Below are 53,848 nucleotides of genomic sequence, written 5' to 3'. Positions count from 1 at the left end.
ACCGCGACTGCTGGTGGTGTTCTGCCTGCTGCTGGCCGCCCGCGCCACGATCGACCTGATCGCGAGTCGAACAGCGATGCCTGCCCCTGCCCCCGAGGACCTGAACGGTTGCCCGGTGGAGACGGAAGCGACCACCGCCTACTGGCGTGGTCAGCTGCGCTACAGCCAGTTCGGCGAGGTTCTGCGCGCGGGCGCCCTGGCCTGTGCCATCCCGATCGTGCGGATGCGGCCCGGTGGTCGCCGCCGGTATGCGGTCACGGCGCTCCTGCTCGTCCTGCCGATCCTGTACGCCCTCTTTCCGTTCTTCTCGGCGTCCGACGCCGCGGGTCTGCTGGCGGTGGCCGTGCCGGGACTCGTCAGCGTCGCGCTGGCGGCGGCCCTCGTCGTCGTGACCGCGCCCCGTACAGCCGGCGGCGCGGGGCTGATCGTGGGCGTTGCTTTGCTCGCGCTGCCCGCGGTCTTCGCGGTGGAGAACCTGGCCGGGATCTACTGGCAGCTGCCGGACCCGGTCGATACGGCCGGCGTGTTGTGCTTCTCGGCCGTGGCAACCCCTGGAGCACCGCCGGTGCAGTGGTCCGCCGCGGTGACCGTCGTATACCTGCTTCTGTTATCCGCGCCCGCCGTGCTCGCCTGGTCGGCGACGCGTCCGGACGACGCTGCCCGCTCGCCTGCCGGGCCGGACAAGAATGCTCTCTGAAAGACGTCTTGCCGCGGGCTGCCTGATGGTGCAGGGCTACCCTGCTGGACCTTGGACGGGTGGCTCGCAAGCCAGGTGGTCGCACTCCGAAACTCGCCCGGAGCAGGTTTGCCTCCGGCAGGGGATGGTCGCGGCATTCGCGCGTAGGTTGTGGGACCAGTATTCCGACGGCACTTCGTGATCTTGGCGCGTCGAGTCAGAGGCTGGCCAGTTCCTCCAGGAGTTCCGGGCTGGGGATGAGCGGGGCGAGGAGGTCTTGGACGTACTGTCGGCGGTCGTCGGCCGGCATGGTGGACCAGATCGTCGACTGTTCGATGTGACGGCGGACGTAGTCGACTCGGTGAGGATGCTGGTCCGCCTGTCGCCACTGCTCCCACCGTTTGTCCGGCTCGGCGTCGGTGAGCATGTCGATGAGTCGGTGCTGCACGGCGGCGATGTGAGAACTGCCCAGGAATGCATCGGCGGGCGTCTCGTCGAACGTGGTTTCGAACAGCATCCGGTGCAGGGAGCGGGCCTGGTCGATGCTGTCGAGGGGCAGCTGCCATGGGGTCACGGCGATCATTATCGGTTCCCGCCTGCCGTCACGGTCGCAACGCGTGGCGGGTACGTCCCGGCGCCGGTAGTGCGATCGTCTGGCCTGGCCTGCACGGAGCGCCGCCACAGCCACCAGCCAGGAGCGAATTCGATGTCGCGGGGCGCGGCGAGGAAGACGTTGAGCAGGCGTCCGATCTCGGCGATGGTCAGCACGATGGGGGTGTCAGTGGCTGGCAAGAGTCTTCACAGATCGAAGACTGGCTATGTACGGTCGGGGGATGCGTAGACGTCTCGCAGTGCTTCTGGCTTGTGCTCTGCCGCTGACCGCGGCCGCCCCGGTCTCGGCCGCCGCGGCGGTGCCGGTGGTGGCTCTGGGCAGTGTCATTCCGGCGCCGGTCGAGGTGCGGCCGGGTGGAGCCGGGTTCACCGTGACGTCCAGGACCGTGATCGAGGCGCGGGGCGGGGCGCGTGGGGTGGCCGAGCGGCTGGGGGAGGCGTTGCGCCTGCGGGTCGTCGGGCAGGCCCCGGGCCGTACTCCGAAGATCGCTTTGGAGCTGGGGCGCGTGAACGGGAAGCCGGAGAGCTATCGGCTTACCGTCGGCAAGCGCGGCGTCACGCTGCGGGCGGCCACACCGGCGGGGCTGTTCAACGGCGTGCAGACGTTGCAGCAGCTGGTGCCGGCGAGCGGGGCGGGGACGATCGCCGGTGGGGAGATCGTCGACTACCCGCGGTTCGGTTATCGGGGGACGATGCTGGACATCGCCCGGCATTTCCATACGCCGGACGAGATCAAGCGGCACATCGACGAGATCAGCAAGTTCAAGGTCAATTACCTGCATCTGCACCTGTCGGACGATCAGGGCTGGCGCATCCAGATCGACTCGTGGCCGCGGCTCACGACCGTCGGCGGGGCGGCCGGCACCGGGGTCGACGGGGTGGGCGGCGGCTTCCTGACCAAGGCCGGCTACCGCGACCTGGTGCGGTACGCGGCGAGCCGGTACGTGACGATCGTGCCCGAGATCGACATGCCGGGGCACGTGAACGCGGCGCAGGTGGCCTACCCCGAGCTGACCTGCGACGGGGTGGCGCCGCCGCCGCGTACGGACACCGCGGTCGGCTACAGCTCGCTGTGCATCGGCAGCGAGACGACGTACCGCTTCGTCGAGGACGTGATCCGCGAGCTGGCGGCGATGACACCCGGGCCTTACCTGCACATCGGCGGGGACGAGGCGCACGCGACCACCGAGGCCGACTACCTGACGTTCCAGAAGCGGGTGCTGCCGCTGGTCACGAAATACGGCAAGACCGCGTACGGGTGGAACGAGATCGCGGCGGCGCCGGAGGCCGGCGTCGCGGTGGCGCAGTACTGGAGCTCGGCCACGCAGAACGCGACAGTGGCGGCGGCGGTGGCCAACGGCACCAAGGTGATCATGTCGCCGGCCAACCTGGCGTACATCGATCAGAAGTACGACCCGTCGACGCGGCTCGGGCTGAGCTGGGCGGGGTACATCGAGGTGCGCAAGGCGTACGACTGGGACCCGGGCACGCACGTGACGGGTGTGCCGGAAAGCGCCGTGCTCGGCGTGGAGGCGCCGCTCTGGTCGGAGACGCTGCGCAGCCTGGACGACATCGAATACATGGCGTGGCCGCGGCTGGCCGGGCTGGCCGAGCTGGGGTGGTCGCCGGCGCGGGACTGGGAGTCGTTCCGGGCGCGGCTGGGGGCGTACGGACCCCGCTGGACCGCCCGCGGCGTCGACTTCTACCGCTCGCCGCAGATCGACTGGGCCGGCTGACGGAACCCGGGCGGTGACGGCGGTGTCTGCCTGACATGAGGACACTTGCCGTCGTCGCTGCAGTGTTGTTGCTGGGCGGCTGCACCTCCGCGACGGAGGCGCAGCCGCGGGCCGGAGAACAATGCGGCGAGACCATCCGCACCGATGCCCTGCCCGAGTGGGCCCGCGCCGGCTTCAGCTGGGACGGCAGCGGCACCAAGCACGTCTACAGCGCTGAAGGCGACATCCTGGCCATCCTGTTCGGCCACCCGTTGAGCAGCCCGTCCGCCCCCGACCGCAGCAACAAGATCCTCTGGGTCGCACGTGATCAGTACGAGCACGGTGATCTGCGAATCGACGCGGAGCTGGCCGGCACCACCACCCGCGCCGAGGCGAAGGTGGCCGGCGGGCCCGGGCCGTCGATCATCGATCTGCCCCGGCCCGGCTGCTGGCACGTCACGCTGACCTGGCCCGGCCACACCGACTCGATGGACCTGACCTACGGCGCGCCCTCACCGTGACTCAGGCGCAGCAGCAGTTCGCGTGTGCGCTGCCTCTTCGCGGGGTTGGGCTCGCCCTCGTAGATCGCCGCCAGCGAGGCCCCGTCGGCGGCCTGGGTGATCAGCAGGACCCGGTCGGGGTGCAGCCCGTCGGCCTCGAACTGCTCGGTCCAGTGCCGGGTGTCGGCCCGCATCACCTCGTCGACCCCGGGCACGGTGGACAGGGCCGCGACGAGCCGGATGTGCTCGGGCGCCACTGAGCCGTCCTTGAGCTCGTCGAACACCGCGTTCACGTACCCCCGGACGAGCCGCCCGGCCGCGTGGTCACGCGGGTCGACGGCCGCGTCGACAGCCGTACGGAACTGCTGCATCTGATCCTCGGCGAGCTCCCGCAGCAGCTGGTCGCGGCTGCGGAAGTGGTGCAGCAGGCCGCTCTTGGACACCCCGGCGTCGCGGGCGATCACGTCGAGGCTGACCCCGGCGCCCTGGGCGGCGACCGTGCGGGCCGCCGCGTCCAGCACCAGCCGTCGCGTCCGTGCCGTGTCGCGCATGGTCCCCCCGGAATCTGAGTCGGCCACGTCACCATAGTAGCCGACCATTTGGTCTGTACTGCCGACCGGATGGTCGGCTAACGTCGACGGCATGACGGTGGGAACAGATGAGCGCGCCGGGGTGCGCCGGTGGGCCGCCCTGGCCGCGCTCACGCTGGCGGTGACGTTGCTGGCGGTCGACGGGACGGTGCTGGCGCTGGCGGTGCCCGCGTTGATGGCGGATCTGGAGCCGACCGGTACGCAGTTGTTGTGGATCGGTGATGTCTACTCGTTCGCGCTGGCCGGTCTGCTGATCAGTATGGGCACGCTGGCTGATCGGATCGGCCGACGCAGGTTGCTGTTGTTCGGGGTGGCCGGGTTCGGGGCGGCGTCGTTGCTGGCGGCGTTCGCGCCGGGTGCGGGGTGGCTGATCGCGGCGCGGGTGCTGCTGGGGGTGGCCGGGGCCACGTTGATGCCGTCGACTCTTTCCCTGGTACGCAATCTGTTCCCCGAGCCTGGTCTGCGCACGCGGGCCATCGCTGTCTGGGCGGCCGGGGCGTCCGGTGGCGCCGCGCTCGGCCCGCTGGTGGGCGGGGTGCTGCTGGAGCACTTCTGGTGGGGTTCGGTCTTCGTGATCAACCTGCCGATCATGCTGCTCGTCCTGCTCGGGGTGGCGTTGCTGGTGCCCGAGTCGCGCAACCCCGCGCCCGGCCCGTTCGACCCGTTGAGCGCGCTGCTCTCAGTGACCGCCGTCGTCCCGATCGTGTGGGCCGTCAAGCACGTCGCCCACGAGGGTGCCGACCTGCCCGCCCTGATCGCTGCGCTGGCCGGCCTGGCCTGCGCGATCTGGTTCGTGCGGCGGCAGCGGGCGTTGCCGTCCCCGCTGGTCGACGTCACGCTGTTCACCCGCCCCGCGTTCAGCGGGACGATCCTGGCCAGCATGATCGCGATCTTCGCGTTCAGTGGGTTGTTGTTCTTCTTCTCGCAGTACTTGCAGCTGGTCCGGGGATATTCGCCGCTGCAGGCGGGGTTGCGGGAGCTGCCGTTGACGCTGGCCTCGATTGCCGTGGTGGCGGTGGCGGTGCGGGTGATGGCCCGGCTGGGAGTGGGGCGGGCCCTGGGAGCGTCGCTGCTGGCGGCCGCGGCGGGGCTGGCTGTGCTGGCGGTGGGGGAGGGGCTGAGCGGTTTCGCGGTGATGGCGGTGGGGCTGGTGGTGGTCGGTCTGGGTGTGGGGCTGGCGTTCACGGCGGCGACTGATGCTGTGCTGGCTGCGGTGCCGGCGGAGCGTGCGGGTGCGGCGTCGGCGATTTCGGAGATGGCGTACGAGCTGGGGGTGGCTTTGGGGATTGCGTTGCTGGGCACGGTGCAGGCGGTGCTTTATCGTGACGCGTTGCCTGATCTGTCGGGGTGGCCGGTGGGGTCGCGGGCGGCGGTGGACGAGTCGTTGGCTACGGCTGTGCAGTCGGGTCCGGCGGTGCTGGTGCCGGCGGCGCAGGAGGCGTTCTCGTCGGCCATGCAGACCACCTCGTACGTGGCGGCGGTCCTGCTGCTGGTGGCCGGTCTGCTCGCGTGGCGCCTCGTCCCGTCGGAGCGGGTCGCGTCCTAAAGGTCGCCGAACTGCCGGGCCAGCAACCGCCCCCGCGCCCGGATGCGCTCGTTGCCCTCGGCCGTGTTGTAACCCGCGTACAGCGGCCACTGAAATATCAGTATCGCGAGTTCTTCGGCCAGCGTCGCGCGCCTCAGTTCCGGGCGGCCCGGATAGTTCTCGAGCGGCACCCGCACGCCGGCCGGAGTGGCCCGCACGCTCAGCAGGGCCAGATCCGACGACGGCCGCCCGGAACCGGTCGACTGCCAGTCGCAGAAGACCAGGCAGCCGTCGTCCACGGTGATGTTCTCGGTGTGGCAATCGCCGTGGACGAACGCCGTTCCCGCGCCTGCCATGGCGGCTCGCAGAGGTCCCGCGTCCGGCTCCGCTCCCCAGAACTCGTGAACAAGGGCAAGGTCCGGTCGCGCCATCGCCTCGGTCAGCGGGTCCGGGGCGGCCCACGGCGGCGGCGGTGCCGCGTGCAGGGCGGCCAGATCGGCGAACAGGGCGGCCCACATCGCGTCCGTCCACTGTGTGACGTCGACCGTCGCGCCGGCCGCCCCGAGCAGCAGCGCGTCGTCCCGGTGACCCAACAGCTCCGGCACGCGCACCGGGACATCCGCCGACCGGTAGAAGTCGAGCTCGCGCCGGTTGGTGCCGACCTTGAGGAACGCGGGCCGCCCGCCGGCGGTGGTGACCGGATGGACCCCGGCGCCCGACCGCGACTCCAGCTGTCCCGGGCCCGTGCGCGGCGTGACCCGCAGGGCCGCCATGGCCGCGCCGGTGTTCACGGCTTCGAGATGTACGTGACCAGCAACGTCACGGCCGACGCCACGATCAGCGCGTTGAACAGGAAGGCCGTCACCCCGTGGACCAGCACCTGGCGGCGGATCCGGGTCTGGGTGACCTGCACGTCGGTGGTGCCGAAGGAGGTGCCGATCGCGACCGAGAAATACGCGAAGTCGACCACGCCGGGTTCCTCGTCCCCGGGGAACGTCAGCCCGCCGCCGGTGGCGTACAAACCCAGGTAGGCCATGGCGAACCCGGTCTGCAGCACCAGCCAGCAGGAGACGACCGCGATGACACAGACCGTGACGACGACCGGCGGTGGCCCGCCCAGCGTGCGGGCCTGCGGCAGGGCGATGACCGTGGCGACGAGCGCAACCGACGCGGCCGCCTGCGCGAACTGTTCCGGCGCGGACGCCAGCAGCCGGTCGGTCACGGTGCGCCGCCGGGAGGCCAGCGCGACGGCCCGCGCGGCCGGAGGATCCCGCCGGCGGAAGACCAGCCAGGTCAGCAGCAGGTAGACGACGGCGTAGCAGTCCCAGCCGGCGAGCCACTGCACGACCGGGTCGGCGGGCACCAGGAAGCCGAGGAGCACCACCGGCAGGGCCAGGATCTGCCGCGACGACTCACGCGTCCACCAGCGCAAGGGTTGACCAGCCATGCCGCCCAATATGCCGTACGCGCAAGATCGACGCAGCCCCAAGATCAGCGGTCAGCCCGGCAGGAACACGGCCCGCAGGCAGCCGTCCTCTTTCTCCTTGAAAATGCGGTAACCCTCGGGCGCCTCGGTCAGCGGCATCACGTGGGTGGCCAGATACTCGGTGACCAGTTCGTCCTTGGCCATCCGCTCGAGCAGCATCGGGATGTAGCGCTGCCCGTGCATCTGCGCCCCCCGTACGGTCAGGCCCTTGTTCATCATCGCGCCCAGCGGGAACTTGTCGACGAACCCGGCGAAGACGCCCAGCACGAAGACCGATCCGCCCTTGCGGCAAGCGTGAATCGCCTCGCGCACCGCCGAGGGCCGGTCCGTCTCCAGTCGCAGCTGCTGCTTGACCTGGTCGTAGACGTTCTGCGGGCCGGCCGTGTGAGCCTCCATGCCGACCGCCTCGATGCACACGTCGGGGCCCCGGCCGCCACTGCGTTCACGCAGCTCCAACGCGACGTTCGTGCGCTCGTAGTTGAGCGTCTCGACGCCGAACTGCTTCTCGGCAGGCTGCAGCCGATAGTCGTAACGGTCGATCAGGATCACCCGGTCCGCGCCGAGCAACTGGGCCGCGCGCGCCGCCATCTGCCCGACCGCACCCGCGCCCCACACCGCGACCACGTCGCCCGGCTTCACACCACCCAGGTCGGCGCCCATCCAGCCGGTGGCGGCGGAGTCCGAGGCGAACAGTGCCCGCTCGTCGCTGACGTGGTCGGGCACGGTGAACGCGCCGACGTCGGCGAACGGCACCCGCACGTATTCGGCGTGGCTGCCCGGGTTGCCGCCCATCGCGTGGGAGTAGCCGAAGCAACCGCCGGGAGCCTGCCCCCACAGCGTCTCGGTGATCGCCGGATTGGTGTTGCCGTTGTCGCACAGCGAGAACAGCTGCTGCGAGCAGAAGTAGCACTTGCCGCAGGCGATGAACGACGACACCACCACGCGATCGCCGCGCCGGTGCCGGCCCACCTCGGAACCGACCTCGACCACCTCACCCACGAACTCGTGCCCGAGCACGTCGCCCTTCTCCATGAACGGGATGTAGCCACCGATCAGGTGCAGGTCGGAACCGCAGGTCACCGTGCGGTTCACCTTGACGATGACGTCACCCGGATTGACGATCCCGGGGTCCGGCACCTCGCCGACGGCCAGCTTGTTCACGCCGTTCCACTGCAGAGCCTTCACAACAATCCCCCCGTACGGGTCCGGCTCGTCACCGAGCGCAACGGCAGGTTGAACAGCGTCGGGGTCGTGGTGGGGCCGCCCGGCCGCAGCACGTCGCCCACCTCCAGCAGCGAGCGGCTCTCGCGCAGGATCCGCTGCACCTCACCGTCGGACGGTCCGCCGTCGAAGGCCCGGGCGTGCACCTCGGTGCCCCGGTCGCCGGGCGCGGCGACCAGCCGGACCTCCAGCGTGCGCAGCTCCTCGGGCAGGTTCGCGTCCACCTCGGTCAGCGGGCGGTACACGGTCAGGGTGTGCCAGCGCGGCTCCCCGGTGGACGTGCGGGCGCGGCGGGCCAGCGTGACAGCGGCGGCACCACCGGCGACGGCGGCCACGGCCAGCGCCGTACGGGTAACGGGTCTCATGAAGGGCGAATACCGGCGGGGCGGGTTCCCAAACGCGCGGATCGGACCGGACGGCGGTCGCGCAGCAGGGCGACCGTCCACAGCGCGGCCAGGACCAGGGCCAGCAGCAGGGTGCGCGGCTCCCGCTCGGCCAGGAAGAGCAGGGCGACGAGCCAGGAGGCGAGGACGAGCGTACGGAAGACCATGCCGGTGTCATGCCCACCGCTGACGGTCCGCGGGGGCCAGCCGTGGCACCCGCGGGTCAGCCGCGGAACCGGCGCAGCTATGTGCCGGCCGCGGCGCCGGGCCGTTTCGAGTGCCGGCCGCGGTGCCGGGCCGTTTCGAGTGCCGGGCCGGTTCGTGGGTCAGCCGTGGTGCCGGGGCAGGGAGACCTCGACGCATTTGCCCGAGGACGACGCCCGCGCCCGGATCGAGCCGCCCGCGGCCGCCACCAGGCCGCGCACCACCCACAACCCGAGGCCGCGGTCGGTCGGCGGCGGTGTGCGGCGGCGCAGCGCGGCGGTGAGCCCGGGCGACGGGACCCCGGTGTCGAACACGCTGAGGCGCAGCCGCGAGCCCCACCGGCGCGCGACGAGCCGCACCGGCCCGGGGGAGTGGCACATCGCGTTGCCGACCAGGTTGAGCAGGATCTGGCGGGTGTGCTGGGGTTGAACCGGCCAGGCGGCGGCGCGGCGGGTCATGGTCACGGTCAGCCGATCGGGCCCGCTCGCCGCGGCGGCACCGGACCAAGACGTCGCGGTGGCGTCGGGCGAAGTCGTCGCGGTGGCACCGGACCAAGTCGTCGCGGTGGCGTCGGGCGAAGTCGTCGCGGTGGCGCCGGGCGAGAACGCCGTGGTGGCGCCGGTCAGAGTCGTCGCGGCGATGCCGGGCAGAACCGCCGACAGCGGGACGGCCGCTGCGCGCGCCGGGGCCAGGCCGTTCGCCGCGGCCGCGGCCTGCCCGAGCACGGCTTGCGCGTGGACGGCGTGTTCGGCGGCCAGCCGGGCCAGTTCGCCGCGGCGCTCCTCCGGCTGGTCGCGCTCCAGGGCCTGCACCAGCGCGGTCAACGTGGCCATGGGTGGACGGAGCTCGTGGCAGACGCTGCGCAGCAACACGACGCCGGGGTCGGGCGCACGCCGCGGCCGGATCAGGCGCATGACCGGGCGTGGCAGGGGCATGCCGCCGCCATGCAGAAAACGGTTCGGGTGGCGATCGTCGATGACCATGACTTGTTCCTCCGGGGTCTGGAGCTGCTGCTTCCCGAGGCGACCGGGGGCCGGGTGACCGTGGTCGCGTCCACCGGGGACGCGGCGTACGCGGCCAGCGTGGTCCGCCACGCGGTGCCCGATCTGGTGCTGGTGGACCTGCACATGCCGTACGCGGGGAAGGGGTCGGCCGCCCCGGGCGGGATCAGGGCGATCACGGCGATCCGCGCGGCCTCCCCGCGGGCCCGGGTGCTGGCGATGTCCGGCGACGACGACCCGGCGCTGGCCGTGGCCGCGCTGCACGCCGGCGCGGTCGGCTTCCTGCCCAAGAGCAGCGAACCGGCCTCCCTGCTGCCGCCGCTGCTGGCCGCGCTGGAGGGCTGGGCCGTGCTGCCCGCCGCCCTGCTGCCCGTGCTGGCCGGGCCGCCCGTGACCAGCCCGGCCGCCGAGTCGCTGAGCGACGACGATCGGGCCCTGCTGCGGCTGATCGCCAACGGCGCGTCGACCGTGCAGATCGCGGCCGAGCTGCACGTCTCCGAACGTACGGTGAAGCGTCTGACCGCCGGTCTGCTGCGCCGCCTGCGGGTCTCCAGCCGCACCGAGGCGGCCGCGCTGGCCGGGAGCGCCGGTCTGGTGTAGCGGGACATGCGGGCCTGGATCCCCCGATCGGCGACGCTCAATCAGATCAAAATCTGGGTCAGCAGGAAGGCGTTCAACGCGATCACGAGCACCGCCACCGCCGCCCCGACCGCGGTGGTGAGCGGGTGGTTGACGTGGTCGCCGAGCACGTCGCGGCGCCGGGTCAGCCAGATCAGCGGGATCAGCGCGAACGGCACCCCGAACGACAGCAGCACCTGCGACCAGACCAGCGCCACGGTGGGGTCGACCCCCAGCACCAGGATGATCATCGCGGGGGCCATCGTGAGCAGCCGGCGCAGGGTCAGCGGGATGCTGCGCCCGATGAAGCCCTGCATGACGACCTGACCGGCGTACGTGCCGACGCTGGACGAGGCGAACCCGGAGGCCAGCAGGGCCACCGCGAACGCGATGGCCGCGCCCTGGTCGAGTGTCACCCCGAGGCCGTGGTGGATGCCTTCGATCGTGTCGGTGCCCGGCAGGCCGGAGCCGTGGAACAGTTGCGCCGCGATCACCAGCATGGCCAGGTTGACCAGGCCCGCCGCACCCAGCGCGAGCAGCGTGTCGGCCCGCTGCCAGCGCAGCGCGGTGGCCAGGCGCACCGGGTCGGCGGTCGTCCGCGAGGTGGTCAGCGCGGAGTGCAGATAGATGACGTGCGGCATGACGGTGGCGCCGAGGATGCCGGCCGCCAGGATCATGCTGTCCACGCCCGAGAATGACGGCACCATGCCACTGGCCAGCGCGCCGGCGTTGGTTCCGGAGCGGATTCCGGTGTACACGAAGCCGATCATGATGACGGCGAGCAGCCCGGTGATCGCGGTCTCGAACCGGCGGGCGCCCCGGCTGTGCAGGGCGAGCAGCGCGACCGCGACCGCGCAGGTGATCAGGCCGCCGATCGGCAGCGGGATGCCGAACAGCAGGTACAGCGCGAGCGCGCCGCCGATGATCTCGGCCAGGTCGGTGGCCATGGCGACCAGTTCGGCCTGCACCCACAGCCCGGCCGTGACCCGGCGGGGCAGCCGGTCGCGGCACAGCTCGGGCAGGTTGCGCCCGGTGACCAGGCCCAGCTTGGCGGAGAGCGACTGGATCAGCATCGCCATCAGGTTCGCGGCCACCAGCACCCAGACGAGCTGGTAGCCGAAGGTCGCGCCGCCGGTGAAGTTGGTTGCGAAGTTGCCGGGGTCCGCATAGGCGATCGCCGCCACGAAGGCCGGCCCGAACCACGGCGCCACCCGGGCCACCCGCTTGCGCAGCGGCGCCGTCACATCGAGAACCACCATGCCGCCTGGCTTGCCCGCCCTCGCGGGACCGCCGGGGCCACGGGCGGCCCCGGCGGGCCGTGGGCCCGGGCATTCACCACGGCGTACGGATTCGACAACCGGAGAGGTAGTACGCCATGTTCAAGCACGTTGATTACCTGCAGTACCAGGCCAAGCCCGAGAAGCCCGACGCGTTCTTCGCGGCCAAGCTCCAGGAGCTGGTCGGCGGCCAGTTCGGCGAGATGACCGTGATGATGCAGTACCTGTGGCAGGGCTGGTCGTGCCGGGTGCCCGGCAAGTACAAAGACATGATCATGGACATCGCGACCGAGGAGATCGGCCACGTCGAGATGCTCACGACGATGCTGGCCCGGCTGCTCGAGGGGGGCCCGGCCGAGGCCACCGAGAAGGCCGCCGCGGCCAACCCGGTGCTGGCCGCGGTGCTGGGCGGGCAGAACCCGCAGCACTCGATCGTCACCGGCGGCAGCGCGATGCCGACCAACAGCCAGGGTGTGCCGTGGAACGCCGGTTACATCGTGGCCAGTGGCAACCTGCTCGCCGACTTCCGTTCCAACGTCTCGGCCGAGGCGCAGAGCCGGTTGCAGACCAGCCGCATCTACAACATGACCGACGACCGCGGGGTCAAGGACATGCTGCAGTTCAACCTGGCCCGCGACACCTATCACCAGCAGCAGTGGCTGCTCGGCATCGAGCAGCTGATCGAGGACGGTTACACCGAGAACGGGATCGAGGACTCCAACGGCGAGTTCGAGAAGCAGGACCAGAACCACACGTTCTACAGCTTCGACCCGGAGAGCACGGCCGGTGAGGGCCGGTGGGCGCGAGGTCCCGCGCTCAACGGCAAGGACGAGATCATCTACGTGCCGGATGCGCAGCCGCTGACCGACGACAAGCCGCTGGGGCCCGCGCCGGACCCGAAGCTGTTCGTCACGTACGACGGGTCGATGGGCAAGGGCAAGCCGGGCACCGGCGCCGGTGCGCACGCCCAGGGTGTGGCCAACGTCGTCAACAAGATCAAGGGCGCGCTGGACTGACCCGGATGGCCCGGGTTGCTCGGGTTCGTTCTGACCTGAGTAACCCGGGCCGGGCGGGGAATGCCGCGCCCCATGACGACGACCGACACCGTTCCCGCGTCCACCGGCGAGGACAGCAAGGCCGCCGATGAGGCGCTGTTGCAGCTGGGCCGGGAGCTGAAGAATTCCGGCTACCGATTCACCACCGTCACCCCGGCCACCCACGCCCTGATCAACCGGCGCCCCGGGAACGCCGCCGCGGCCGGCGTGCGCGATGTGTTCGGCTGGAGCCGGCCGTTCGCGCCGGAGGTACTGCCCGCCCCGATCTTCGATCTGCTGCGGGCCGCGGACGCTCTGGAGCGCAGCGGCGACCTGTGGCGCAGCCGGGTGCGGTTCTCCTCGTACGACGACGAGCTGTTCGTCCACTCGGCGTTCCCGACCGACGCGCCCGACTCGGTGTTCTTCGGCCCCGACACGTACCGGATGGCCGACTGCGCCGCGGCCCACGTGACCGCCCGGGAACGCCCGCCGGCCCGAGTGGCCGACATCGGCACCGGCACCGGTGCGGGCGCGATCACCGTGGCCAAGCGGGCGCCCGGGGCGGAAGTGTTCGCCGTCGACATCAACGACACCGCGCTGCGCTACGCCCGGATCAACGCCGCGCTGGCCGGCACGAGCGGGGTGCGGCCCTGCCACAGCAACTTGCTGGACGCGGTGGACGGCCAGTTCGACCTGATCGTCTCCAACCCGCCGTTCATGATCGACCCGGCCGGGCGCACCTACCGCGACGGCGGCGGCGAGCACGGCAACGAGCTGTCGCTCACGATCATCGACGTGGCCGCGGAACGTCTGGCCCCGGGCGGCTCGCTCGTGCTGTTCAGCGGGTGCGGCATCATCGACGGCCATGACCCGCTGCGGGCGGCGGCGGCCGGCCGGCTCGAGGGCACCGGCTTGACCTGGACGTACCGCGAGGTCGACCCGGACGTCTACGACGAGGAGCTGGCCGGGCCCGCGTACTCCCGGGCCGAGCGGATCGCCGTGGTCCTGCTGACCGCGACCCGGCCCCGATGACGCTCACCCTCGGCGTCGAGGAGGAGTTCCTGCTGCTCGACCCGCACACCGGCGAGAACGCGCCGCTGGCCGAGAAGGTGGCCGCCGAGCTGCCCGCCGACCTGCGCCGGCGCTACCGCCGCGAGTTCCGCCCCAGCATGGTCGAGCTGGTCACCGACGTGTGCACCGGCCTCGGCGAGCTGCGCGAGCAACTGCTGACCGCACGGCGCACGACCGCCGGGCTGGCCACCGCGGCCGGGGCGAGCCTGGCCGCGGTGGGGGCCACCCCGGTGGCCGAGTCACAACGTGAGCCGGCCGACGACACCCGGTTCCGCAAGATCGTCGACCACTACGGGCCGATCGCGCGCGACCCTGCCGTCTGCGGCTGTCACGTGCATGTCGGCATCCCCACCGTCGAGCTCGCGGTCGAGGTCTGCACCCGGTTGCGCGGGTCGCTGCCGATGCTGCAGGCGCTGGCGGCCAACTCCCCGCGATGCGAGGGTGCCGACACCGGGTACGCCAGCTGGCGCTCGATTCAGCTCGAGCGGTGGCCCAGCATGGGGCCGTGGCCGCACGTGCGCTCGGTCGCGGACTACGACCGCATCATCCGCACCCTGATCGCGTCGGGCGAGATGATGGACGAGAGCATGATTTTCTACTACTCCCGGCCGTCGGCGAACTTCCCCACCGTGGAGATCAGGGTGGCCGACGTCTGCCTCACCGCCGACGACACCGTGCTGGTCGCCGCGCTGGCCCGCGGCCTGATCGGCGCCGCGATCGCCGACGCCGAGGCCGGCCGCCCGGCCCCCGAGATCCCCGACGTGGTGCTGCACGGCGCCCACTGGAACGCGGCCCGCGACGGCCTCGGCGGCACCCTGCTGGACCCGGTCGCGGGGCAGGCCCGGCCGGCCTGGGACATGATCGGCGACCTGCTCGACCGGGTCGCTCCGGTGCTGCGCGAACACGGCGACCTGACTTTCGTCGAGGCCGGGCTGGACCGGGTGCGCCGCGAGGGCACCGGCGCCGACCGGCAGCGGCGGTGGCCGGCGACCGAACTGACCGACCAGTTGGCCCGGGCCACCGTCTCCGGCCAGGACAGGCCCTAAGCGACGTATTTGTCCAGGCCGGAGACGGTCAGGACCTGGCGCACGACGGTATGCGGCCGGGCGATCGCGAAGGTGCGCCCGGCCAGCCCGGCCGCCCGGGCCAGGTCGGCCAGCATCGCCACGCCGACCGCGTCGAGGAACGGCACCCCGTCCAGGTCGATGGTGACCGTGGAGCACTTCGCGTCCCACACGGCCCGGTGCAACGCGACCAGGGTGCGGTGGGCCTCGTCGCGGTCGAGCTCGCCGGTCAGGGCGACGGTCAGGGCCGGGCCCCGCACGGAGACGGTCATGGTCACCCCGTAGGCGTGCCGGTCGGCCCCGCGCCAGGGCGGCACCCGGTCGCTCAGCATCGCCTCGCGCAGCCAGGCCAGCGCCGCCGCCAGCAGCCGGGACACGTGCATCTGGGAGACGCCCAGCTCGGCTCCGATCTCGGCCTGGCTCTTGTTGCCGTAGAAGCGCATCGCCAGGATCCGCTGCTCGCGCTCCGGCAGGCGCAGCAGCAGCCGGGTCACCGAGAGCCGGTCGTCGACGTGGGCCAGATCGGGGTCGAGCGAACCGAGCAAGTCGCCCAGCTCGGCGGCGTTCTCGTCGCCGACCGGCGAGTTGAGCGAGGCGGGGGAGTAGCCGGCCGCGGCCGCCATCGCCGCCCGCACGTCGGTGTCCTCCATGCCCAAGTGCTCGGCGATCTCAGCCGTGCCGGGCTCGCGGGACAGCCGCCCGGCCAGCTCGGCCCGGGCCTGCCTGACCTCCAGCACCGTGTCGCGCAGCTGCCGCGTCACGTGCACGCCCCAGGTCTTGTCGCGGAAATGCTTCTTGAGCTCGCCCTGGATCGTCGTGACGGCGTAGGCAGTGAACGAGCCGCGCTCGGGGTCGAACCGGTCGACCGCCTTGACCAGGGCGAACCGGGCCACCTGCACGAGGTCGTCGACGGGTTCGCCGCGACCCCGGTAGCGGCGGGCCAGCCGTCCGGCCATCGGCAGGCAGCAGTCGACGAACTCGTCGCGGGCCGCACCGGCGTCACCGTCGCCGTCGATGAGCCGGGCGTGATAGGCCGCCGCGGCCGCATCGAGATCCTCACGAATGGTCCCGGCCGGTTCGTGCTGGTTCTCGAGAAGCATGTGCCGCCGCGTGCCCTACGAATCGGCCGGGAAACATTTGACTGATGACAATCGTCTGAGAATTGCCTGAGATTGATGTATTCCGATGGTTTGTCGACCTGGTGGCGCGGGGTTGCTAGCGTTGCCGCTGTGACGTGGCTGGGGGCGATCTGGTGGTTGGTCAGCGTGCTGACCGACGCCGGGCCGTCCGCCCTGGCCGGCGTCCTCGTGGTGGCGGCCCTGGCCGCGATTGTCCTGCTCGTGGTGCGGCAGGGTCAAGGCGGCGACCACACGGCCGGCACGAGGCTGGGGCTGCGGGCCCGGGCCGACAAGGCCGGGGTTCCGCGTTATCGGGATCCCGATGCTCCGGGGCGCACCCGCCCGAGAGGACCCACTGCGCGGCCCCTGGCGGCCGCTTGATCTGACGCGGCCGCTGGTGACCTCTGTCCGCCAGCCTCCTGAGGAGATTTGCCGTGTCCATCATCTATACCTTCATTTCCGAGCTCATCCAGATTTGGCACGTTGTGTGGGGTTTTCTGGGCCCCGACTGGTCGTGGGTCGCCGCAATCGTCTTCGTCGTGCTGACCGTTCGTGTGGCGTTGCTGCCGTTGTTCGTGCGGCAGATGCGGTCGCAGCGGGCGATGCAGCGGCTCCAGCCCGAGCTGCGCGAACTGCAGACCAGGCACAAGGGCGACCCGATGGCGCTCGGGGCCGCGATGACCGAGCTCTACCGGCGTGAGGGCGTGAGCCCGTACGCGAGCTTTGTGCCTTTGCTCGTGCAGGCGCCGATCCTGTTCGGTCTGTTCCACGTTCTGCGCCACCTGCGGCCCACGATCACCGACCCGGCTTCGCAGACCCTGTACGGCTGGACGGCCGCCCAGTTCCACGAGGCGTCGCACGCCACCCTGCTCGGCGCCCCGCTCGCCGGCACGTTCACCAGCGGCGGCGCTTCGGTGGCGGCGGTGCTGATCGCGGCCATGGTCACGACGACGTTCCTCACCATGCGGTTGTCGGCGGTCCGCAACACGCCCGTCGAGGATCCGATGCAACGCACGATCCAGCGCGTCATGACGTACGGGATCCCGCTCTCCCTGCTGGTCAGCGGCGTGATCTTCCCGGTCGGTGTGCTGCTCTACTGGACGACGCAGAACCTGTTCGCCCTCGGTCAGCAGGCCTGGCTGCTGCGCCGCTACCCGGTGGAGATTCCGGCCGGCCGGTAGTGAGGTCGAGTGCTCGCCGGGACGATTTGTTCGCTACTGTCCACGCCGTGAGCGAGGCCACCCCGGTCTCCTTCCGGCTCGCCGGCCCACTCCGTCCGGTCGTGGAAGGCCTGCTCAGGGCCGATCCTGCCGACCGTTGGGGCATCACCCGGACGCGCGCGGCCCTGCAGGAGCAGTCGTTGTACGGATGGCAGAGCCGCCGTGCCCGGGCATGATCTCTACGTGACAGACGAGCGTTGGACCGCGAGCGCGGCGGTTCCGCCCCCAGCCGCCCCGGGCACAGGCAGGCGGCGATGGATTCTGGGGGTCGGCGTCGGTGTGCTGGTGCTGCTCGTCGGCATCGGGGTGCTTCTCGTACGCCCCTCGACCGTGGTCCCGGCCAAGACCTACATCGCGGGCGTGGCCGTGGGCGGGCTCAACGAGCAGCAGCTGCGGGAAGCGCTGGACGGGCCGGTCCGGGCCAAGGTCGAGCAGCCGGTCGAGGTCGAGGCGGGCGCGCAGCGGTTCACGGCCCGCCCCGGCGAGCTGGGCGTGCGGCTCGACGTCGAAGCGACCCGGCGCGCGGTGGGCGCGACCCGGCTGCGGCTGCCCGGCGGTGGCCGTCACGACATCACACCCGAGCTGAGCGTGGACGAGGCCGCCGTGCGCAAGGGGCTCGGCACGCTGCTCGCGCCGGTGGGCAAACCCGCCCGCAACGCGTCGGTCGAGCTGGCGAAGCCGGGCACGGTGCTCGACGGCAAAGGTGACCTCGCGTACGAGGCCTCCGACCGGGGGGTGACGGTGCGGGCCGGTGAGCCCGGCCGCGGCGTGGACACCGCCGACGCCGTACGGCTGCTGACCGCCGCGGTCCGGGACGGCGCCACCGCGATGAGTGTGGCCGTGCGCACGCTCCCGCCCGGCGCCGCCGACCCCGAGCTGGCCGGGGTGGACCAGCTGATCGGCACGTTCACCACCTACCACCCGTGCTGCGCGCCACGGGTCCGCAACATCCACCGCATCGCGGAGCTGGTCGACGGCACCGTCGTCCCGGCCGGAGCGACGTTCTCGCTCAACGACAAGGCGGGCGAGCGCACCCGGGCCAACGGTTTCGTGCCCGCCCCGGCGATCGTCGACGGCGAACTCGAGGACCAGCTGGGCGGGGGCGTCTCCCAGTTCTCGACGACGCTGTTCAACGCGGCCTGGTTCGCCGGGCTGGACATCGTCAAGCACCAGCCGCACTCGCTCTACATCAGCCGTTACCCGCCCGGCCGCGAGGCGACCCTGGACTGGCGCTCGATCGACAACGTCATCCGCAACGACACGGACGCGCCCTTCGTCATCCGCGTGCGCACCACCGGCACGTCGGTGACGGTCGGCCTGTACGGGCACACCGGTGACCGCGAGGTGCGTTCGGTGACCGGCCCGCGCCGCCCCCGCGACAACGGCGGCTTCCGCATCACCGTCACCCGGACCGTGCTGCAGGACGGCCGGGAGACGGGCACCAAGTCGTTCAGCTGGACGTACCGGGGTCTGGACTGAGGCCCAGCACGGGCCGGCACGCGGCGACACCGCTCAGCTCGATGTCGTCGCGCCGGGTCCGCTCCCACGCCTCGCGGGTGAGCCGCCACTGCTGAATACGGGCCGGCTCGCCGCGGCGGGTGTCCCAGTCGATGCCGTTCGGTTCGTAGCCCAAGCCGCGCGAGATGGCGTTGGAGGCCGCGTTGTCGGCGAAGGCGTCGCTGCCGGCCTCGCGGGCGCCCAGCCCGGCGAAGGCCAGATGCAGGATCGCCGCCCGCATCTGTTTGCCCAGCCCCCGCCCGCGGTGGCCCGGGGCCAGCCAGGAGAAGCTGGTGACCGTGCCGAACTGGGCGAACTTGCGGCCGACCAGATCCTGCATGCCGACCGCCTCCCCGTCGACGAGCACGACGAAGTAGAGCCGCCACAGCTCCGGGGTCACCCGCCCCCGGCCCCGCCAGATGCCTTGCAGCCAGCGCCATTCGCGTTCCGGGTTGTCGGCGTAGAAGGCGATCGGGTCGTCGAACGGCCACGGCTCGACGTCGGCGATGCCGGCCCGCACGATCGGCACGAGCCGCTCCAGCAGCTCGTCGGACGCGCCGGCCAGCGTGAGCCGGGGCGTGCGGACCTCGACGTTGAGCGGGGGATAGGTGTGGGCCACGCCGCGGACGTTAATCAGCCCGCCCGCCCCGCGCATCCGGTTTCCGGAACAACCGGCCGAGCTGGTCCTCGAGGATCAGCCGGGCCGCGGCGCCGTCCCGCTGGCCGCCCAGCACGCTCGACCCCAGCCCGTTGGTCAGCGCCAGCAGGGCCGCCGCGGTCAGGGCCGGGTCCACATCGGCGGCCACCGCGCCCTCCTCCTGAGCCATGGCGATCTGGCGGGCCAGCAACGACTCCAGCTTGTCGGGATAGGTGGCGCCGTGCCGCTCGCCCAGTTCCGGCTCGCTGAATACCAGGGTGTAGAAGCCGGTGTAGGCCCGTGTCAGCCGCACGCTCTCCTCGTCGGTCGGCAGCACGGCGGTGAGCGTGCCGTAGACCACGGTGCGCGGCGTGACCGGGCCGAGCGCCCGGATGCCGGCCGACACCCGTTCGGTGAGCTGCTCGCCCAGATAGGCCAGGGCGGCCACCAGGAGTTGCTCCTTGGTGTGGAAGTAATACTGCACGAGCCGCAACGAGACCCCAGCCTCGGCCGCCACCTCGCGCATGGTGGCCGATTGCAGCCCGCGTGTGCTGGCGATCCGCAGCAGGGCCAGGCCGATCTGCCGCCGTCGCTGTTCATGGTCCACCCGTTTCGGCACTCTTTCATGATACCGTCGTATCAAATAAACGGGGGTAGGAGGCCGCGATGCCCGTCGGCGAGTTCCGCAACAACCGAGCCCGCGAACGTTTTCTCACCGCCTATCGGGAGGCCGCCGACCGGCTCTGGCCCTCCACGTCAGTCGACTCCGATGTGGAGACCAGCTTCGGCACGACCCGCGTGCACCGGCTCGGCTCCGGTCACAACGAGCCGTTCGTGCTGCTGCCGGGCTCAGGCGGGCCGGCGCTGGGGTGGCACGCCTACGTCGGCCGGCTCGCCGCGTCGCGGCCCGTGATCGCGATCGACCCCGTCGGCGAGCCCGGCCCGTCCGTGCAGACCCGCGCGATCGGCAGCGGCGACGAGTGGTCCCAGTGGCTCGGCGAGACCCTGGCCGCGGCGGGCGTCGATCGGGCCCACCTGATCGGTACCTCGTACGGGGGTTGGATCGCCCTGCGTCACGCCCTGCGCGCACCGCACGCCGTGGCCGGGCTCGCGCTGCTCGACCCCGGTGGCTTCGGCCAGGTCAGCCCGCGGTTCATCGCCTGGGTGATCGCGTGCGGGCTGGCCGGGTTCGCGCCCCGGCCGGTGCGGCACGCGCTGGCCCGGCCCCTGCGCAACGTGACGCTGCGCGACGACGACGCCATGCGGCTGGTCAAGGCGTCCTTCGGTTTCCGGCGCCGGCACGTCGTGCCCGCCCCGCTCACCGACGAGGAGCTGCAACGCGTCACGGCGCCGGCGTTGGTGCTGCTCGGCGAGCACAGCCAGCTCTACGACGCCCGCGAGGTCGCGGCCCGGGTCACCGCCCACATGCCGCACGCCGTCGCCGAGATCGTTCCCGAGGCCGGTCACGACCTGATGCTGTGGCATCCCGAAGAGTTCGCCGACCGGATCGTGGCGGCCGCTCTCAAGCTTGGAGCTGGGTGAGCAGTGCGCGATTGTCGGAGCGGACCCACTCCTCGGCGATGCGGCCCTGCCCGTCCATCCGGAAGATGTTGCTGAGGTCCCAGACGACGCGTTTGCCGTTGGGCGGCAGCGGGCCGACGGGCGACTGGGTGAACTCGCGGGTGAACGTGCCCTCGATGAAGGTCTGGCAGGCGATGTAGTCGCCCTCGACGACGATGATGCCGCGGCGGATCGACCGGTCGTCGAAGGCAGCGCGGATCGACGTGAAGTAGCCGGCCAGCCCGGCGTAGTCGGTCTCGAAGCCGTCCGGGCCGTGGAAGCGGAACTTCTCGGTGTCGAAGTACGACGGGGTCTCGGGGTGGTCGCCCGACACCTCCAGCTCACCGGCCCGCACGAGGCGCGCGACCAGTTCGTCCCTGGTGAAAGTCATGCCCCCGACGCTAGGCCGGGCCCGGGTGCGGCGGCGCGGACGAAAGTGCGGGATGGGAGCACAATAGTGCGGTGTTGAGCACGGCCCTGCATGCCGGGCAGCCCTATGCGACCAGCACCTTCGACACCTGGGAACGGGGCTGGCGGTCGCTGCTGCTGCGCCGGTGGACCCACGCCGCCGAGGCCGACGACGTCACCGTGCCCGCGATCGAGGAACAGATGGTCGCGGTGATGGTGTCGGGCCGCCGCCACGTCCGGGTCGGCGCGCGGTCGGCTGTGCTGGGTGCGGGCGACGTCAGCATGACCCCACCCGGCCAGGCGTCCCGGCTGAGCTGGCGCACCGAAGGCTCCGAACCGTCGGCCATGCTGCAGCTGCACCTGCCGGCCGGCACCACCGAGCGGCTGGCCGGCGAACTGGGCGCGGTGCGCCGGCCCGACGCGTTGCGGGTGGCCGACCCCCTGGTGGCCGAGACCATCCGTACGCTGGAACGCGCGGCCCGCGCCGGCGCGCCCGACCTCTACGCGGCGTCGGCGGCCGAGTTCCTCGCCGTGCACCTGCTCACCCGAACCCTGCCGTCGCCACCGCGCCACGAGGACGCCCGCGTCCGGCTGCTCAAGGACTACCTGCACGCGGCGCTGGACCGCGACGTCTCGCTGGCCGACATGGCCCGCGCGGCCCGGATGAGCCGCTACCACCTGATCCGGGTCTTCACCGCAGCCGAGGGCATCACCCCCTACCGCTATCTGATGCGCCTGCGCGTCGACCAGGGACGCCGGCTGCTGACGTCGACCACCCTGCCCGTCGGCGTCATCGCCCGCCGCTGCGGCTTCGCCGACCAGGCGCACTTCGCCCGAGTCTTCCGCCGCGCGACCGGTGCCGCCCCCACCGAGTACCGCCTCGAACTCCGTGATCCGAAGTGATCGGGCTTACCGGCCCACGCGCTCGGACTCCTTCAACCTGACCGGTTCACGTCTGGGCCTCTCGGGGGTGAGCATGCCGGGTTCGGACCTGTCCGGCACGGACCTTTCGGCCGCTGACCTGTCCGGGGCCGGCTTGACTCGGACCGACCTGTCCCGGGCGACCATGACTCAGGCCGACTTGTCCGGTGCTGATCTCAGCGATGCCGAGCTACGAGATGCGCGGCTCGCCGGTGCGGAACTGACGGGGGCCGACCTGACCGGCGCCGATCTGTCAGGTGCCGATCTCACCGGCGCGCGCGTGGACTCCGAGCAGCTCAAGGGGACGAGGACCGACTCGCGAACGAGGTTGCCCGCGGGCGTGGCCGCGCCTGTCTCGACGCCGTGAGGCGGAGGTCGGCCGACCGGACCTTCAGCCGGACGCGGATCGTCCGGAATGGGGGTTAGCGTGCGCGGCATGGACATGTTGACTGGTGAGCAGATCGCGGCGGAAGGTCTCAAGGACTGGCGCAAGCTGGGCCAGGGTCTTCACGCCCGCTTCGCGACGAAGGACTTCCCGGCCACCGTACGGTTTCTGGCCGCCATCGCCGACGTCGGGGAGCCCGCCCGGGTGACGACCGGTGGCGGGTTCGTCGACCTCAAGCTGATCAGCGACGACGCCGTCTATCGGGACGACGAGGGCCGGGAGCACCGGGTCGAGTGGGTGACCCGGCGCGATGCCGACCTGGCGCAGAAGATCAGCGCGGTGGCGGCCGAGCAGGGACTCACGGCCGACCCGGCGTCGATCACGACCATCGAGCTGGCCCTCGACACGGCGCACGCGAAAGCGATCGCGCCGATGTGGGCGGCCCTGCTGACCGGCGGCACCGAGGCCCACGGCCGCGGCACCATCGGCGACGACGTGCGCGACGCGCTGGGCCGGGTGCCGATCCTGTGGTTCCAGGACACCGACGAGCACGAGACCCCGCGGCAGCGTTTCCACCTCGACGTGTGGGTGGCGCCCGAGGTGGCCGGGCAGCGCATCGCGGCGGCCGTGGCGGCGGGCGGCACCGTCGTCGACGACAGCCACGCGCCGTCCTTCACGGTGATCGCCGATCGGGACGGCAACCGGGCCTGCGTCTGCACGGCCTAGCTGTGCTGTCCAGGGAGGTTGGTCGAGGTTGTGCGACGACACGATCTGACGATCAAGGTCTGATGTCGTGAACGAGTGAAGGCCTCCAGCTGTGGAGTGGAGCTGTCTAGGAACCACTTCCGCAGGCAGGAGGCCTTCATGTCCCACGCTAACGCCGCGTTGACCCCGCGCGCCCGATTGCGGCTGGCGCGTCTGGTCGTGGATCAGGGCTGGTCACCCGCACGAGCAGCCGAACGATACGACGTGTCCTGGCGGACCGCGAAACGCTGGGCCGACCGCTACCGCGAACAGGGCGCCGGCGGTATGCAGGACCGCTCGTCACGGCCGCACCACAGCCCGGCTCGCACCCCACGCCCCACGGTGCGCAAGATCGTGCATCTGCGCTGGAAACAACGGCTCGGCCCGGTTCAGATCGGCGGCCGTCTGGGCCTACCGGCATCCACGGTGCACGCAGTGCTGACCCGGTGCCGGCTCAACCGGCTTTCCCACATCGACCGCGTCACCGGCGAACCAATCCGACGCTACGAACACGACCGGCCCGGCGCCATGCTGCACGTGGACGTCACCAAATACGGCAACATTCCCGACGGCGGCGGCTGGCGCTACCTCGGTCCCTTCCAAGGGCGCCGCAACCGGGAAGCGACCGCACGGCGCACCGGAGCCCGCAGCAAGATCTACACACCGCAAGTGGGCACCGCATTCGTGCATACCGTCATCGACGACCACTCCCGCGTCGCTTACGCCGAAATCCACACCGATGAGAAAGCCGCCACCGCGATCGGCGTACTCCGCAACGCCGTCGCCTGGTTCGCTCAACGCGGCGTGACCGTCGAACGGGTGCTGTCGGACAACGGATCGGCCTACAAGTCCTACGCCTGGCGCGACGCCTGCACCGAACTCGGTATCCGGCCGAAGAAAACCCGGCCCTACCGCCCGCAAACCAACGGCAAAGTCGAACGCTTCCACCGCACCCTCAACGACGGCTGGGCCTACGCCCGCTTCTACAACAGCGAACAAGCCCGCAGGAAGGCACTACCGGCCTTCCTGCATCATTACAACTATCACCGGCCCCACACCGCCACCAACGGCCTACCACCGTTCACCCGGTTGACCAACGTCCCTGGACAGCACACCTAGCGGGCCGGGCCTCAGCTGCGCGGCGGCTCGATCATGTCCTCGTCGGGCAGGTCGGCCGCCGGCCACAGGCTCTTCGCCGCGTTCGCGGAGACACCACCCCAGCGCAGCAGGGTGGCCGTGGCCTCGGCGGCCTCGTCCGGGGCGAGCCGGGCGATGTTGGCGCCGTGGTTGGCGCCCGGCGCCACGTACAGGGCCGAGTCGCGGCGGCTCGGGCTGAAGCGCTCGGCTCCCCACGGGTCGTTCTGGCCGTAGATGAACAGCATGCGCTGCGAGAGCGTGCGCACCCAGAGGTCGACGTCGATCATCGGGAACGGGTTGTGCCGGGAGCGCAGCTCGGCCGGCAGCGACGAGTTGGCCGTGTAGAGCCCCGGATAGCGCAGCAGGCCGCGCAGGTGCGGGAACTTCAGCGAGGGCCAGCCCAGCTGGTTGGCGGCCTGGTAGTAGTACGGCCAGTACGGTTCGAGGCCCTGGTCGGTGTAGAACGACCACCCGGCCACGTCGTCGATCCAGTCGAACAGCTCGTCGTCGCTGGCGGTCGCCGCGGGCACGGTCGCGCAGTCGGCCGCGAGCCGGTACTGCCAGAACGCCCACACGGTGTCGAGCACGGTCATCTCGTACGCCCGGTCGGCGGTCCCGAGCGTACGGGAGTAGGTGTAACCGGCGGCTTCGAGCCGCGGCACCAGCCGATCGCGTCTTTTCAGAGCTTCCTTCTGCACGCCGTCGAGCGCGCTGCGGCAGGCCGCGTCACCCACCGTGGTGAAGAACCGGTCGTACGCGCCGTCGAGGTCGTTGAGCGCGTCGTTGGGCGCCACGTAGGCCACCACGCCGTTGACGTCGTTGGGATAGAACCGCCGGTGGTAGACCGAGGTCATGCCGCCCTTGCTGCCACCGGTCTGGATCCAGTGGCCCGAGTAGACCGTCTTGAGCGCCGTGACGATCCGGTGCTCGTCGGTGGCCTCCTGCCAGATGGTCAGGTCGTCCCAGTCGGCCGGCGCGGGCCGCGACGGCGTGAAGAACCGGTGCTCGACCGAGACCTGGTTGCCGTCGAGCAGGCGGGTCGGCTCGGTGCGGCCCGGCTGCGGGTTCGCGGCCAGCCCGTAGCCGCTGGTGGCCAGCACGACCGGGGCCGTGAGCGAGCGGTGCAGCAGGGTCAGGCGCTGCTCGTACGTGCCCCGGCCGGGATGCTTGTGGTCGATCGGCTGGCGGTAGGTCAGCACGAAGAACCGGTAGCCGGTGGGCTGGGTCTCCGAGACGACGCTCAGCCCCGGGATGGCCCGGAGCCGGTCGAGCAGGTCGTCGGCCGCGGTGGCCGGCACCGCGGGCAGGAGCAGAGCCAGAACGGAGCCGAGAACCACCAGCAGTCGACGCATTCACGTAGATTAATCGATGATCATGACCGGCGGGGAGTCGCATTTTCCGCGGTGAGCATCCAGGCCTGCTTCTCCAGATCGTGCACGATGCCGTGCAGGATGTCGGCGGTGGTCGGGTCCTCGGCGTCGACCGCGTCGTGCACCTCGCGGATCGTGGCCACGGCCTGGCCGATCAGCCCGGCCACCCGGGTGGCGGCGTCACCGGTGGCCAGTTCGCCGGGACCGAGGTCGCCCAGGGCGGTGTGCGCGGCCACGACGGCGGGCCGCCCGTCGGGCACGGCGCCCAGGGCCCGCATCCGCTCGGCGATCGTGTCGCCGGCCTCGCGGGCGATGTCGACCAGCTCGTCGAGCTGCAGGTGCAGGTCCCGGAAGTTGGGCCCGACGATGTTCCAGTGGGCCTGCTTGCCGTGCAGGTGCAGGGCGACGAGGTCGACCAGGACCCGCTGCAGCCGGTCGGTCTGGGCGGGCGTGGCGCGGAAGAGGTACGGGGTCGGGACGTCCTGAGTGATGGTCATCTTCGGTCCTCCCTTGAGTGGATCTCGCCCTGAACACTAGCCCTAAACTTGAATCATTCAAGAAAAGGACCGGGTAACGGCGGCCACAGTCAGAGCCAAGGGTCGTACCACTCCCAGAGCACACCGATCACCCGCAGCAGCACGGCCGCGCCCAGAGCGACGTAGACCCAGAACCGCAGCGTGTCGTGACTGTCGGTGAGGCCGGCCGGCATGGGGCCCAACTGCCCTTCGGGGTCGTAGTCGATGTCGGCCGAGCCGCCGACCTCGGCCACGTGTCCGCCCGAGGTGATCGAGGTGACCTGCGGAGCGGCGCAGTCGAGCGCGTGCACGTAGTACGTCTCCGTGGTGGTGGACGGCGCCTGATTCTGCGAGCCGTACGTGGTGACGGTCCGCGTCTGCTTGTCGATGCCGGTCACGACGCAAGTAGTACGCACACCCCGCTCGGACATCACCCCGGTGGCCGACACGATGATCGTGCCGACGAACACGAACAGGAGCAGAAGACAGGACAACCCGAGCGGGCCGATCCGGGCGTAGAGGCAGATCGAGCCGACCCACAGCAGACCGGCCACGACGAAACCCGCCCCCACCGGCCATTGCGGCTCGAACCCGGCGGCGGCACCGGCCGTGCTCGCCGTCAGCACACCCGCCAGCAGCAGCGGCTGCAGCACCGCCACCACAAGATTTCCGCCGGTCCCCCAGTCCTCAAGCACGCCGGCGCTTCCGAGCCGAACCGTCCATCCTGGAATCGTGGCACAGCGGTTCCACCCCGCAACGAGCCTTGCCGCCGCGGCTCGAGCGGGGCGTCGCCGGGCCGAGCCAGTCTCCGGTTGATCCGCCACCGGAGGATCGCCTGCGGCCACCAGAAGCACGGCGGGCACGACACCCGCGCGACGGCGGCCCGCCTCGAGCGAGCCGGCCGTACGGGGTCAAGCGCGCCCGGCGGTCAGGTCCAGGGCGATGTCGACGATCAGGTCCTCCTGGCCGCCGACCAGGCCGCGCCGGCCCACCTCGACCAGGATCGTGCGGACGTCGACGCCGTACCGCGCGGCGGCCACCTCGGCGTGGCGCAGGAACGAGCTGTAGACGCCGGCGTAGCCGAGGGTCAGCGTCTCGCGGTCGACCCGCACCGGCCGGTCCTGCAACGGGCGTACGAGGTCCTCGGCCGCGTCCTGCAGGGCGAACAGGTCGCACCGGTGTTCCCAGCCGTTAAGGTTGGCCACGGCCACGAACGGCTCGATCGGGCAGTTGCCGGCGCCGGCGCCCTGGCCCGCGAGGGAGGCGTCGACGCGGTAGACACCCTCCTCGACGGCGATCATCGAGTTGGCCACGGACAGCGACAGGTTCTCGTGGGCGTGGATGCCGATCTCGGTGGCCGGGTCGAGCACCTCGCGGTAGGCGCGGATGCGGTCGCGGACCCCGTCCATCATGAGGCGGCCGCCCGAGTCGGTGACGTAGACGCAGTGGGCCCCGTACGACTCCATCAGCTTGGCCTGCTTAGCCAGCACGTCGGGCGGGGCCATGTGGCTCATCATCAGGAAGCCGGAGACGTCCATGCCCAGCTCGCGGGCCGTGGCGATGTGCTGCGCGGAGACGTCGGCCTCGGTGCAGTGGGTGGCGATGCGCACCGAGCGCACCCCGAGGGCGTACGCCTGCTTGAGTTCGGCGATGGTGCCGATGCCGGGCAGCAGCAGCGTGGTCAGCCGGGCGTTGTTGATGTTGGCCGCGGCCACCTCGAGCCACTGCCAGTCGGTGTGCGAGCCGGGGCCGTAGTTGAGGCTGCCGCCCGCGAGCCCGTCGCCGTGCGAGACCTCGATGCCGTCGACACCCGCCGCGTCCAGCGCTCCGACGATCTTCGCCACGGAGTCGAGTTCCATCCGGTGCCGTACGGCATGCATGCCGTCCCGCAAGGTCACATCCTGGATGAACAAGCTAGTCGTCATGATGCGATCCTCTCCGCCGCGGCGATGGCGGCCGAGGTCATGATGTCGAGATTCCCCGCGTACGCGGGCAGGTAGTGCGCGGCCCCTTCGACCTCGAGGAACACCGACACCTGGTGGGTCACCGGCGCGTCACCGGCCAGCGTGTGCACCGGCTGGTCCCCGGGCACAGGCGTGATCTGGACCTGCTGCTTGAGCCGGTAACCCGGGACGTACCCGGAAACGGTCTTGACCATGGCCTCGACCGACGCTGTGATCTCCTCGCGCTCGACCGCGGAGGGCGCGTCGACCAGGCACAGCACCGTGTCCCGCATGATCAGCGGCGGGTCGGCCGGGTTGAGCACGATGATCGCCTTGCCGCGGGTGGCCCCGCCGACTTTCTCGATCGCGTGCGCGGTCGTCTCGGTGAACTCGTCGATGTTGGCCCGCGTCCCCGGTCCGGCCGACTTCGACGCGATCGAGGCGACGATTTCCGCGTACGGCACCGGCGCGACCCGCGACACGGCGGCCACGATCGGAATCGTCGCCTGACCCCCGCAGGTCACCATGTTGATGTTGCGCGCGCCCTCGTGGATGTCGAGGTTGACCGCGGGCACCACGAACGGGCCGATCGCGGCGGGCGTCAGGTCGATCAAGATCTTCCCGTACGGCTCCAGCTTCTTCGCGTTGGCCAGATGCGCCCCGGCCGAGGTCGCATCGAAGATGATCTCGATGTCGTCGAAGCCGTCCATCGCGATCAGGCCGTCGACGCCCTCGGCGGTCGTGGCCACCCCGAGCCGGCCGGCGCGGGCGAGCCCGTCGGAGGCGGGGTCGATCCCGACCATGGCCGCGATCTCCAGCTTCTCCGACAGCCGCAGAATCTTGATCATCAGGTCGGTGCCGATGTTGCCCGAGCCGATGACGGCAACTTTCGTACCCATCAGGCCTCCCCGAAGTTTGCGGAAACCGGCCCGAGGCCGGTGAGGGTGGCGTGCACGCGCATGCCCGGCGTGACCGGGACCATCGGCCCGAGCGCGCCCGAGAGTACGACCTGCCCGGCCCGCAGCGGGTCGCCGTAGTCGCGGGCGGCGGTGGCCAGCCAGGCCAGGGCGGTCAGCGGGTCACCCAGGCAGGCCGCGCCGGAGCCCTTGGAGACGACCTCGCCGTCGACGGTCATCTCCATCTGCACGTCGACCGGGCTGACCTCATCCAGCGTCCTGCGGGCCGGGCCCAGCACGAACAGCCCGCTGGAGGCGTTGTCGGCGACGGTGTCGGCGATGCTGATGTCCCAGCCCGCGACCCGGCTGTCCACGATCTCGAGGGCCGGGGCGACCAGATCGACCGCGGCCCGTACGTCGTCCGCCGTGAAGTCACCGGTGAGGTCGGCCTTGAGCAGGAACGCGACCTCGGCCTCGATGCGCGGCTGCAGCAGCCCGGCCACCGGCACCACGTCGAGCGCGCTGACGTCCATGTCGGCGAACAGGACCCCGAAGTCGGGCTGGTCGACGCCGAGTTGCTGCTGCACGGCCGGGTTGGTCAGCCCGATCTTGTGCCCGACGATCGGCGCGCTCCTCTCGCGCAGCAGCGTCTGTTCGCGCTGCACGGCGTAGGCGGCCGCGATGTCGTCGGCCCCGATCAGGTCACGGACCGGCGCACACGGGGTTCCCGTGCGGGCCGCGTCGAGCAGGCGCTGGGCCGCTGGCGATGTCATGGGGTTGACGATGCCTGCCCGGGGCCGGTTTGTCCTAGCGAAAAGTTCCGTTATGCGGAACGACGAGCCAGCGTTATGGCGATCTCGGCCGCTGCCGCCTTCACCGCGGCCCCGTGTTTCTGCGGCTGGAAGCGGGTCGACGGCCCGGCCACGCTGATCGCCGCCACGGCCACGTCGTCCGCGTCGAGCACCGGCGCGCCGACGCAGACGATGCCGACCGCCGACTCCTCCGCCTCGTACGTCAGGCCCGTCTCGGCCGCCTCGTCGAGCTGGCGCCGCAGCAGCGCGGCCGACGTCACCGTCCGCGGGGCCAGCCGCTCCAGCGGCCGGGCGAGCACCTCAGCCCGTACGGGATCGGGGGCGAACGCCAGGAGGGCCTTGCCGATGGCCGTGGCGTGCAGCGGAAGCCGCCCACCCAGCCGCGACGGCGCCCGGGCCTGCCGGTGCCCGCCGATCTTGGCCACGTACACGACTTCGGTGCCCTCACGCCGGCCCAGGTGCACGGTCTCGTGCGTACGCTCGTAAAGGTCCTCCAGGAACGGCGTGGCCACCTCGATCAGGCTGCGCTCGACGGAGGCCCGCATGCCCAGCGCGAACAGGTGCCCGCTGAGGTGATATTTGCCGTCGACCCGGTCGAGCAGCCGCGCGTCGACCATCTCGCCGCTCAGCCGGTGCAGAGTCGCCTTCGCGAGACCGGTCCGCCGCTGCAACTCGGCGAATCCGATCCCGCGGTCCTCGGCGGTGAAGGCGTCCAGGATCAGCGACACCTTCCCCACGACCGACATGGGGTCAGCCTATGTCCGGGGCGATCACTGGTTGACGTCGTAGTCCTTGATCCGTGTCACGATCGTCCGCCCGGTCGTGAGCGTGATCGTGACCTCGGGGTTGGGCGAGCCGTTGTAGCCGGAGTAGTCGATCAGCCGGCCGGCGATGGTGCCGGGCTTGCGCTTGGGCCACCAGGCCGTGAAGTAACCGTCCGGCGTACGTCTCCTCGTACCGCTGCCGGTGCCGCATCGCTGTCACAGCTCACCATGTCCGCGGAGCGGCAAGTGTTTCCGGCCTTTCTCGCCGGCCGTCCATGCGCAGAACGGCCGGGCACCTCCCGCGAACGGGGGCACCCGGCCGTTCGCCGGTGGTCAGCCGCGGGTCAGCCGGAACTCACTTCCCGCGAGCGGGCCCTCCAGCACCACGGTCAGCGGGCCGGCGGGCGTCGTGCAGGTGACCGTGCGCTCCGGGGCGTCGCCGGTGCGGCAGTAGCGGACGCCGTCGGCGGTGAAGACCGAGAGCCGGGCCGTACCCGCGCCCGAAGTGCGCTGATACGTGAACTTCTCCGTCGCGCCGTGCTGGTCGGCCGGAATGCTGAAGCAGGCGGTGAACCGGTCGGCGCCGGTCTGCACGGTCGTACCGCCGGCGGGCAGAGCCGGGCAGTCCGGCGTGCCGTCGACCCGGGTGAACGCGGTCGCGAACGCGCCCGGGGCCACCCCCTGCCGCTGCTCGAGCACGGCCGTGTACGGGCCGGGCTCGTTGAGCGGGCAGCTGTACTGGTTCAGCGTGGCCGAGTCGCACACGTAGTTCCCGGCCCCGTCGAGCAGGTGGGCCTCGGGCAGCACCCCGTCGGTCGGCCGGAACTGGGCCAGCCGGGCCCCCTGCGGCACGTCGAGCGAGCGGCAGAACACCTGTCCGGGCTGGGCGTACTCGCCCTTCCAGGCGGTGCCGGCGGCCGCCGCGGGGCAGCCGGACGGCTTGGCGGGCAGGAACGAGGTCACGTACGTGGTGTCGTTGTCGATCACCCCGGGCGAGCTGCCGTCGACCACCCAGGTGAACCGGCCGGCCGGCAGGTTGTCGGCGCGCACCTTGAGACCGCTGCCGTCGTACAGCTGCCCGTACTTCGGGTAGTTCTCGTCGTCGAAGCCGCGGACGCTGTACGCGCCGGGTTCGGTGACGACCAGCGTCCGGCACCGGATCCCGCCCAGCGCCCCGGCCGGCGGCTCGTTGTAGGCCCCGAGCCGCACCACCGGGCAGCCGGCGGGCTGGGACAACCGGCGTACCTGCAGCTTGTAGGTCTCGTCGGTGGCGTCCGGGCCCCACATGCTCAGGTAGGAGACGACCCGGTAGGTGCCGGTGGCGGGCAGGACGCAGCCGTCCTCCTCGCTGTTACCGGGGCAGACCTCGGCGCCGGTGCTGTCGACGATCGTCGTGCCGGCCTCGTTGTAGGAGGTCGGCGACGCGTACGCGACGACCCGGTCACCGGCGGTGCCCCGGAACGGGTGGCAGTTCGTCTGCACGGGCGAGGTCTGGTGCACGACGAGCGCGTCGGCCGCCCACGACAGCCCGGTCGCGGCCGCGCAGCCGGTGTTGCGGGCCAGGGCGTTGACCGCGATCCGATAGTCGATCGGCTCCCAGCCCTGGCTCTCGGAGATGACCGTGTAGTCGCCGGCCGCCGGCAACGCGCACGGCTCCCGGCCCCATTTCGAGCAGATCGCCTGGCCCGCGTCGTCGTAGACCGTCCACGAGATGCTCTGCACGTCGAAGATGCGCACGCCGAGCGAGCCGGGGGCGGTCACCCGCGTCTTGTGACAGACGACGTCCTCCTGCTGCGGCAGACTCCCGGTTCCCTCGTACGCGGCGGGGTCGCCGAACGGCGCGTTCTTGAGCACCTGGCACCCGGCCGCGTTCGAGATGCGGGACATGCGCAGCGTGTACGGGGTCGCGTTGCCGTACGCCTCGGCCAGGGTGAGCCGGTAGGGCCCGGAGCCGGTGAGCGTGCAGTTCTGGGCGTACCGGATCTTGCAGACGTACTGCAGGTCGGCGTCGAGGATGTCGCCCTGGAGGTCACCGTTGCCCTTGGGCGCCCACAGCCGCAGCACGCTGCCGGTGGGCTGATTGAACCGGAAGCAGTCGCCCGGCGCGCCGGCCGGCAGCGAGCCCGGCTGCCCGGTCGAGGCGAACGAGAAGAACGAGGCGGCCAGCGTCGTGCACGACGACGGCGACTTGAGCGACTGCACGCCCAGCGTGTAGTCACCGGTCCCACCGAAGTAGAGCGACACGACGATCTTGTAGGTGCCGGCGCCCTTCAGCTCGCAGCGCCCGGCGTCCGAGGTGATCAGGCAGACGTCGGCGCCGGTGGGCCCGGTGACACTCGCCCGCGGCGACTCGCCGCTGCCCCGGGTCAGCATGGTGTAGAGAACGTCGTTGGCCTTGGGCACGCTGACGAAGTAGACGTGCTCCTGCGTGCCGCTGATCGACTCACAAGCGGCCACCGCGCCGATGGCGAGGGTGCCCCCGCAGCCGGCAGCTGCGGCGGCCGCGGGCGCACCGGCCACAGTGGTCGCGGCGAGCAGCGCCGCGCAGATGGACAAAAGCAACTTCTTCATGGGACTCCCCGTACCGGCCCGCGAGATCGGGCGGCCAGATCATAGACAGTCCCCGATCCGGACGGCTGCCCCGCATCCGGGACCCGCCGGTGCTCTCCCTGCGACCCGCGCCGGATCCGTCCGCCGCGCGGGTAGCGTCGGGGCCATGTCGCTGGAGGCCCTGGGGGCGTTGCGGGAGCCGCTGCGCCGCGCGGTGTACGAGTTCGTGGTCGCGCGGGCCGAACCGGTCGGGCGCAACGAGGTCGCCGACGGTGTCGGCATCGGGCGCACGCTGGCCGCCTTCCACCTCGACAAGCTGGCCGAGGCCGGGCTGCTCGACACGTCGTACGCCAAACGCAGCGGCGGCCCCGGCGCCGGCCGCCCGGCCAAGCTCTACCACCGCAGCGACGCCGAGCACGCGGTGTCGCTGCCCCCGCGCGACTACCGCCTGCTGGCCACCGTGCTGGCCGCCGCCGTCGAACGGGCCGGCGCCGAGCCCGCCCTTTACGCCGCCGCCCGCGAACAGGGTGCCGAGCTGGCCGGCGGCGACCTGATGCCGCGGCTGACCGAGCTGGGCTACGAGCCGTACGAGGACGCCGGCCACACGATCCGGCTGCGCAACTGCCCGTTCCACGCGCTCGCGCAGTCCCACCCCGGCCTGGTCTGCGGCCTCAACCTGGCCCTGCTGGAGGGTCTCGGCGCCGACGCCCGCCTGGACCCCGGCCCGGCCGGGTGCTGCGTCGCCCTCACTTCTAAAAACAAAAGCGATTGACATAGACGGTTAGGCTGCCCGCATGGCCGCACACCACCTCGCCCAGCTGAACATCGCCCGCCTGCGCGCCCCGCTCGACGACCCGGCCCTGGCCGACTTCGTGGCCCAGCTGCCCGAGATCAACGCCCTGGCCGAGCGGACCCCCGGCTACATCTGGCGCCTGCAGGACGACTCCGGCGACGCCACCGCCCTGCGCCCCTTCGGCCCCGACGTCATCGTCAACCTCACGGTCTGGGAGTCGGTCGAAGCGTTGCGCACCTTCACCTACCGCACCGACCACCTGGCCTCACTCCGCCGCCGCCGCGACTGGTTCCTGCCGATGGAGACACCGCACCTGGTCCTGTGGTGGCACCCGGCCGGCACCCTCCCCGACGTGGCCGAGGCCGCCGCCCGCCTGGAGGCCTTGCGCCACAACGGCCCGGCCCCCGAAGCCTTCACCCTCCGCGTGCCTTTCCCCGCCCCGGCTCCGTCGGCGCTTCCCTGAATCTGCGTCATCGCGGCGCCGGATCGAGGCTCGCGGTGAACGTTTGTCCAGGCGGCAGCAGATGCTCGCCGCCGTCAGCGGTGTTCAGCCGGCCGGGGAGCGGACCGGCTGAATCCGTCAGTCCTCGCCGGTGATGTCGATGCGGAGGGCGGCCGGATCGCCCGACGGGCCGACTTCGAGGTGGACGGGGAAGAAGCCGTCGCCGACCGAGGTCATGGCCATGAGGATGTCGGCGCCGGCGACCCGGATGACGCCGGCCTCGTGGGGGGAGGCGCGGACCAGGGCCATCGCCTGCCAGTGGTGGGAGTGCGGGCGGAAGTCGTACGCGAACTTGGGTCCGCCGGGTTGGTTGTGCCGGGCCTCGAGGGCCAGGCCGCGTTCGTAGGCCTCGGCCACCGGGAGGTTCTCCCAGCCGAACGCCGGGGCGTCGAACTCGGCCGCTATCTGTTCCTGGTCGCGGCCCCAGAAGACCAGGTCGGCCAGGCCGTCCAGCGGGCGGTGGTGTTCCCAGGAGTTGAGCGCGTCGGCGTCGGCGAAGACGAAACGGGCCCAGTCGACGCCCAGCTGCCAGAACTGCCAGGAGTCGGCCACCGGCGCGTCGCGGAGGTCGACCCGCATCGACTTCCAGCCGTGCTCGCCGGGAGTGGCGGTGACGCGCAAGGGACGGTCCGACGGCACCTCCAGCGCCAGCACCGGCACGCCCATCACGATGAAGCCGGGTTCCCGGGCGGCGATCGCGTGCCGGACCCGTTCGCGGTGGGGCACCTGCCGCTCGAACGGGCGCAGGCTCGCGTCGTGCCCCCGTTCCCGGCAGTGGGCGGCGAACGAGGCGACGACATCGGTGACGGCGTGCGCGGGGATGTCGTACAGGCGAAGGCCGGTCTGCCGGTCGAACGACTCCGCGGCCGCAGCCGCGTCCGGGCCTACGATCGCGAAGTCGCTCGCGGGGTGTTCGTCGTCGGCGGGCACCCGGTTGCCGGACCACATTTCGAGATAGCCGCCGTCCATGACGACCAACTGCCCCGACGGGCACGTCACCTCACCCAGTACCACATCTGTCACGGCCGTGAGGGTAGGCGCCTTCGGCGCGCGCCGTCCGTCGGGGCCGGTCACCCGGCCGATGCCGAGAGTGCCGCCTTCTTCGGCGCCGGGAACCGGTTGGCGGGCCGGGGGAGTCCGTAGTGCTCGCGCAGCGTCGTGCCGGTGTAATCCGTACGGAACAAGCCTCTCTCCTGCAGGATGGGGACGACCTCGGTGGCGAACGCCTCGAGGCCCGAGGGCAGCACGGCCGGCATGATGTTGAACCCGTCGGCCGCTCCGTGCTCGAAGTAGTGCTGGATCGTGTCGGCGACCTGCACGGGGGTGCCGGCGAACGTGCGGTGCCCGCGCCCGCCGCCGAGTTTGCCGATGAGCTGGCGCACGGTCAGGTTGTCGCGGCGGGCCCAGTCGACGATCAGGGTGCGCCGGCTCTTGGCCCCCTCGATCTCGTCCTCGCCGGGCAGGTCGTCGGGCAGCGGCTCGTCCAGGCGCAGCCGTGCGGGGTCGACGCGCAGGGTGTGCGCGAGCGTGCCGATGGCGTACTGCGGCGCGATCAGCCGGTCCAGTTCGGCGTCGAGTTCGCGCGCCTCGGCCTCGGTGGCCCCGATGACCGGCACGATGCCGGGCAGGATGACGACGTGATCGGGGTCGCGCCCGGCCGCGGCCACCCGGCGTTTGAGGTCGGCGTAGAAGGCCTGGCTCTCGGCCAGTGTGGGCTGCGCGGTGAAGACGGCCTCGGCCCAGCGGGCGGCGAAGTCCTTGCCGTCCTCCGACGAGCCGGCCTGCACGAGCAGGGGGTGGGCCTGTGGCGAGCGCGGCACGTTGAGCGCGCCCTCGACGCGGAAGTGCGCACCTTCGTGCGCGATCGCTCGCACCCGCTCACTCAGCGCGTGCACCCCGGCCGCCTTGTCGGCCACGATCGCGTCGTCGGCCCAGCTGTCCCACAGTTTGGTCGACACGTCGAGGAACTCGTCGGCGCGTTCGTAGCGGGCCCGGTGCAACGGCTGGCCGGCCAGCCCGAAGTTGCGCGCGGCGGCGTCCCCGGCCGTGGTCACGATGTTCCAGCCGGCCCGGCCGCCGGAGAGGTGGTCGAGCGAGGCGAACCGGCGGGCCAGGTTGTAGGGCTCGTTGTAGGAGGTCGACGCGGTCGCGATCAGGCCGATCCGGCTGGTGCCGGCGGCCAGGGCGGCCAGCAGCAGCGTCGGTTCCAGTTTGCCGGCCGGGCGGCGGCCGGGGTCGCTCCACAGCACCGGGCTGTCGGCCAGGAAGACCGAGTCGAACTTGGCGTCCTCGGCCACCCGGGCCAGATGCTGGTGGGCGGCGAGCGAGAGATTCGCGTACGGGTCGGCGGCGGGCAGCCGCCACGACGCCTCGTGGTGCCCGGTGTCGTGCAGAAACAGGTTGAAGTGCAGTTGGCGGCTCATCGGCCCTCCCCTTCGACTCCCAGTTCGGCCAGCAGGAATGCGCGCAGTTCGTCCCGCGGGCGGTCCGGTTCCACCCGTACGTCGGTGCGCACCACACCGCCGTCGAGCACGATCACGCGGTCGGCCAGCACGATCGCCTCGTCCACGTCGTGCGTCACCAGCAGCACGGCGGGCCGGTGGGCCTCGCACAGTTTGCGCAGCAACGCGTGCATCCGGATGCGCGTCAACGCGTCCAGCGCGCCGAACGGCTCGTCGGCCAGGAGCAACTGCGGTTCCCGTACGAGGGAGCGCGCGAGCGACGCGCGTTGCTGCTCGCCGCCGGACAGCTCGAACGGCCACGCCCGCTCGCGCCCGGCCAGCCCGACCTCGGCCAGGGCCTGCCGCCCGCGCCGGTCGGCGTCGCTGCCGCGCAGCCCGAACACCACGTTGTCGAGCACGCGTTTCCAGGGCAGCAGCCGCGAGTCCTGGAAGACGACCGACACCGACGCGGGGACCGTGATGCGGCCACGCCCGGCGACGTCGCGGTCGAGCCCGGCCAGGGCCCGCAGCAGTGTGCTCTTGCCGGTGCCGGAGCGCCCGATCAGCGCCACGAACTCGCCCGCCGCGATGTCCAGGTCGAGGCCGTTGAGCACGCCTCCGTTCGCGGTGAAGCTGCGGTGCAGGCTGCGGACCCGGACGGCGGGTTCGGTGGTCAGCCCTCGAGTGTCTGTCGCCATGCGAGCACCTTCCGTGCGGTGAGGCGGACGGCGGTGTCGGCGCAGTAGCCGAAGATGCCGTAGATGACCAGGCCTACCACGATCACGTCGGTCTGCCCGTACTGCTCGGCCAGCGTGATCATGTGGCCGATGCCCGCGGTGGCGTTGTACTGCTCGACCACGACCAGGCCGAGCAGCGACGACGTGACCGCGAAGCGCATGCCGAGCAGGAATCCGGGCAGCGCGCCGGGCAGCACCACGTGCCGCACGAACTCGCCGCGGCGCAGGTCCAGGGTCTCGGCCAGCTCGGCGTAGCGGCCGTCGATGCCGCGCAGCCCGTTGTGGGTGTGCACGTAGATCGGCACCAGGCTGATCAGCGCGATGGTCACGATCTTCATCTCCTGGCCGATGCCGAACCAGGCGATGAACAGCGGGATCAGGGCGAGCGTGGGGATCGACCGCTTGATCTGGATGGGCCCGTCGATCAGCGACTCGCCGGCCCGCGACAGCCCGGACAGCACCGCCAGCACCGCGCCGGCGAGGACGCCGACGGCCAGGCCCGAAGCGGCCCGGGACAGCGACGACAGGATGTCGCCGAGCAGGTCGTGGTCGGTCCACTGCTCGCCGAACGCGACGACCACGTCCCACGGCGAGGTGAGGATGGCCGGCTTGATCAGGCCGGTGGCCGAGCCGGCCGACCAGATCGCCAGCACCACGGCCGGGCCGACCCAGAACGCGCCCCGGAAGCGGCGGCCCGGGCCGAGCCGGCGGCGGACGACGCGCACGTCACCCTCGTACGGGGTGGGCGGGGCCTCGGTGACGGTCATGCGGCATCACCGGTGACGACCTTCGAGCCGGCCGCCTCGGCCTCGACCTTCTCGAAGCGCCGGTCGACCAGCGTGGTCACGTCGAGCTTGTCGTGTTTCTGCTCGGCCGCCAGCAGGTCGGCGGTCGCCTGCAGCCGGGCGATGGCGTTGTCCCAGGTGGCCGGGATGCCCTTGGCGCCGTCGGCGGCGATGACGTCCTTCGCGTCCGCCGCGCTCAGACCCTGGACCGCCTGCAGGTACGCCTTCGAGTAGCCGTCGGGGTTGTCGTTCTGCCACAGCAGCGCCTTGGCCCGCAGTCCGACGTAGACCTTGAGCGCCGCGGCCTTCTCGGCGTCCTGCACCGCGGAGGTCAGGCAGTACAGGGTGGACGCGTCGTCGCGGATGCCGGTCAGGATCGCCGTGGCCCCGGGATACTTGCCCTTGTAGATCTTCACGTTGGCCGCCCCGATCGGCGCCACGTCGACGGCCTTGCTGCCCAGCGCGGTCACGTACGAGTCGCCGGTGCTGGTCAGCTCGACCAGCGTGACGTCCTTCTGGGTCAGGCCGGCCTTCTGCAGCACCCGCAGCACCAGTGCGCCCTGGGCCTGCCCGGCGCTGTAGGCGATCCTCTTGCCGCGCAGGTCGGCCAGGGACGTGACGGTCACGCCGGGCGCGACGCCGAGCTGATAGATCGGGTGGGTGAGGGGGTCGACGATCACGGACTGGAACACGATCTTGGTGGAGGTGCCGGTCCACGCGGCGAACAGCGACGGGATGTCGGCCACCGCGCTGCAGTCGAGCTTGTCGGCCCGGAACGCCTGGATGCTCTGCGGGCCGCCGCTGATGTTGGCCCACTCGACCGTGACGCCGGCCTCGCTCAGCTCCTTGTCCAGGCCCGAGGCGCCCAGGACGGCCTGGATCGCCGGGTCGCCGATGCGGATCTCGGTGCCGCTGGGCACCTGCTCGGGCAGCGCGGCCGTCAGCTCCAGGGCCGCGCCGCCGTCGTCGCCGCAGGCCGCCACGGTGGCGGCCAGCAGGACGGCGGCCGACAGGGAAAACAGTCTCCTCACAGGGGGCTCCGTTCACGGTGCGAAGGATTCACGGTGCGGGGGAGCGCGCGCTGCAATTCATACTAAGCAGCTAGGAGAACAAGGCAACCAAGTGCTCGACTGAATTAAATACGCGCAGGTGAAAGGGGTTGCGCGTAGATGTGGTCGAGCGCCACCGCGCCGCCTGCCACGGCAAGTACGGTGGTCGGGAAGCTGGTGGCATGGACCACCCGCGCGACGTCGGCGCCCGCGGCCGACCAGGCCGCGACCTCGGCCCGCAGCGTGGCCAGGCAGGCCGGGACCCGGTTGGCGCCCGCCTCGGCCACCACCAGCACCTCGGGGTCGAACAGGTCGAGCAGCAGCGCCGCGGCCCGGCCCACGAGCCGGGCCCGCTCGTGGAACAGTCCCAGCGCTCGCGCGTCACCCTCCTGAGCCGCCGTGACCAGGGCGAGCAGGTCGGTGGCGCCCGAGCGGCGGACGAGGGTCTGCTCCGAGACGGCCGCCTGCAGACAGCCCGTACGGCCGCACGAACAGCGCTCGGTGCACCCCTCGACGTTCAGGTGCGCGACTGCCCCGGCGGCCGAACGCGGCCCCTGATGCACCACGCCGCCGGTCGCGAAGGCCACGTCGACCACGTTGCCCGCGAACAGGTGGACCGCGCTCTGCCGGGCCCGCCCGGCGACCGCGCCGAACAGTTGCTCCGCGCGCAGCAGGGCCCGCGAGTTGCTGTCCACCCGTACGGGAAAACGGGTGGCCCGGGACAGCGTGGCCGCCACCGGCACATCGCGCCAGCCCAGCGCCGGATGCTCCACGACCGTGCCGGTCACCGCGTCCACCCACCCGCCGGTGGCGACGCCGACACCCAGCACCCGGCGCCGCCGGCGCAGCCGGCCGATCCGCTCGGCGACCCGGTCCAGCACACTCGCCGGATCGCGCCCGGCGTGCGGCTCGCGATGCTGCTCGATCACCCGGCCCCGCAGGTCGAGCAGGGCCACCGTGGCGTGCGGGACAGCGATGTGCACGCCGATCACCGCCACCGCCTCGGCGTCGATCACCAGTGGCACGGTCGGGCGGCCGATGCCCGGGCGCCCCGCGGCCTCCGGCGCCTCCCGGATGAGGCCCCGGCTCAGCAGCGAGGTCGCGACGCCGCTGATCGAGGCGGCCGACAGCCGGGTCGCCCGGGCCACCGAACTGCGGGCGACCGGGCCGTGGTCGAGCACGGCGCGCAGCACCGCCCCGGCCGAGTCCATCTCAGCAGGCTAACGCCGGCCGAGGCGCCCGCAGGCCAGGCGTCATAGGACGTTTCAGGGTCGGTAACACCGGGCCCGCGGTGATAGAAACGGTCGGGTGAGTGATTTCGCGGATCTCGACGCCTACGTTCGCCTGCCTCGTGTCGACGGGCTGTGGCTCGCGCCCGGCGGCGACCGCCTGGTGGTCGGCCTGGCCACGCCGAACAAGGAGAACGATCGCTACACCACCGCGCTGTGGGAGGTCGACCCGCGCGCCGAGCGGCCCGCCCGGCGCCTGACCCGCAGCCTGAAGGGCGAGGCGGCGGCCGCGTTCACGCCGGAGGGAGATCTGCTCTTCACGTCCGCGCGTGAGCTCGAGGACGGCGAGGAGGGTTCCGCGCTGTGGCGGCAGCCCGCGGGCGGCGGCGACGCGTACGTGCTGGCCAAACTGCCCGGGGGAGTGCACGGCGTCCAGGTCAGCGCGAACGGCACGCTGGTGGCCGGGTCGGCCCTGCTGCCCTCGGCGACCGGCGTCGACGACGACAAGGACGTCCGCAAGCGGCGCAAGGAGTCCGGGGTCTCGGCGATCCTGCACGAGGGCTACCCGATCCGCTTCTGGGATTCCGACCTCGGCCCGGCCCGGCCCCGGCTGGTCACCGCGGCCCTGACCGACGAGCTGGACCTGCGCGACCTCACCGGGCACGCCGGGGTGGCGCTGGACGCCGACGCCGACTGGGACATCACCCCCGACGGGCGCACCGTCGTGACCACCTGGACGATCACCGAGCAGGGCGGCTCGCTGCGCACCACGCTGGTCGCGATCGACGTGGCCACCGGTGAGCGGCGCGACCTGGCCGCCGGCCCCGCCCACGAGTACGGCGCGCCGCGCATCTCGCCCGACGGTGCCACCGTGGCGTTCACGGTGCACGAAGTGTCCACACCCGAGGAGCCGGGCGACTCCTGGCTGGCCCTCATGCCGGTGGCAGGCGGAGCCGTACGGGATCTGACCGCCGGGTGGGACCGCCGGCCCGAAGCTGCCCGCTGGACGCCGGACGGCGCCACACTGATCGTGGCGGCCGACGACGACGGGCGCGCGCCGCTGTGGCGGGTCGACGCCGAAACCGGTGAGGTCACCCGGCTGACCTCCGACAACGGCTTCTACTACGACGTCCGCGTCGCGCCGGACGGCCGGTGGGCGTACGCGTTGCGCAGCGCCGTCGACAGCCCGCCGGCGCCCGTCCGGGTGAGCCTCACGGGCGAGGGCGCCGTCGAGTTCCTGCGCGGCCCGGCCGAGGCACCGGACCTGCCCGGACGCCTCGAAGAGGTCGAGACGACGGCGGCCGACGGCACCCGCGTACGGGGGTGGCTGGCTCTGCCCGGCGGGGACGGCGCGCCCTTCCCGCTGGTGCTGAAGATCCACGGCGGGCCGATCAGCTCGTGGAACTCCTGGTCGTGGCGGTGGAACCCGTGGGTCTGGGTGGCCCGGGGCTACGCGGTGCTGATGCCCGACCCGGCCCTGTCCACCGGCTACGGCTACGAGTTCATCAGGCGCGGCTGGGGCGCCTGGGGCGACAAGCCCTACACCGACCTGATGGCGATCACCGACGCGGTCGTGGCCCGGCCCGACATCGACGAGACCCGGACGGCGGCGGCCGGCGGCTCGTTCGGCGGCTACATGGCCAACTGGGTCGCCGGGCACACCGACCGCTTCGACGCCATCGTCAGCCACGCGAGCCTGTGGTCGCTGGACCAGTTCACCGGCACCACCGACTTCTCGTTCTACTGGTCGCGCGAGCTGAGCCCCGAGCGGCAGCGGGAGAACTCGCCGCACCGCTTCGCCGACGCCATCACCACCCCGATGCTGGTGATCCACGGCGACAAGGACTACCGCGTGCCCATCGGGGAGGGGCTGCGCCTGTGGTGGGACCTGGTGTCCCGGTCCAAGACGGACGGGGTGCCGCACAAGTTCCTCTACTACCCCGACGAGAACCACTGGATCCTCACCCCGGGCAACGCCAAGGCCTGGTACGCCACCGTTCTGGCCTTCCTCGACCACCACGTACGCGGTGCGCAGTGGGAGCGCCCGGACCTGTTCGGGTGACCGCCGTGGACGAGGTCGAGGTGGTCGTGGCGCACAGCGAGCGCGCGACCCTGCGCGTGGGCGACGTCTTCGTGAAGGTCGACGGCAATCCGGGGCGGCTCGACGTCGAGGTCGAGGCGATGGCCCTGGCCCCGGTGCCGACCCCGGAAGTGTTGTGGCGCAAGCCGAACGTGCTGGCCATCGCGAAGGTGCCCGGTCAGGCCCTCGGCCGTCTCGGCACGCCGTCGACCGCCTCGGCGGGGGCGTGGGCGGCGGCCGGGGCCGCGGTGCGGAGGCTGCACGAGGCGCCGCTGCCACCCTGGGTGGGGCCCGGCCTGGACGACATGGTGGCGGAGCTCGACACCGAATGCGAGTGGCTCGTCGCCAACGGCGTGCTCCCGGCCGAGCTCGTCCGGCGCAACCGGGAGGTTGCCGCGGCCGCGCTGCGGCCCTGGAAGCCGGCCTTCACCCACGGCGATCTGCAGACCATGCACTTCTTCGTCTCCGGCGACGAGCTGAACGGCGTGATCGACTGGTCGGAGGCGGCCCAGGGCGACGCGCTGCTCGACCTGGCCGTGATGACCCTCGGGCAGGAGGACCGGCTGGACGACCTGCTCGCCGGGTACGGGACCGACGTCGACGTCGCGGTGATCCGGGGGTGGTGGTCGGTGCGCAGCCTGACGGCGTCGCGCTGGCTGATCGAGCACGGCTTCGACCCGGACACACCGGGCTGCGAGTTCGACGTGCTCCGGGCCCGGATGCGCGATTAATCGTTCGCCGCCGCGCGGCGGGCTGGCTAAGGTCCTCCCATGCGGCATCGCCTGAGCTCTGCCGAGACCGGTCCGGCCCTGCGGGCGCTGGCCGAGTGGACCCCGGCCGACGCGCCGAGCGGCGGGCTGCATCCCGGCGACCTGGGGTGGCACCTGCGCTTCGACGACGCGGAAGCCCTGTTGTGGACCGACGGCGAGGCGCCGGTGGCGGTCGGATATCTCGACGACGGCGTGCTGCGGGTGACCACCGCCCCCAGCGCGGACCGCGAGGCGCTGGCGGCCGAGGTCGAGGAGCTGTTCGACGGGGCACCGGGTTCGGTGGACGGCTTGCCCATGCCCGGATGGGACCGTGACCCGGACGCCTGGGCCGTGCTGTCGTGGACGCCGCGGCCGGTGACGACCCGCGCCCAGCCGGTCGGCGCGGGCGACGTGGCCGACCGGGTGCTGGTGCAGCGGTCGGCTTTCAAGAACTCGACTTTTACGATCGAGAGGCGCCAGGCGATGCTGCGGTCCCCGGCGGCCGCGCTGGCCGACGACGTCTTGGTCCGCACCCCGGCCGGTGAACCGGCGGCCGCCGCGACCGGCTGGTTCGCGGGCGAGGGCCGATGCGGGCTGCTGGAACCGGTCGGCACCCACGCCGATCACCGCGGCCACGGCTACGGCCGCGAGGCCGTGTGGGGTGCGTGCGCGGCCCTGGCCGCGCGGGGCGCGAGCGCGGTCGCCGTGGTGACGCCGGTGTCGAACGTGGCCGCGGTCGCGCTCTACCGGTCGGCCGGCTTCACCCAGCTGCGCGAGAACCACGACTGGATCCGCCGGGCGTAGAGCCTGTGCTGCCACGTGATCGGCGGGACAGGCCCTACGCTTCGCCCATCACCAGGCCCTCGATCGTGTGCTTCTGGGTGATCGGGGTGAGCCGGTCGACGATCGGGCAGTGCAGGTGGTCGCGGACCTGCTGCGGCAGCGCGTCCCAGTAGGGCTTGGTCACGGCCATGGCGTGCTTGTCGCTGTTGGTCGCGTCGGCCGCGTCCACGCCGAGCACCAGCACCGGGCGGGACAGCTCGGACTTGTTGGCCGTGCCGCGGTGGATTGTCAGGGCCGAGCGGGCCGAGATGTCGCCGCGCTGGGGGTATTTGCGCACGGCCAGCGAGTTGTAGCGCTCGTAGTGCGGCTTGGGCGGGAACATGTCGTGGCCGAACTCGGGGCTGTCGTCGAACTGGGTGCCGGGGGCGATCTCGAACGGGCCCATGTCGTCCGTGGTGTCGACGCCGGTCAGGTTGAAGGCCAGCGAGTTCAGCCGCCGCTCTTTGCGGGTCACCTCGGGCATCGGGAAGTCGCGGTGCCACGGCTGGTTGACCGCGCCGGCGAACGGGATGTCGAAGCCCAGCTCGACGATCTCGTAGTCGTCGCCGAGCACGTCCGTGCAGACCGCGGTCACCCACGGATGGGTGACCAGATCGACGAAGCCGCGTAGCTGTTCCGGGTGAATCTCCACGTAGTAGCGCTTCGGGCCGCGGCCCACGGCACCGCCCTCGCGCGCGCTGGCCTCGGCGAACGCGGCCTCGATGTCCTCGCGCATCGCATCGGCCCAGGCCACGCTGAACGCGCCGCGCAGGGCCGTGATGCCGTCGGTGTAGATCGCCTCGCGGGCGCCCTCAGCAATATTCATACCCTTCATGTTGCAACGTGGCATGCCACGTTGCAAGTGGTAGCTAGGATGGTTTTGTGGGAGCCAACCTGAGACAGGTCGCCGAGCGCGCCGGCGTCTCCGTCCGCACGGTGTCCAACGTGGTTTCCGGATTCGCGCTGGTCGCGCCGCAGACGCGTGAGCGGGTGCAGCGGGCCATCGACGAACTGCAGTACAAGCCGAACGCCGCCGCCCGGCACCTGCGCGGCGGCCGGTCCGGCCTGGTCGCGCTGGTGCTGCCCGAGATCGCCTCGCCCTACTTCGGCGAGCTCGCCGGTCACCTGGCCGACGGCGCCGAGACGTACGCGTGGACGTTGCTGGTGCAGCAGACGGGTGGCGACGCCGACCGGGAAAGGGAGCTGCTGGACGGCGTACGGGGTCAGGCCGTCGACGGTTTGATCATGAGCCCGTGGGCCCTGTCGCCGGCCGAGCTGACCCGGCGCCCCGACAGCGCCCCGCTCGTGCTGCTGGGCGAACAGGACGCGGGCGGGCTGCACGACCACGTCGCGATCGACAACGTGGCCGCGGCGGCCGCCCTGACCCGGCACCTGATCGAGAGCGGGCGCCGCCGGATCGCCGCCATCGGGCTGCAGCCGCACCTGGAGAACGGCACCGCGGCGCGGCGGGCCCAAGGCTACCGGCAGGCGCTGAGTGCGGCCGGCATCCCGTACGGGAAAGAACTCGAACTCGACGTGCGCAGCCTGCACCGGGCCGACGGCGCCGCGGCGATGAACCGGCTGCTCGACAGCGGGACCGAGGTGGACGCGGTGTTCTGCTTCACCGACCAGCTCGCGCTGGGGGCCATGCACGTCGCGATCGAGCGGGGGCGGCGCGTGCCGGAGGACCTGGCCGTGGCCGGATTCGACGACATCGAGGACGGCCGCTACGCCAACCCCGCGCTCACCACCGTCGCGCCCGACAAGGCCGCGCTGGCCGACGCCGCCCTGGCCTGCCTGGCCGACCGGGTGGGCCGCCGCGAGGATCCGCCGCCGGCCCGCCGGATCATCGTGCCGCACCGCCTCGAAGTGCGGGGCAGCGCTCCTCCCGACGGAGGGTCGCGGTTACTCATCGAATAATCTAGGTTGCTGGATGTCACGCTTCACTGTTCGAGAACAGGAGCACAACGTGGTGTCCCGCATAAAACTCGGCGCCGTGGCCGCGGCCGCAACCTTGCTCGGTGGCTTCGGCGTCGCGCAACCCGCACAGGCGTCCGGCAACTCCACCAAGGATCTGACCACATCCGTCACGCTCGCGGGCGTGCTGCGCCATCTGGTGGCCTTCCAGGCGATCGCCAAGCTCAACGGCGACACCCGGGCCTCGGGAACGCCCGGGTACACCCGCAGCGCGGACTACGTCGCCACGCTGATGCGCGCGGCCGGATACCAGGTGACCCGGCAGCCGTTCCCGTTCAACTTCTGCTCCGACGACGCCTCCTCGTTCACGCAGAACACACCGACCCCGACCGCGTACGTCGACCAGGTCGACTACGACGTGCTCGACTGCTCGGGCAACGGCACCGCCACCGGCGCGGTCGTGCCGGTCGACCTGCAACTGACCACGCCCAACACCAGCACCTCGGGCTGCGAGGCCGGGGACTTCGTGGGGGTCTCCGGCAACATCGCGCTGATCCAGCGGGGCGGCTGCGGGTTCGGCGTCAAGGCGACCAACGCCCAGGCCGCCGGCGCGACCGGGGTCATCATCATGAACCAGGGCGACACGACCGGCCCCGACCGGCAGGATCTCTTCCTCGGCACGCTGGGCGGCCCGGTCGGGATCCCGGCCGTCGCGGTGTCCTATCCGCAGGGAGTCGCGTTCGCCGGCACCGCTGGACTGACCGTCACCATCTCGGCCGACACGGTGGCCGAGGTGCGTCAGACCGAGAACGTCATCGCCGAGTCCCGCTACGGCAACGCCGACAACGTGGTCATGACGGGCGCCCACCTCGACTCGGTGCCGGAGGGCCCGGGCATCAACGACAACGGCACCGGCAGCGCCGGCATCCTCGAAGTCGCGCTGCAAGCCCGCAACCTCAAGAGCAAGAACAAGCTGCGGTTCGCCTGGTGGGGCGCCGAGGAGGCCAACCTGGTCGGCTCGACGTTCTACGTCAACAGCCTGTCCGAGGCCGAACACGCGAAGATCAAGCTGTATCTGAACTTCGACATGATCGGCTCGCCCAACTACACGTTCGGCGTCTACGACGGCGACGACTCCGACGCCACGGGCGCCGGTCCCGGCCCGGCCGGCTCGGCCCAGATCGAGCAGGTCTTCCAGCGGTTCTTCGCCACCCGCAAACAGGCCACGGCGGCGAGCGACTTCACCGGCCGCTCCGACTACGGCCCGTTCATCGGCACCGGCATCCCGGCCGGCGGCCTGTTCACCGGGGCCGAGGTCGAAAAGACGGCGGACGACGTGGCCAAGTGGGGCGGCCTCGCCGGAGTGGCGTACGACCCGTGCTACCACGAGGCGTGCGACAGCTTCACCCCCGAACGCGACGGCGCCGACAAGGCCGTCTACGCGCAGCTGCGCAAGAAGTACAAGCTGGTGGGCAACGTGAACACGTTCGCCCTCGACACGAACGCCGACGCCGTCGCGACCGCGGTGGGCACCTTCGCGCAGGACATCTCGTCCATTCCGCCGCGCCCCGCGCCCGCGGGCACCGCGCTCGCCCGCGTCTCCGGCACGAGCGGTCACGGTCTGGTTGAGTAAGGAGATCGAAACCGAGGAGGCTGTCATGGGCAATCACGTGTATCGGCTGACCGAGGTCGTCGGAAGCAGCCAGGAAAGCGTGGACGACGCGATCCGCACGGCGATCCGCAAGGCGGCCCAAACCGTACGCAACATCGAATGGTTCGAGTCCCAGGAAATCCGCGGCCAGGTCGTCGACGGTGACGTCGCCTACTTCCAGGTACGGCTGAAGATCGGCTTCCGGGTCGAGGACTGATTACTCCACCGGCTGGTGGGCGGAGCCCGTTCCCGCTCGCCAGCCGGTCGGCCGTTCGACTGCCCCGCTGCGCCCGGCGCACTGCCGTCCTGCCGCGATGGGCGCCTTTCCGTGCTCGCTGCCCCGCCGCTTCGCCGCCCCGTCGCCTCGCATTCCTCGCTGTCTCGCCGCCGCGCCGCCGCGCAGCCCTCACCGTCCCGCCGCCCCCGCCGCATCGCCGCCCCGCTGTCTCGCCGCCGCGCCGCCCTTGCTGTCCCGCCGCCGCGCCGCCCTTGCTGTCCCGCCGCCCCCGCCGTCCCATTGCCCCTGCTGTCCCGCGGCCTCGCCGCCCGCCGCGCCGCCCCTGCTGTCCCGCGGCCTCGCCGCCTACCGCGCCGCCCTTGCTGTCCCGCGGCCTCGCCGCCTCCGCCGTCCCCCGCCGCGGCCGCCGCGCTTGGCCGGGCGGTCAGTGCTTGGCCGGGCGGTCAGTGCTTGGTCGGCGGTCAGGCCGCGCGTGGTCGGCGGTGGGTCAACGCTTGGTCAGGGCGATGAGCGCGCGCAGGAAGCCGTCGCGGTCGGCGGGTGGGAAGGCGGCCAGCAGGTCGGCTTCGCCCGCGCGGACCTCGGACTGGATCGCCTGGTGCACCTGGCGCCCGGCGTCGGTCAGGTCGAGCAGCCGGACGCGGCGGTCGGACGGATCCGGTTCCCGCTCGATCAGTCCGCGTTTCTGCAGCTCGTCGAGCACGGGAATCAGTCGCGTCTTGTCGGCGCCGATGCCCGCGGCCAGCGCGGCCTGGGTGCGCATCGGGCTTTCGCGCAGGGCAGTCAGCACCGCGTACGCCCACATCGACACGCCGTGCCGGTCCAGGATCGGCTGCTCCATCGCCAGCAGCAGCCGGCCCAGCCGGAACACCATGGCGCCCAGATCCTCGCGCTCCTCCACGAGGACTACTCCTATCACCCGTTGACTAATCATAAGCGAGCGCACACGATAGGCACATGCTTACGATTGAGATCGACGCCCGGCCGGCCGATGCTGCGGCGGTTCGCGGCACTGTCGACGTGGTAGCCCGGACCACCGACACCGACCTGACCCGGCCCACACCCTGCGCAGGGTGGAATCTGGCCACGCTTCTGACCCACATGACCGAGCAGCACTACGTATTCGCCACGGCCGCCGGTGGACGCACTCCTTCGCGGGCAGACCTCGGCCCATCCGTCTCTGCTTCCGGTTTCGCCGGGTCGTCGCGCGACATCGTCCGGCAGTACGAGGAGTCCGCCGAGGCTGTGCTGACCGCGTTCGCGGCCGTCGACGACCTCGACGCGCCGTTCTGGATCCCCGAGTTCGGCCGCTCGGTGCCCGGCCGGCTGGCCATCGGCTTCCACCTGGTCGACTACGTGGTGCACGGCTGGGACGTCGCCCGCGCGCTCGAAGTGACCTACGCGCCCGACCCCGACGCCGTGGCCCTCTCGCTCTCGGTGGCGCGGGCTGTCCCCGACGGCCCCGAGCGCCGCGAGTCGAAGTCTCCTTTCGCCCCCGCGTTGCCGGTGCCCGCCGGCGCGGACAGCCTGACCGAGATACTGCTGCTCCTCGGTCGGGACCCTTCTCGTCCGCTGAGCTGAGCCCCGGGTCCGGGCGGCGGCCTAAGTTTCGGCTCAGGCGATGGGTCGGCCGAGTGCGCGACTACGGCCGCGGAACTCGGCCAGTGTCGTGCCGTCCTCGCGGGTGACCGTCACGTCGTAGAGGCCGGAGCGGCCGCGCCGGGCTCGTTCGACCGCGTGGGCCCTGAGCACGTCGCCGGCCCGGCCCGACTCCAGGAACGTGATGTCGAAACCGGCGGCGACGGTCACTTCCCCGTACGTGTTGCACGCGACCGCGAACGCGCTGTCCGCGAGCGAGGCGAGCAGCCCGCCGTGCAGAAGGGCGTAGCCGTTGACCATGTCGTCCCGGACGCGCATCGTCAGCACCGCCCAGCCCGGGCCGACATCGTCGAGCTCGATGCCGAGGCCCCGGCTGGCCGCATCCTGGCTCAGCATGATCTCCGCGAATCGGCGAGCATCCGAAGACATCAGTGGAACCTAGCACCCACTCGGGTGCGCAGATCGTGGCCGTTGACGCTCACTCGTGTCGGGTGTGCGCACCTGCTCGTCCAGTGCTGCTCGTTCGTCGGCGCCTTCTGACCATTCGAGCATGTGTGTGCATTCTGCGCACCGAGCGGGTGTGTGCATTCTGCGCACCGAGCATGTGTGTGCATTCTGCGCACCGAGCGGGTGTGTGCATTCTGCGCACCGAGCATGTGTGTGCATTCTGCGCACCGAGCGGGTGTGTGCATTCTGCGCACCGAGCATGTGCGTGCATTCTGCGCACCGAGCATGTGCGTGCACTTTGCGCACCGAGCGGGTGGGTGCGGACGTGCGTTTGTTGCTCGCTGACTGCGTGATGCTGTCCGAACCCGTCTGATCAGGAGGTCGTGGTGTCGCATGCTATCTTGAACATGTTCAGTTGAACGCGTTCAAGAAGGTGGGGCGTCATGGACCGGCTGACCGGGCCCGGCTGGGCCGGGCTTTACGTGGTGGTCGCGGTGTGCGTTCTGCTGTTCGTGCCACTCGGGCTGGGTGCCCTCGGCGGGCGCGCCGAGCGGGTGCACCGTCTGCGGGCGCTGGTGGTGCGTTGGTGGCCGGTGGTGGCGGTGCCGGCCGTGGTCGCGATGGTTTTGCCGCGGGGGTGGGCGGCGGGATTGCTGTGTGTTCCCTACCTGGTGGGCTGCTGTGTGGTTCCCCTGGTGGTGTGGCGTGACCGGCTTGTGGCTTTTGCGGCGGCCTGCCTGCCCGTGGCGGCGGCGGGCCTTGCGGCCGAGCGGGCGGGGTATGCGCTGCTCGGGTTTCCGCCGGGGATTCTTGGGCTCACGGCCGCGCACTTTCATGTTGCCGGGTTCGGTGCGATGGTGCTGCTCGCGCTGACCGATGAGCGGAAAGTGCTGGCGCCGGCGGGGGTCGGGCTGGTCGGCGTGGGGTTTCTGGTGGGTGGGCAGACCGGTGACCTGATCGAGTTGCTGGGGGCGGCTCTGCTGAGCTCAGGGCTGTGGCTGGCGATCGCCTCGCGTACGGGGAAAGCTTTTCGGTTCTTGCTGGCCCTGAGCATCGTCACGATGGGGCTGGCCTTGCTGTACGCGTCGGGGCAGGTCGTCGACCTGCCGCATCTCAACCTGACGTGGATGGTGCTGACGCATGGGGTGCTCAATGCGGCCGCCGTGCTCACCGCGTTGTTCGTCGCCTACGCGGAGCGGGCGCAGACGCACGTGTGGACGCATCGCATCGGCGCCGGCCGGGAGCGGTTCGAGCTGGCGTCGCAGGCGCTGCTGGCGTGGGAGATGCACCGCCGTTCGTGGGCCTGGGTGGAGCCGGGGACGCCGCCGGCTTTCGAGGGGCAGCACATGCGGTCCGACCTGGGGTTCGGCCGGTTCCGAGTGCCGGAGCCGTGTGAGGTGCTCGACGTTGTGCGCGCCGAGAACCGCACGTCTTTGCACTATCTGGCGTTGCCGGGGCACACCTTCGAGGGCGACGAGCGCTTCACGGTTCTGCTCGGCGCGGACGACTCCGTGCATTTCCAGGTGCGGGTCACGGCCAAGCCGGCCCGCCTGATCAGCCGGCTCGCCGGGCCGCTCGTGCCGGTCGCACAGTGGATCTTCATCGCTCGCTGCGCCCGGGCGCTGGCCCACGCGGACCGGCTGCCGGTCAGGTGACCGCGGGCGGCAGGACCCGGTCCACGTCCGCGGCTCCGGCCGCCTCGTACACCGCGGTCACGGCTGACCTCGGCAGCTCGCCGTAGATGTGCGGGAACAAAACGCCTCGATCGGGTGCCTCCTCCCACCGCAGGGTCGCCCCGAGCGGCTCCGTCTCGATGGCCAGCAGCACAAGCTTCGGCTCCTGGCCGAACACCAGCCGCGCGGTCTCACCGACGTGTTCACGGCTCGAGCAGTGGATGAACCCGCTGCTGTGGTCGAACGGGGAACCGTCGAAACGGCCGTCGGCCTCGAACGCCGCCCACTCCGAGGGCAGCAGAATCTTGTAGATCAGCACCCGTCGACCTTCGCAGACGCGCTCCTGCCTGCTCGCCGCGGGCGGTACGCCGGCACCCGCGCCGCCGCGGCTACCATCGACGCCGTGACAGCGCTGCGATGGTACGGCGGGCTCGCCCTGGTGATTTTCGGCATCGTGCCCACGGTGATGATTGCGCTGCTGGTCAACAGCGGCCGCACGCCCTCGTCGGTGGGTTACCTGCTGCTGGTCGGCATCCCGCTGGTGGGCGCCGCGGCCGTGTTTCTCGTACGGGGTCTGGTCGAGAAGGACCCGGAGCAGGCGGCGCGCCGGCTGCACCTGAGCATGGCCCTGGTGGCCGGCGCCGACCTGGTGTTGCTGGGCGGCAACGCCCTGCTGAGGATGGGCAATTAGGAGGCGAGCGCGCCCCACACGTGCCAGCGCTCGATCACCAGCCGCCCGCTGACCCGGGCCCGTTCCCGGTTGGGGTAGGGGTTGCCGCCGTAGTGCCGTGACAGCGCGTCGATGTCCTGCAGTCCGACGTCGTCGGTGAGTTCCTCGACCCGGCCCTGCAGGCTGACGTGGGTGTACCAGTCGTCCTTGTCGAGCACGGTCAGTGACACCCGCGGGTCGCGTTGCAGGTGCTTGAGCCGGGCCCGGCCGCCGTCGAGGTTGAGCAGCACCCGCCCGTCGTCCTCCAGCAGATACCAGGTGGCCACGCTGACGGGACGCCCGTCTTTGGCCAGGGTGGCCATCACGGCCGGGTTGGGCTGCCGCAGCATGGCGGCGACGTGCTCGGGCAGAGCTTCGGTAGACATGATCAGACCCTACGGTTTCCGGGCGACCCCACCGAACTGGTAGACCTCAGTGCCGGCTGCGGGGTCGCCGGGCTCGGGCCGCCACTGCGTGCACGTGACTACCCCGGGTTCGAGCAGTTCAAGCCCGTCGAACCAGCGCAGCATCTGGTCTTTGCGGCGCAGCGTGATGGGCGGGGTGGCCGTCGCGTTCCACTGCCGGGCGGCCGCCGCGGACTCCTCGGGCCGCACCTCGAGCGTCGGGTGGGCCACGGCCAGATAGCTGCCGGGGGGCACGGCCGCCAGGAGACGACCGACGATCCCGTACGTCTCCTGGTCGCTCGCGACGAAGTTGAGCACCCCGAGCAGGAGGACCGCGACCGGTTGCTCGAAGGTGAGCGTTTGCCGCGCGGCTTCCAGGATGCCACTCGTGTCGCGCACATCCGCGTCGACGTATTCGGCCTCGCCGTGCAGCAACGCGCGTGCATGAGTGAGCACCAGCGGGTCGTTGTCCACGTACACGACCCGGCTTTGCGGCGCGATCGCCCGCGCCACCTCGTGCGTGTTGTTCGCGGTGGGCAGCCCCGCCCCGATGTCCAGGAACTGGCGGA

The 53,848-nt window shown here is 71.5% G+C and carries 60 protein-coding genes (2 of these 60 cut by a window edge); 27 read left to right on the top strand and 33 right to left on the bottom strand.

All coding sequences use genetic code 11. The annotated features are described in order from the left end of the window. A protein-coding gene (locus BKA14_RS19365; RefSeq protein ID WP_184952336.1) for a hypothetical protein crosses the window boundary here: on the top strand, positions 1-697 show its 3' portion. Its footprint begins 284 nt before the window's first position; 697 of the gene's 981 nt are visible here — the last part of the coding sequence; its start codon lies off the left edge, out of view; the stop codon is at positions 695-697. Positions 698-893: 196 nt separating this feature from the next. Here BKA14_RS19365 and BKA14_RS19360 read toward each other — a convergent pair whose 3' ends face one another. Then, the gene (locus tag BKA14_RS19360; protein WP_184952335.1) at positions 894-1,259 is read right to left on the bottom strand and encodes a hypothetical protein; all 366 of its coding nucleotides are present in this window, start codon (positions 1,257-1,259) and stop codon (positions 894-896) included. Between the two features lie 250 nt (positions 1,260-1,509). Between BKA14_RS19360 and BKA14_RS19355 the strand changes: the two genes are divergently transcribed. Next, positions 1,510-3,024 carry a beta-N-acetylhexosaminidase gene (locus tag BKA14_RS19355; protein ID WP_184952334.1) on the top strand — a complete coding sequence of 505 codons (1,515 nt, stop codon included), beginning with the start codon at positions 1,510-1,512 and terminating at the stop codon, positions 3,022-3,024. Between the two features lie 35 nt (positions 3,025-3,059). Then, positions 3,060-3,524, top strand: coding sequence for a hypothetical protein (locus BKA14_RS19350; RefSeq protein WP_184952333.1), 465 nt, complete (start codon positions 3,060-3,062; stop codon positions 3,522-3,524). Here BKA14_RS19350 and BKA14_RS19345 read toward each other — a convergent pair. Next, the gene (locus tag BKA14_RS19345; RefSeq protein ID WP_184952332.1) at positions 3,503-4,081 is read right to left on the bottom strand and encodes a TetR/AcrR family transcriptional regulator; all 579 of its coding nucleotides are present in this window, start codon (positions 4,079-4,081) and stop codon (positions 3,503-3,505) included. The genes BKA14_RS19350 and BKA14_RS19345 overlap by 22 nt on opposite strands. Before the next feature lie 64 nt (positions 4,082-4,145). Between BKA14_RS19345 and BKA14_RS19340 the strand changes: the two genes are divergently transcribed. Beyond that, complete coding sequence (locus tag BKA14_RS19340; protein ID WP_184952331.1) at positions 4,146-5,639, top strand: MFS transporter; 1,494 nt, start codon at positions 4,146-4,148, stop codon at positions 5,637-5,639. On the opposite strand, the gene BKA14_RS19335 is transcribed toward BKA14_RS19340, so the two are convergent. The 6 genes from BKA14_RS19335 to BKA14_RS19310 all read right to left on the bottom strand — a co-directional run bounded on the left by BKA14_RS19335 (position 5,636) and on the right by BKA14_RS19310 (position 9,847). After that, positions 5,636-6,409: a phosphotransferase gene (locus BKA14_RS19335; RefSeq protein WP_184952330.1), complete on the bottom strand. Its 774-nt coding sequence runs from the start codon at positions 6,407-6,409 to the stop codon at positions 5,636-5,638. The two genes, BKA14_RS19340 and BKA14_RS19335, sit on opposite strands and share 4 nt — an antisense overlap. Further along, entirely contained in the window at positions 6,406-7,065 is a 660-nt protein-coding gene (locus BKA14_RS19330) for a DUF1345 domain-containing protein (protein ID WP_184952329.1), read from the bottom strand. Before BKA14_RS19330 ends, BKA14_RS19335 begins: the two co-directional genes overlap by 4 nt. A gap of 51 nt (positions 7,066-7,116) precedes the next feature. After that, on the bottom strand, positions 7,117-8,289 hold the full coding sequence (locus tag BKA14_RS19325) for a zinc-dependent alcohol dehydrogenase (RefSeq protein ID WP_184952328.1): 1,173 nt from the start codon (positions 8,287-8,289) through the stop codon (positions 7,117-7,119). Beyond that, the gene (locus BKA14_RS19320) at positions 8,286-8,690 is read right to left on the bottom strand and encodes a hypothetical protein (RefSeq protein ID WP_184952327.1); all 405 of its coding nucleotides are present in this window, start codon (positions 8,688-8,690) and stop codon (positions 8,286-8,288) included. Before BKA14_RS19320 ends, BKA14_RS19325 begins: the two co-directional genes overlap by 4 nt. Then, a complete protein-coding gene (locus BKA14_RS19315; protein WP_184952326.1) occupies positions 8,687-8,875 on the bottom strand; it encodes a hypothetical protein in 189 nt (62 codons plus the stop codon). Before BKA14_RS19315 ends, BKA14_RS19320 begins: the two co-directional genes overlap by 4 nt. 159 nt (positions 8,876-9,034) lie before the next feature. After that, entirely contained in the window at positions 9,035-9,847 is an 813-nt protein-coding gene (locus BKA14_RS19310; RefSeq protein ID WP_184952325.1) for a sensor histidine kinase, read from the bottom strand. A gap of 9 nt (positions 9,848-9,856) precedes the next feature. Here BKA14_RS19310 and BKA14_RS19305 point away from each other — a divergent pair, with 9 nt between their 5' ends. After that, positions 9,857-10,513, top strand: coding sequence for a response regulator (locus BKA14_RS19305; RefSeq protein WP_184952324.1), 657 nt, complete (start codon positions 9,857-9,859; stop codon positions 10,511-10,513). 41 nt (positions 10,514-10,554) lie between these two features. Here BKA14_RS19305 and BKA14_RS19300 read toward each other — a convergent pair whose 3' ends face one another. Next, a complete protein-coding gene (locus BKA14_RS19300) occupies positions 10,555-11,790 on the bottom strand; it encodes an Nramp family divalent metal transporter (protein ID WP_184952323.1) in 1,236 nt (411 codons plus the stop codon). A gap of 116 nt (positions 11,791-11,906) precedes the next feature. Between BKA14_RS19300 and BKA14_RS19295 the strand changes: the two genes are divergently transcribed. The 3 genes from BKA14_RS19295 to BKA14_RS19285 all read left to right on the top strand — a co-directional run bounded on the left by BKA14_RS19295 (position 11,907) and on the right by BKA14_RS19285 (position 14,959). Beyond that, on the top strand, positions 11,907-12,824 hold the full coding sequence (locus BKA14_RS19295; RefSeq protein WP_184952322.1) for a manganese catalase: 918 nt from the start codon (positions 11,907-11,909) through the stop codon (positions 12,822-12,824). Positions 12,825-12,896: 72 nt separating this feature from the next. Continuing rightward, a complete protein-coding gene (locus BKA14_RS19290) occupies positions 12,897-13,874 on the top strand; it encodes a methyltransferase (RefSeq protein WP_184952321.1) in 978 nt (325 codons plus the stop codon). Next, a complete protein-coding gene (locus BKA14_RS19285) occupies positions 13,871-14,959 on the top strand; it encodes a carboxylate-amine ligase (RefSeq protein ID WP_184952320.1) in 1,089 nt (362 codons plus the stop codon). The genes BKA14_RS19290 and BKA14_RS19285 overlap by 4 nt, the downstream gene beginning before the upstream one ends. Here BKA14_RS19285 and BKA14_RS19280 read toward each other — a convergent pair. Then, entirely contained in the window at positions 14,956-16,077 is a 1,122-nt protein-coding gene (locus BKA14_RS19280; RefSeq protein ID WP_184952319.1) for a SigB/SigF/SigG family RNA polymerase sigma factor, read from the bottom strand. The two genes, BKA14_RS19285 and BKA14_RS19280, sit on opposite strands and share 4 nt — an antisense overlap. Before the next feature lie 129 nt (positions 16,078-16,206). Here BKA14_RS19280 and BKA14_RS19275 point away from each other — a divergent pair, with 129 nt between their 5' ends. The 3 genes from BKA14_RS19275 (at position 16,207) to BKA14_RS45130 (ending at position 18,794) form a co-directional block, all read left to right on the top strand. Further along, entirely contained in the window at positions 16,207-16,476 is a 270-nt protein-coding gene (locus BKA14_RS19275; protein WP_239093018.1) for a DUF6412 domain-containing protein, read from the top strand. A gap of 53 nt (positions 16,477-16,529) precedes the next feature. Further along, complete coding sequence (yidC, locus tag BKA14_RS19270; RefSeq protein WP_184952317.1) at positions 16,530-17,276, top strand: membrane protein insertase YidC; 747 nt, start codon at positions 16,530-16,532, stop codon at positions 17,274-17,276. A gap of 222 nt (positions 17,277-17,498) precedes the next feature. Then, complete coding sequence (locus tag BKA14_RS45130; RefSeq protein WP_184952316.1) at positions 17,499-18,794, top strand: VanW family protein; 1,296 nt, start codon at positions 17,499-17,501, stop codon at positions 18,792-18,794. On the opposite strand, the gene BKA14_RS19260 is transcribed toward BKA14_RS45130, so the two are convergent. After that, positions 18,766-19,431 carry a GNAT family N-acetyltransferase gene (locus BKA14_RS19260; RefSeq protein ID WP_184952315.1) on the bottom strand — a complete coding sequence of 222 codons (666 nt, stop codon included), beginning with the start codon at positions 19,429-19,431 and terminating at the stop codon, positions 18,766-18,768. The two genes, BKA14_RS45130 and BKA14_RS19260, sit on opposite strands and share 29 nt — an antisense overlap. A 10-nt stretch (positions 19,432-19,441) precedes the next feature. Then, positions 19,442-20,068 carry a TetR/AcrR family transcriptional regulator gene (locus BKA14_RS19255; protein ID WP_184952314.1) on the bottom strand — a complete coding sequence of 209 codons (627 nt, stop codon included), beginning with the start codon at positions 20,066-20,068 and terminating at the stop codon, positions 19,442-19,444. Positions 20,069-20,115: 47 nt separating this feature from the next. On the opposite strand from BKA14_RS19255, the gene BKA14_RS19250 reads away from it, so the two are divergent. Next, on the top strand, positions 20,116-20,991 hold the full coding sequence (locus tag BKA14_RS19250) for an alpha/beta fold hydrolase (protein ID WP_184952313.1): 876 nt from the start codon (positions 20,116-20,118) through the stop codon (positions 20,989-20,991). Here the strand turns inward: BKA14_RS19250 and BKA14_RS19245 are convergent. Further along, positions 20,972-21,400, bottom strand: coding sequence for an ester cyclase (locus tag BKA14_RS19245; RefSeq protein ID WP_184952312.1), 429 nt, complete (start codon positions 21,398-21,400; stop codon positions 20,972-20,974). The genes BKA14_RS19250 and BKA14_RS19245 overlap by 20 nt on opposite strands. Before the next feature lie 71 nt (positions 21,401-21,471). On the opposite strand from BKA14_RS19245, the gene BKA14_RS19240 reads away from it, so the two are divergent. The 4 genes from BKA14_RS19240 to BKA14_RS19225 all read left to right on the top strand — a co-directional run bounded on the left by BKA14_RS19240 (position 21,472) and on the right by BKA14_RS19225 (position 24,586). After that, positions 21,472-22,320: an AraC family transcriptional regulator gene (locus BKA14_RS19240; RefSeq protein WP_184952311.1), complete on the top strand. Its 849-nt coding sequence runs from the start codon at positions 21,472-21,474 to the stop codon at positions 22,318-22,320. Continuing rightward, positions 22,274-22,705 carry a pentapeptide repeat-containing protein gene (locus BKA14_RS19235; protein ID WP_311776108.1) on the top strand — a complete coding sequence of 144 codons (432 nt, stop codon included), beginning with the start codon at positions 22,274-22,276 and terminating at the stop codon, positions 22,703-22,705. The genes BKA14_RS19240 and BKA14_RS19235 overlap by 47 nt, the downstream gene beginning before the upstream one ends. Positions 22,706-22,774: 69 nt before the next feature. Further along, positions 22,775-23,449 (top strand): 4a-hydroxytetrahydrobiopterin dehydratase, encoded by a 675-nt coding sequence (locus BKA14_RS19230; RefSeq protein ID WP_184952309.1) that lies wholly within the window; start codon positions 22,775-22,777, stop codon positions 23,447-23,449. 138 nt (positions 23,450-23,587) lie between these two features. Further along, complete coding sequence (locus BKA14_RS19225) at positions 23,588-24,586, top strand: IS481 family transposase (RefSeq protein WP_184952308.1); 999 nt, start codon at positions 23,588-23,590, stop codon at positions 24,584-24,586. A gap of 11 nt (positions 24,587-24,597) precedes the next feature. Here the strand turns inward: BKA14_RS19225 and BKA14_RS19220 are convergent, their stop codons facing one another. The 8 genes from BKA14_RS19220 to BKA14_RS19185 all read right to left on the bottom strand — a co-directional run bounded on the left by BKA14_RS19220 (position 24,598) and on the right by BKA14_RS19185 (position 33,475). Further along, positions 24,598-25,956 carry a S28 family serine protease gene (locus tag BKA14_RS19220; protein WP_184952307.1) on the bottom strand — a complete coding sequence of 453 codons (1,359 nt, stop codon included), beginning with the start codon at positions 25,954-25,956 and terminating at the stop codon, positions 24,598-24,600. A gap of 20 nt (positions 25,957-25,976) precedes the next feature. Further along, on the bottom strand, positions 25,977-26,471 hold the full coding sequence (locus BKA14_RS19215; protein ID WP_184952306.1) for a Dps family protein: 495 nt from the start codon (positions 26,469-26,471) through the stop codon (positions 25,977-25,979). 89 nt (positions 26,472-26,560) lie between these two features. Continuing rightward, entirely contained in the window at positions 26,561-27,184 is a 624-nt protein-coding gene (locus tag BKA14_RS19210) for a hypothetical protein (protein ID WP_184952305.1), read from the bottom strand. A 216-nt stretch (positions 27,185-27,400) separates the two neighbouring features. After that, positions 27,401-28,414, bottom strand: a complete 1,014-nt coding sequence (gene dmpG / locus BKA14_RS19205) for a 4-hydroxy-2-oxovalerate aldolase (protein WP_184952304.1) — start codon at positions 28,412-28,414, stop codon at positions 27,401-27,403. Beyond that, positions 28,411-29,331, bottom strand: coding sequence for an acetaldehyde dehydrogenase (acetylating) (locus tag BKA14_RS19200; protein ID WP_203722424.1), 921 nt, complete (start codon positions 29,329-29,331; stop codon positions 28,411-28,413). Before BKA14_RS19200 ends, dmpG begins: the two co-directional genes overlap by 4 nt. Next, positions 29,331-30,101, bottom strand: coding sequence for a 2-keto-4-pentenoate hydratase (locus tag BKA14_RS19195; RefSeq protein ID WP_184952303.1), 771 nt, complete (start codon positions 30,099-30,101; stop codon positions 29,331-29,333). The genes BKA14_RS19200 and BKA14_RS19195 overlap by 1 nt, the downstream gene beginning before the upstream one ends. Positions 30,102-30,151: 50 nt before the next feature. Then, a complete protein-coding gene (locus BKA14_RS19190; protein WP_184952302.1) occupies positions 30,152-30,886 on the bottom strand; it encodes an IclR family transcriptional regulator in 735 nt (244 codons plus the stop codon). A 351-nt stretch (positions 30,887-31,237) separates the two neighbouring features. Next, positions 31,238-33,475: a hypothetical protein gene (locus tag BKA14_RS19185; protein ID WP_184952301.1), complete on the bottom strand. Its 2,238-nt coding sequence runs from the start codon at positions 33,473-33,475 to the stop codon at positions 31,238-31,240. 145 nt (positions 33,476-33,620) lie between these two features. Between BKA14_RS19185 and BKA14_RS19180 the strand changes: the two genes are divergently transcribed. Further along, positions 33,621-34,226, top strand: a complete 606-nt coding sequence (locus BKA14_RS19180; protein WP_184952300.1) for a helix-turn-helix transcriptional regulator — start codon at positions 33,621-33,623, stop codon at positions 34,224-34,226. Between the two features lie 22 nt (positions 34,227-34,248). After that, positions 34,249-34,710 (top strand): DUF3291 domain-containing protein, encoded by a 462-nt coding sequence (locus tag BKA14_RS19175; protein ID WP_184952299.1) that lies wholly within the window; start codon positions 34,249-34,251, stop codon positions 34,708-34,710. A gap of 117 nt (positions 34,711-34,827) precedes the next feature. On the opposite strand, the gene BKA14_RS19170 is transcribed toward BKA14_RS19175, so the two are convergent. The 6 genes from BKA14_RS19170 to BKA14_RS19145 form a co-directional block, all read right to left on the bottom strand. Next, entirely contained in the window at positions 34,828-35,772 is a 945-nt protein-coding gene (locus tag BKA14_RS19170; RefSeq protein WP_184952298.1) for a hypothetical protein, read from the bottom strand. 47 nt (positions 35,773-35,819) lie between these two features. Further along, positions 35,820-37,172, bottom strand: a complete 1,353-nt coding sequence (locus BKA14_RS19165; protein WP_184952297.1) for an LLM class flavin-dependent oxidoreductase — start codon at positions 37,170-37,172, stop codon at positions 35,820-35,822. After that, positions 37,169-37,888, bottom strand: a complete 720-nt coding sequence (locus BKA14_RS19160; RefSeq protein WP_184952296.1) for an ABC transporter ATP-binding protein — start codon at positions 37,886-37,888, stop codon at positions 37,169-37,171. Before BKA14_RS19160 ends, BKA14_RS19165 begins: the two co-directional genes overlap by 4 nt. After that, positions 37,864-38,694 (bottom strand): ABC transporter permease, encoded by an 831-nt coding sequence (locus tag BKA14_RS19155; RefSeq protein WP_184952295.1) that lies wholly within the window; start codon positions 38,692-38,694, stop codon positions 37,864-37,866. Before BKA14_RS19155 ends, BKA14_RS19160 begins: the two co-directional genes overlap by 25 nt. Further along, the gene (locus BKA14_RS19150) at positions 38,691-39,743 is read right to left on the bottom strand and encodes an ABC transporter substrate-binding protein (protein WP_184952294.1); all 1,053 of its coding nucleotides are present in this window, start codon (positions 39,741-39,743) and stop codon (positions 38,691-38,693) included. The genes BKA14_RS19155 and BKA14_RS19150 overlap by 4 nt, the downstream gene beginning before the upstream one ends. Positions 39,744-39,847: 104 nt before the next feature. Continuing rightward, complete coding sequence (locus BKA14_RS19145; RefSeq protein ID WP_184952293.1) at positions 39,848-40,972, bottom strand: ROK family protein; 1,125 nt, start codon at positions 40,970-40,972, stop codon at positions 39,848-39,850. A 97-nt stretch (positions 40,973-41,069) separates the two neighbouring features. On the opposite strand from BKA14_RS19145, the gene BKA14_RS19140 reads away from it, so the two are divergent. The 3 genes from BKA14_RS19140 to BKA14_RS19130 are packed head-to-tail and all read left to right on the top strand — an operon-like array spanning position 41,070 to position 44,623. Further along, positions 41,070-43,052 carry a S9 family peptidase gene (locus BKA14_RS19140; protein WP_184952292.1) on the top strand — a complete coding sequence of 661 codons (1,983 nt, stop codon included), beginning with the start codon at positions 41,070-41,072 and terminating at the stop codon, positions 43,050-43,052. Then, positions 43,049-43,801 (top strand): phosphotransferase family protein, encoded by a 753-nt coding sequence (locus BKA14_RS19135; RefSeq protein ID WP_203722432.1) that lies wholly within the window; start codon positions 43,049-43,051, stop codon positions 43,799-43,801. The genes BKA14_RS19140 and BKA14_RS19135 overlap by 4 nt, the downstream gene beginning before the upstream one ends. A 39-nt stretch (positions 43,802-43,840) precedes the next feature. After that, positions 43,841-44,623, top strand: a complete 783-nt coding sequence (locus BKA14_RS19130) for a GNAT family N-acetyltransferase (protein WP_184952291.1) — start codon at positions 43,841-43,843, stop codon at positions 44,621-44,623. Positions 44,624-44,657: 34 nt separating this feature from the next. Here the strand turns inward: BKA14_RS19130 and BKA14_RS19125 are convergent, their stop codons facing one another. Continuing rightward, the gene (locus tag BKA14_RS19125) at positions 44,658-45,467 is read right to left on the bottom strand and encodes a phytanoyl-CoA dioxygenase family protein (protein WP_239093021.1); all 810 of its coding nucleotides are present in this window, start codon (positions 45,465-45,467) and stop codon (positions 44,658-44,660) included. Between the two features lie 56 nt (positions 45,468-45,523). Between BKA14_RS19125 and BKA14_RS19120 the strand changes: the two genes are divergently transcribed. Genes BKA14_RS19120 through BKA14_RS19110 form a run of 3 tightly spaced genes read left to right on the top strand, consistent with a single transcriptional unit; the run spans position 45,524 to position 48,426 of the window. Continuing rightward, positions 45,524-46,561 carry a LacI family DNA-binding transcriptional regulator gene (locus tag BKA14_RS19120; protein ID WP_184952289.1) on the top strand — a complete coding sequence of 346 codons (1,038 nt, stop codon included), beginning with the start codon at positions 45,524-45,526 and terminating at the stop codon, positions 46,559-46,561. A gap of 49 nt (positions 46,562-46,610) precedes the next feature. Then, complete coding sequence (locus BKA14_RS43255) at positions 46,611-48,191, top strand: M28 family peptidase (protein ID WP_438861890.1); 1,581 nt, start codon at positions 46,611-46,613, stop codon at positions 48,189-48,191. 25 nt (positions 48,192-48,216) lie between these two features. Then, entirely contained in the window at positions 48,217-48,426 is a 210-nt protein-coding gene (locus BKA14_RS19110; protein WP_133871881.1) for a dodecin, read from the top strand. 508 nt (positions 48,427-48,934) lie between these two features. Here BKA14_RS19110 and BKA14_RS19105 read toward each other — a convergent pair. Beyond that, positions 48,935-49,348, bottom strand: coding sequence for a MarR family winged helix-turn-helix transcriptional regulator (locus BKA14_RS19105; RefSeq protein ID WP_239093023.1), 414 nt, complete (start codon positions 49,346-49,348; stop codon positions 48,935-48,937). Positions 49,349-49,404: 56 nt separating this feature from the next. Between BKA14_RS19105 and BKA14_RS19100 the strand changes: the two genes are divergently transcribed. After that, the gene (locus tag BKA14_RS19100) at positions 49,405-50,028 is read left to right on the top strand and encodes a TIGR03086 family metal-binding protein (RefSeq protein ID WP_184952286.1); all 624 of its coding nucleotides are present in this window, start codon (positions 49,405-49,407) and stop codon (positions 50,026-50,028) included. A gap of 33 nt (positions 50,029-50,061) precedes the next feature. Here the strand turns inward: BKA14_RS19100 and paaI are convergent, their stop codons facing one another. Beyond that, positions 50,062-50,475 carry a hydroxyphenylacetyl-CoA thioesterase PaaI gene (paaI, locus tag BKA14_RS19095; RefSeq protein WP_184952285.1) on the bottom strand — a complete coding sequence of 138 codons (414 nt, stop codon included), beginning with the start codon at positions 50,473-50,475 and terminating at the stop codon, positions 50,062-50,064. A gap of 461 nt (positions 50,476-50,936) precedes the next feature. Here paaI and BKA14_RS19090 point away from each other — a divergent pair, with 461 nt between their 5' ends. Beyond that, positions 50,937-52,148: a YndJ family transporter gene (locus BKA14_RS19090; RefSeq protein ID WP_184952284.1), complete on the top strand. Its 1,212-nt coding sequence runs from the start codon at positions 50,937-50,939 to the stop codon at positions 52,146-52,148. Here BKA14_RS19090 and BKA14_RS19085 read toward each other — a convergent pair. Then, positions 52,141-52,485, bottom strand: a complete 345-nt coding sequence (locus BKA14_RS19085; RefSeq protein ID WP_184952283.1) for a DUF952 domain-containing protein — start codon at positions 52,483-52,485, stop codon at positions 52,141-52,143. The two genes, BKA14_RS19090 and BKA14_RS19085, sit on opposite strands and share 8 nt — an antisense overlap. An 84-nt stretch (positions 52,486-52,569) precedes the next feature. Between BKA14_RS19085 and BKA14_RS19080 the strand changes: the two genes are divergently transcribed. Then, positions 52,570-52,857, top strand: coding sequence for a hypothetical protein (locus BKA14_RS19080; protein ID WP_239093030.1), 288 nt, complete (start codon positions 52,570-52,572; stop codon positions 52,855-52,857). On the opposite strand, the gene BKA14_RS19075 is transcribed toward BKA14_RS19080, so the two are convergent. Together BKA14_RS19075 and BKA14_RS19070 are read right to left on the bottom strand one after the other, a co-directional pair. Beyond that, a complete protein-coding gene (locus BKA14_RS19075; protein ID WP_184952282.1) occupies positions 52,854-53,261 on the bottom strand; it encodes a PPOX class F420-dependent oxidoreductase in 408 nt (135 codons plus the stop codon). The two genes, BKA14_RS19080 and BKA14_RS19075, sit on opposite strands and share 4 nt — an antisense overlap. 9 nt (positions 53,262-53,270) lie before the next feature. Further along, positions 53,271-53,848, bottom strand: the 3' portion of a protein-coding gene (locus BKA14_RS19070) for an SAM-dependent methyltransferase (RefSeq protein WP_221477830.1). 190 nt of this gene lie beyond the right edge of the window; 578 of the gene's 768 nt are visible here — the last part of the coding sequence; its start codon lies off the right edge, out of view; the stop codon is at positions 53,271-53,273.

It is taken from the genome of Paractinoplanes abujensis, from assembly GCF_014204895.1.
In the GTDB taxonomy this organism is placed as follows: domain Bacteria; phylum Actinomycetota; class Actinomycetes; order Mycobacteriales; family Micromonosporaceae; genus Actinoplanes; species Actinoplanes abujensis.
The sequence above is the reverse complement of the archived record's forward strand: the minus strand, read 5'-3'. Positions and strand labels throughout refer to the sequence as shown.

Excerpts from the sequence above, each read along its gene's own strand:
- BKA14_RS19315 (WP_184952326.1), bottom strand. The coding sequence starts at position 8,875 with ATGGTCTTCCGTACGCTCGTCCTCGCCTCCTGGCTCGTCGCCCTGCTC.
- BKA14_RS19075 (WP_184952282.1), bottom strand. The coding sequence starts at position 53,261 with ATGTCTACCGAAGCTCTGCCCGAGCACGTCGCCGCCATGCTGCGGCAG.
- BKA14_RS19290 (WP_184952321.1), top strand. The coding sequence starts at position 12,897 with ATGACGACGACCGACACCGTTCCCGCGTCCACCGGCGAGGACAGCAAG.
- BKA14_RS19175 (WP_184952299.1), top strand. The coding sequence starts at position 34,249 with ATGGCCGCACACCACCTCGCCCAGCTGAACATCGCCCGCCTGCGCGCC.
- BKA14_RS19340 (WP_184952331.1), top strand. The coding sequence starts at position 4,146 with ATGACGGTGGGAACAGATGAGCGCGCCGGGGTGCGCCGGTGGGCCGCC.
- BKA14_RS19320 (WP_184952327.1), bottom strand. The coding sequence starts at position 8,690 with ATGAGACCCGTTACCCGTACGGCGCTGGCCGTGGCCGCCGTCGCCGGT.
- BKA14_RS19155 (WP_184952295.1), bottom strand. The coding sequence starts at position 38,694 with ATGACCGTCACCGAGGCCCCGCCCACCCCGTACGAGGGTGACGTGCGC.
- BKA14_RS19160 (WP_184952296.1), bottom strand. The coding sequence starts at position 37,888 with ATGGCGACAGACACTCGAGGGCTGACCACCGAACCCGCCGTCCGGGTC.
- BKA14_RS19125 (WP_239093021.1), bottom strand. The coding sequence starts at position 45,467 with ATGAATATTGCTGAGGGCGCCCGCGAGGCGATCTACACCGACGGCATC.
- BKA14_RS19245 (WP_184952312.1), bottom strand. The coding sequence starts at position 21,400 with ATGACTTTCACCAGGGACGAACTGGTCGCGCGCCTCGTGCGGGCCGGT.
- BKA14_RS19215 (WP_184952306.1), bottom strand. The coding sequence starts at position 26,471 with ATGACCATCACTCAGGACGTCCCGACCCCGTACCTCTTCCGCGCCACG.
- BKA14_RS19195 (WP_184952303.1), bottom strand. The coding sequence starts at position 30,101 with ATGACATCGCCAGCGGCCCAGCGCCTGCTCGACGCGGCCCGCACGGGA.
- BKA14_RS19145 (WP_184952293.1), bottom strand. The coding sequence starts at position 40,972 with ATGGACTCGGCCGGGGCGGTGCTGCGCGCCGTGCTCGACCACGGCCCG.
- dmpG (WP_184952304.1), bottom strand. The coding sequence starts at position 28,414 with ATGACGACTAGCTTGTTCATCCAGGATGTGACCTTGCGGGACGGCATG.
- BKA14_RS19100 (WP_184952286.1), top strand. The coding sequence starts at position 49,405 with ATGCTTACGATTGAGATCGACGCCCGGCCGGCCGATGCTGCGGCGGTT.
- BKA14_RS19225 (WP_184952308.1), top strand. The coding sequence starts at position 23,588 with ATGTCCCACGCTAACGCCGCGTTGACCCCGCGCGCCCGATTGCGGCTG.
- BKA14_RS19330 (WP_184952329.1), bottom strand. The coding sequence starts at position 7,065 with ATGGCTGGTCAACCCTTGCGCTGGTGGACGCGTGAGTCGTCGCGGCAG.
- BKA14_RS19305 (WP_184952324.1), top strand. The coding sequence starts at position 9,857 with ATGCAGAAAACGGTTCGGGTGGCGATCGTCGATGACCATGACTTGTTC.
- BKA14_RS19250 (WP_184952313.1), top strand. The coding sequence starts at position 20,116 with ATGCCCGTCGGCGAGTTCCGCAACAACCGAGCCCGCGAACGTTTTCTC.
- BKA14_RS19180 (WP_184952300.1), top strand. The coding sequence starts at position 33,621 with ATGTCGCTGGAGGCCCTGGGGGCGTTGCGGGAGCCGCTGCGCCGCGCG.
- BKA14_RS19295 (WP_184952322.1), top strand. The coding sequence starts at position 11,907 with ATGTTCAAGCACGTTGATTACCTGCAGTACCAGGCCAAGCCCGAGAAG.
- BKA14_RS19165 (WP_184952297.1), bottom strand. The coding sequence starts at position 37,172 with ATGAGCCGCCAACTGCACTTCAACCTGTTTCTGCACGACACCGGGCAC.
- BKA14_RS19360 (WP_184952335.1), bottom strand. The coding sequence starts at position 1,259 with ATGATCGCCGTGACCCCATGGCAGCTGCCCCTCGACAGCATCGACCAG.
- paaI (WP_184952285.1), bottom strand. The coding sequence starts at position 50,475 with ATGTCTTCGGATGCTCGCCGATTCGCGGAGATCATGCTGAGCCAGGAT.
- BKA14_RS19355 (WP_184952334.1), top strand. The coding sequence starts at position 1,510 with ATGCGTAGACGTCTCGCAGTGCTTCTGGCTTGTGCTCTGCCGCTGACC.
- BKA14_RS19230 (WP_184952309.1), top strand. The coding sequence starts at position 22,775 with ATGGACATGTTGACTGGTGAGCAGATCGCGGCGGAAGGTCTCAAGGAC.
- BKA14_RS19090 (WP_184952284.1), top strand. The coding sequence starts at position 50,937 with ATGGACCGGCTGACCGGGCCCGGCTGGGCCGGGCTTTACGTGGTGGTC.
- BKA14_RS19220 (WP_184952307.1), bottom strand. The coding sequence starts at position 25,956 with ATGCGTCGACTGCTGGTGGTTCTCGGCTCCGTTCTGGCTCTGCTCCTG.
- BKA14_RS19185 (WP_184952301.1), bottom strand. The coding sequence starts at position 33,475 with ATGAAGAAGTTGCTTTTGTCCATCTGCGCGGCGCTGCTCGCCGCGACC.
- BKA14_RS19190 (WP_184952302.1), bottom strand. The coding sequence starts at position 30,886 with ATGTCGGTCGTGGGGAAGGTGTCGCTGATCCTGGACGCCTTCACCGCC.
- BKA14_RS19110 (WP_133871881.1), top strand. The coding sequence starts at position 48,217 with ATGGGCAATCACGTGTATCGGCTGACCGAGGTCGTCGGAAGCAGCCAG.
- BKA14_RS19350 (WP_184952333.1), top strand. The coding sequence starts at position 3,060 with ATGAGGACACTTGCCGTCGTCGCTGCAGTGTTGTTGCTGGGCGGCTGC.
- BKA14_RS19285 (WP_184952320.1), top strand. The coding sequence starts at position 13,871 with ATGACGCTCACCCTCGGCGTCGAGGAGGAGTTCCTGCTGCTCGACCCG.
- BKA14_RS19310 (WP_184952325.1), bottom strand. The coding sequence starts at position 9,847 with ATGCCCCTGCCACGCCCGGTCATGCGCCTGATCCGGCCGCGGCGTGCG.
- BKA14_RS19130 (WP_184952291.1), top strand. The coding sequence starts at position 43,841 with ATGCGGCATCGCCTGAGCTCTGCCGAGACCGGTCCGGCCCTGCGGGCG.
- BKA14_RS19300 (WP_184952323.1), bottom strand. The coding sequence starts at position 11,790 with ATGGTGGTTCTCGATGTGACGGCGCCGCTGCGCAAGCGGGTGGCCCGG.
- BKA14_RS19280 (WP_184952319.1), bottom strand. The coding sequence starts at position 16,077 with ATGCTTCTCGAGAACCAGCACGAACCGGCCGGGACCATTCGTGAGGAT.
- BKA14_RS19200 (WP_203722424.1), bottom strand. The coding sequence starts at position 29,331 with ATGGGTACGAAAGTTGCCGTCATCGGCTCGGGCAACATCGGCACCGAC.